General features: G+C 38.9%; 56 protein-coding genes, 2 tRNA genes and 2 riboswitches (1 of these 60 running past the window's edge). Of the genes, 53 read left to right on the top strand and 5 right to left on the bottom strand.

Translation table 11 applies throughout. The features are described 5' to 3' along the window. The 11 genes from A33I_RS10455 to A33I_RS10405 all read left to right on the top strand — a co-directional run. On the top strand, positions 1-519 hold the 3' portion of the coding sequence (locus A33I_RS10455; RefSeq protein ID WP_022628378.1) for a sigma-54 interaction domain-containing protein. It extends 1530 nt beyond the left edge of the window; 519 of the gene's 2049 nt are visible here — the last part of the coding sequence; the start codon falls outside the window, past its left edge; it ends in the stop codon at positions 517-519. 174 nt (positions 520-693) lie between these two features. Next, the gene (bcd, locus tag A33I_RS10450; protein ID WP_022628377.1) at positions 694-1788 is read left to right on the top strand and encodes a branched-chain amino acid dehydrogenase; all 1095 of its coding nucleotides are present in this window, start codon (positions 694-696) and stop codon (positions 1786-1788) included. Between the two features lie 61 nt (positions 1789-1849). Further along, a complete protein-coding gene (lpdA, locus tag A33I_RS10445) occupies positions 1850-3271 on the top strand; it encodes a dihydrolipoyl dehydrogenase (RefSeq protein ID WP_022628376.1) in 1422 nt (473 codons plus the stop codon). Between the two features lie 27 nt (positions 3272-3298). After that, entirely contained in the window at positions 3299-4291 is a 993-nt protein-coding gene (locus tag A33I_RS10440) for a thiamine pyrophosphate-dependent dehydrogenase E1 component subunit alpha (RefSeq protein WP_022628375.1), read from the top strand. Positions 4292-4306: 15 nt separating this feature from the next. Then, on the top strand, positions 4307-5290 hold the full coding sequence (locus A33I_RS10435) for an alpha-ketoacid dehydrogenase subunit beta (protein WP_022628374.1): 984 nt from the start codon (positions 4307-4309) through the stop codon (positions 5288-5290). Positions 5291-5303: 13 nt separating this feature from the next. Continuing rightward, the gene (locus A33I_RS10430; protein WP_022628373.1) at positions 5304-6626 is read left to right on the top strand and encodes a dihydrolipoamide acetyltransferase family protein; all 1323 of its coding nucleotides are present in this window, start codon (positions 5304-5306) and stop codon (positions 6624-6626) included. 109 nt (positions 6627-6735) lie between these two features. Beyond that, complete coding sequence (locus tag A33I_RS10425) at positions 6736-7239, top strand: hypothetical protein (RefSeq protein ID WP_022628372.1); 504 nt, start codon at positions 6736-6738, stop codon at positions 7237-7239. 133 nt (positions 7240-7372) lie between these two features. After that, positions 7373-8545, top strand: coding sequence for a metal ABC transporter solute-binding protein, Zn/Mn family (locus A33I_RS10420; protein WP_022628371.1), 1173 nt, complete (start codon positions 7373-7375; stop codon positions 8543-8545). A gap of 133 nt (positions 8546-8678) precedes the next feature. Further along, positions 8679-9104 carry a BrxA/BrxB family bacilliredoxin gene (locus A33I_RS10415; protein WP_012959627.1) on the top strand — a complete coding sequence of 142 codons (426 nt, stop codon included), beginning with the start codon at positions 8679-8681 and terminating at the stop codon, positions 9102-9104. A gap of 161 nt (positions 9105-9265) precedes the next feature. Beyond that, positions 9266-9625 carry a hypothetical protein gene (locus A33I_RS10410; protein ID WP_022628370.1) on the top strand — a complete coding sequence of 120 codons (360 nt, stop codon included), beginning with the start codon at positions 9266-9268 and terminating at the stop codon, positions 9623-9625. A 78-nt stretch (positions 9626-9703) separates the two neighbouring features. Next, positions 9704-9778 (top strand) — tRNA-Arg (locus tag A33I_RS10405). Between the two features lie 51 nt (positions 9779-9829). Here A33I_RS10405 and A33I_RS10400 read toward each other — a convergent pair. Next, a complete protein-coding gene (locus A33I_RS10400) occupies positions 9830-10186 on the bottom strand; it encodes a YolD-like family protein (protein ID WP_022628369.1) in 357 nt (118 codons plus the stop codon). Then, a complete protein-coding gene (locus A33I_RS10395) occupies positions 10183-11418 on the bottom strand; it encodes a DNA polymerase IV (protein WP_022628368.1) in 1236 nt (411 codons plus the stop codon). The genes A33I_RS10400 and A33I_RS10395 overlap by 4 nt, the downstream gene beginning before the upstream one ends. 157 nt (positions 11419-11575) lie before the next feature. On the opposite strand from A33I_RS10395, the gene A33I_RS10390 reads away from it, so the two are divergent. The 21 genes from A33I_RS10390 to A33I_RS10295 all read left to right on the top strand — a co-directional run bounded on the left by A33I_RS10390 (position 11576) and on the right by A33I_RS10295 (position 31426). Next, positions 11576-13081: an ATP-binding protein gene (locus tag A33I_RS10390; RefSeq protein ID WP_022628367.1), complete on the top strand. Its 1506-nt coding sequence runs from the start codon at positions 11576-11578 to the stop codon at positions 13079-13081. A gap of 101 nt (positions 13082-13182) precedes the next feature. Next, positions 13183-13255, top strand: a tRNA-Val gene (locus A33I_RS10385). A 97-nt stretch (positions 13256-13352) separates the two neighbouring features. Next, positions 13353-13493, top strand: a complete 141-nt coding sequence (locus A33I_RS20845; protein ID WP_022628366.1) for a hypothetical protein — start codon at positions 13353-13355, stop codon at positions 13491-13493. A gap of 409 nt (positions 13494-13902) precedes the next feature. After that, a riboswitch (cobalamin riboswitch) is annotated at positions 13903-14089 on the top strand. A gap of 115 nt (positions 14090-14204) precedes the next feature. Beyond that, positions 14205-14387: riboswitch (cobalamin riboswitch) on the top strand. Between the two features lie 113 nt (positions 14388-14500). Beyond that, a complete protein-coding gene (locus A33I_RS10380; protein ID WP_022628365.1) occupies positions 14501-14890 on the top strand; it encodes a (2Fe-2S) ferredoxin domain-containing protein in 390 nt (129 codons plus the stop codon). Positions 14891-14951: 61 nt separating this feature from the next. Further along, positions 14952-16625 carry a precorrin-3B C(17)-methyltransferase gene (cobJ, locus tag A33I_RS10375; RefSeq protein WP_022628364.1) on the top strand — a complete coding sequence of 558 codons (1674 nt, stop codon included), beginning with the start codon at positions 14952-14954 and terminating at the stop codon, positions 16623-16625. A gap of 21 nt (positions 16626-16646) precedes the next feature. Then, the gene (locus A33I_RS10370) at positions 16647-17531 is read left to right on the top strand and encodes a sirohydrochlorin chelatase (protein WP_022628363.1); all 885 of its coding nucleotides are present in this window, start codon (positions 16647-16649) and stop codon (positions 17529-17531) included. Next, positions 17528-18319: a precorrin-6A reductase gene (gene cobK / locus A33I_RS10365; RefSeq protein WP_022628362.1), complete on the top strand. Its 792-nt coding sequence runs from the start codon at positions 17528-17530 to the stop codon at positions 18317-18319. The genes A33I_RS10370 and cobK overlap by 4 nt, the downstream gene beginning before the upstream one ends. Before the next feature lies 1 nt (position 18320). Continuing rightward, on the top strand, positions 18321-18968 hold the full coding sequence (locus A33I_RS10360) for a precorrin-8X methylmutase (RefSeq protein ID WP_022628361.1): 648 nt from the start codon (positions 18321-18323) through the stop codon (positions 18966-18968). Between the two features lie 3 nt (positions 18969-18971). Beyond that, positions 18972-20084, top strand: coding sequence for a cobalt-precorrin-5B (C(1))-methyltransferase (locus A33I_RS10355; RefSeq protein WP_022628360.1), 1113 nt, complete (start codon positions 18972-18974; stop codon positions 20082-20084). Beyond that, on the top strand, positions 20077-21288 hold the full coding sequence (locus tag A33I_RS10350) for a bifunctional cobalt-precorrin-7 (C(5))-methyltransferase/cobalt-precorrin-6B (C(15))-methyltransferase (protein WP_031311551.1): 1212 nt from the start codon (positions 20077-20079) through the stop codon (positions 21286-21288). Before A33I_RS10355 ends, A33I_RS10350 begins: the two co-directional genes overlap by 8 nt. Continuing rightward, positions 21288-21989, top strand: a complete 702-nt coding sequence (cobI, locus tag A33I_RS10345) for a precorrin-2 C(20)-methyltransferase (RefSeq protein WP_022628358.1) — start codon at positions 21288-21290, stop codon at positions 21987-21989. Before A33I_RS10350 ends, cobI begins: the two co-directional genes overlap by 1 nt. Next, a complete protein-coding gene (gene cobM, locus A33I_RS10340; protein WP_022628357.1) occupies positions 21986-22762 on the top strand; it encodes a precorrin-4 C(11)-methyltransferase in 777 nt (258 codons plus the stop codon). Before cobI ends, cobM begins: the two co-directional genes overlap by 4 nt. Then, positions 22759-23883, top strand: a complete 1125-nt coding sequence (locus A33I_RS10335) for a cobalt-precorrin 5A hydrolase (protein ID WP_022628356.1) — start codon at positions 22759-22761, stop codon at positions 23881-23883. The genes cobM and A33I_RS10335 overlap by 4 nt, the downstream gene beginning before the upstream one ends. Before the next feature lie 12 nt (positions 23884-23895). After that, entirely contained in the window at positions 23896-25287 is a 1392-nt protein-coding gene (locus A33I_RS10330; RefSeq protein ID WP_031311550.1) for a cobyrinic acid a,c-diamide synthase CobB, read from the top strand. A gap of 96 nt (positions 25288-25383) precedes the next feature. After that, entirely contained in the window at positions 25384-26175 is a 792-nt protein-coding gene (gene cobA / locus A33I_RS10325; RefSeq protein WP_022628354.1) for a uroporphyrinogen-III C-methyltransferase, read from the top strand. Then, positions 26150-26722, top strand: a complete 573-nt coding sequence (locus tag A33I_RS10320) for a nitroreductase family protein (RefSeq protein WP_022628353.1) — start codon at positions 26150-26152, stop codon at positions 26720-26722. Before cobA ends, A33I_RS10320 begins: the two co-directional genes overlap by 26 nt. A gap of 66 nt (positions 26723-26788) precedes the next feature. Next, positions 26789-27337 (top strand): cob(I)yrinic acid a,c-diamide adenosyltransferase, encoded by a 549-nt coding sequence (locus A33I_RS10315; protein WP_022628352.1) that lies wholly within the window; start codon positions 26789-26791, stop codon positions 27335-27337. 69 nt (positions 27338-27406) lie between these two features. Continuing rightward, positions 27407-28531, top strand: coding sequence for a FecCD family ABC transporter permease (locus A33I_RS10310; RefSeq protein ID WP_022628351.1), 1125 nt, complete (start codon positions 27407-27409; stop codon positions 28529-28531). Continuing rightward, positions 28528-29301: an ABC transporter ATP-binding protein gene (locus A33I_RS10305; RefSeq protein WP_022628350.1), complete on the top strand. Its 774-nt coding sequence runs from the start codon at positions 28528-28530 to the stop codon at positions 29299-29301. The genes A33I_RS10310 and A33I_RS10305 overlap by 4 nt, the downstream gene beginning before the upstream one ends. A gap of 59 nt (positions 29302-29360) precedes the next feature. Then, complete coding sequence (locus A33I_RS10300) at positions 29361-30434, top strand: methyltransferase domain-containing protein (RefSeq protein ID WP_022628349.1); 1074 nt, start codon at positions 29361-29363, stop codon at positions 30432-30434. Next, positions 30431-31426 carry an ABC transporter substrate-binding protein gene (locus tag A33I_RS10295; protein ID WP_022628348.1) on the top strand — a complete coding sequence of 332 codons (996 nt, stop codon included), beginning with the start codon at positions 30431-30433 and terminating at the stop codon, positions 31424-31426. Before A33I_RS10300 ends, A33I_RS10295 begins: the two co-directional genes overlap by 4 nt. Before the next feature lie 64 nt (positions 31427-31490). Here the strand turns inward: A33I_RS10295 and A33I_RS10290 are convergent, their stop codons facing one another. Both A33I_RS10290 and fdhD read right to left on the bottom strand, forming a co-directional pair. Beyond that, positions 31491-31721: a hypothetical protein gene (locus A33I_RS10290; protein WP_022628347.1), complete on the bottom strand. Its 231-nt coding sequence runs from the start codon at positions 31719-31721 to the stop codon at positions 31491-31493. Between the two features lie 24 nt (positions 31722-31745). Next, positions 31746-32540, bottom strand: coding sequence for a formate dehydrogenase accessory sulfurtransferase FdhD (gene fdhD, locus A33I_RS10285; protein WP_022628346.1), 795 nt, complete (start codon positions 32538-32540; stop codon positions 31746-31748). Between the two features lie 530 nt (positions 32541-33070). Between fdhD and A33I_RS10280 the strand changes: the two genes are divergently transcribed. From A33I_RS10280 to A33I_RS10235, 9 genes are all read left to right on the top strand, one after another. Beyond that, positions 33071-35428: an FdhF/YdeP family oxidoreductase gene (locus tag A33I_RS10280; RefSeq protein ID WP_022628345.1), complete on the top strand. Its 2358-nt coding sequence runs from the start codon at positions 33071-33073 to the stop codon at positions 35426-35428. A 186-nt stretch (positions 35429-35614) separates the two neighbouring features. After that, positions 35615-37801: a malate synthase G gene (locus A33I_RS10275; protein WP_022628344.1), complete on the top strand. Its 2187-nt coding sequence runs from the start codon at positions 35615-35617 to the stop codon at positions 37799-37801. A 180-nt stretch (positions 37802-37981) separates the two neighbouring features. Continuing rightward, on the top strand, positions 37982-38278 hold the full coding sequence (locus tag A33I_RS10270; protein WP_022628343.1) for a rhodanese-like domain-containing protein: 297 nt from the start codon (positions 37982-37984) through the stop codon (positions 38276-38278). Positions 38279-38325: 47 nt separating this feature from the next. Next, positions 38326-38562 (top strand): glutaredoxin family protein, encoded by a 237-nt coding sequence (locus A33I_RS10265; RefSeq protein ID WP_022628342.1) that lies wholly within the window; start codon positions 38326-38328, stop codon positions 38560-38562. Positions 38563-38597: 35 nt separating this feature from the next. Further along, positions 38598-38993: a DsrE/DsrF/DrsH-like family protein gene (locus A33I_RS10260; protein WP_022628341.1), complete on the top strand. Its 396-nt coding sequence runs from the start codon at positions 38598-38600 to the stop codon at positions 38991-38993. 44 nt (positions 38994-39037) lie between these two features. Then, the gene (locus tag A33I_RS10255; RefSeq protein ID WP_022628340.1) at positions 39038-40165 is read left to right on the top strand and encodes an MBL fold metallo-hydrolase; all 1128 of its coding nucleotides are present in this window, start codon (positions 39038-39040) and stop codon (positions 40163-40165) included. Positions 40166-40632: 467 nt separating this feature from the next. Continuing rightward, the gene (locus tag A33I_RS10245) at positions 40633-41169 is read left to right on the top strand and encodes a hypothetical protein (RefSeq protein WP_022628338.1); all 537 of its coding nucleotides are present in this window, start codon (positions 40633-40635) and stop codon (positions 41167-41169) included. 83 nt (positions 41170-41252) lie between these two features. Then, the gene (locus A33I_RS10240; protein WP_022628337.1) at positions 41253-42536 is read left to right on the top strand and encodes an MFS transporter; all 1284 of its coding nucleotides are present in this window, start codon (positions 41253-41255) and stop codon (positions 42534-42536) included. Between the two features lie 19 nt (positions 42537-42555). Continuing rightward, positions 42556-43944 carry a cobyrinic acid a,c-diamide synthase CobB gene (locus A33I_RS10235; RefSeq protein WP_022628336.1) on the top strand — a complete coding sequence of 463 codons (1389 nt, stop codon included), beginning with the start codon at positions 42556-42558 and terminating at the stop codon, positions 43942-43944. On the opposite strand, the gene A33I_RS10230 is transcribed toward A33I_RS10235, so the two are convergent. Further along, positions 43937-44656 carry a GNAT family N-acetyltransferase gene (locus A33I_RS10230; RefSeq protein ID WP_022628335.1) on the bottom strand — a complete coding sequence of 240 codons (720 nt, stop codon included), beginning with the start codon at positions 44654-44656 and terminating at the stop codon, positions 43937-43939. The genes A33I_RS10235 and A33I_RS10230 overlap by 8 nt on opposite strands. A 172-nt stretch (positions 44657-44828) precedes the next feature. Between A33I_RS10230 and A33I_RS20840 the strand changes: the two genes are divergently transcribed. The 12 genes from A33I_RS20840 (at position 44829) to aceA (ending at position 57550) form a co-directional block, all read left to right on the top strand. Then, complete coding sequence (locus tag A33I_RS20840; protein ID WP_012959598.1) at positions 44829-45308, top strand: DUF1190 domain-containing protein; 480 nt, start codon at positions 44829-44831, stop codon at positions 45306-45308. Beyond that, a complete protein-coding gene (locus tag A33I_RS10220) occupies positions 45298-46551 on the top strand; it encodes a glutathionylspermidine synthase family protein (protein ID WP_022628334.1) in 1254 nt (417 codons plus the stop codon). Before A33I_RS20840 ends, A33I_RS10220 begins: the two co-directional genes overlap by 11 nt. 3 nt (positions 46552-46554) lie before the next feature. Next, positions 46555-46971 (top strand): DUF350 domain-containing protein, encoded by a 417-nt coding sequence (locus A33I_RS10215; protein ID WP_022628333.1) that lies wholly within the window; start codon positions 46555-46557, stop codon positions 46969-46971. 19 nt (positions 46972-46990) lie between these two features. Continuing rightward, positions 46991-48235 carry a glutathionylspermidine synthase family protein gene (locus tag A33I_RS10210; protein ID WP_022628332.1) on the top strand — a complete coding sequence of 415 codons (1245 nt, stop codon included), beginning with the start codon at positions 46991-46993 and terminating at the stop codon, positions 48233-48235. Positions 48236-48273: 38 nt separating this feature from the next. After that, positions 48274-48897: a potassium channel family protein gene (locus A33I_RS10205; protein WP_051320836.1), complete on the top strand. Its 624-nt coding sequence runs from the start codon at positions 48274-48276 to the stop codon at positions 48895-48897. 357 nt (positions 48898-49254) lie between these two features. Continuing rightward, a complete protein-coding gene (gene bioB / locus A33I_RS10200) occupies positions 49255-50244 on the top strand; it encodes a biotin synthase BioB (RefSeq protein ID WP_022628330.1) in 990 nt (329 codons plus the stop codon). Positions 50245-50318: 74 nt separating this feature from the next. Then, the gene (locus A33I_RS10195) at positions 50319-50642 is read left to right on the top strand and encodes a YtxH domain-containing protein (protein WP_022628329.1); all 324 of its coding nucleotides are present in this window, start codon (positions 50319-50321) and stop codon (positions 50640-50642) included. A gap of 161 nt (positions 50643-50803) precedes the next feature. Then, on the top strand, positions 50804-51961 hold the full coding sequence (locus tag A33I_RS10190; protein WP_022628328.1) for a mechanosensitive ion channel family protein: 1158 nt from the start codon (positions 50804-50806) through the stop codon (positions 51959-51961). Between the two features lie 141 nt (positions 51962-52102). Next, positions 52103-53596, top strand: coding sequence for a glycine betaine uptake BCCT transporter (locus tag A33I_RS10185; protein ID WP_022628327.1), 1494 nt, complete (start codon positions 52103-52105; stop codon positions 53594-53596). A 160-nt stretch (positions 53597-53756) separates the two neighbouring features. Further along, a complete protein-coding gene (locus tag A33I_RS10180) occupies positions 53757-54968 on the top strand; it encodes an MFS transporter (protein ID WP_022628326.1) in 1212 nt (403 codons plus the stop codon). A 223-nt stretch (positions 54969-55191) separates the two neighbouring features. Continuing rightward, positions 55192-55728: a DUF4309 domain-containing protein gene (locus A33I_RS10175; RefSeq protein WP_022628325.1), complete on the top strand. Its 537-nt coding sequence runs from the start codon at positions 55192-55194 to the stop codon at positions 55726-55728. 529 nt (positions 55729-56257) lie between these two features. Next, the gene (gene aceA / locus A33I_RS10170; protein ID WP_012959587.1) at positions 56258-57550 is read left to right on the top strand and encodes an isocitrate lyase; all 1293 of its coding nucleotides are present in this window, start codon (positions 56258-56260) and stop codon (positions 57548-57550) included. Positions 57551-57671: the final 121 nt, after the last annotated feature.

Below are 57671 nucleotides of genomic sequence, written 5' to 3'. Positions count from 1 at the left end.
CACCTTGAGCGTGCCATTGTAGAAAAAGAATTTCGTGAAGATTTATATTACAGACTCAATAAAATGCCTATCTACATACCGCCGTTAAGAGAAAGAATTAATGATTTATCTCAATTAGCCAAGCATTTACTAACAAAGCTGAACGAAGACTATGGCCGTTACGTCCATGGCCTGACAGAAGATGCACTTAATTATTTAAAAACGTATCATTGGCCCGGGAATGTCCGGGAATTAGAAAATGTGCTGGCTCGTGCGATGATCTATATGGAAGCGGGATCTACAAAAATAACGAAACAGCATCTGCCGATTCTAACAGATGAAACGCCGCAGATCTCTACTAATCAACCTGATCTAAGAGATGAACATAAAACATTACAAGAGCTGATGGAGGAATATGAGCGCAGTGTGATTATGAAATCAATTGAGGAGTGTGCTGGTAATAAAACGGCCGCTGCCAAACGACTAAATATCTCGATTCGCTCACTTTATTATAAGCTTGATAAAATGGACATTGACTAAATTTGCATGCAATTATTTGCAGGGTATGATAAAATTTGCATGGTTGTTTGTTAGAAATGGAACGAATAACAGAAAAAACAACTTAAAAAAGGCTGTGTTAGGTTGGCACAGTTTTTGCAATACTAGTAAGTAGCATGAACAAATGAGTTTATTTGTATTTGAGGAGGATGTAAGATGGAACTTTTTAAAGATATGGAATTTCACGACTACGAACAAGTGGTTGTATGTCAAGATAAATTATCAGGCCTAAAAGCTATTATCGCTATTCATGATACGACTCTTGGACCAGCTTTGGGTGGAACAAGAATGTGGATGTATGACACGGAAGCAGATGCTTTTGAAGATGCTCTTCGATTAGCGCGTGGAATGACCTATAAAAATGCAGCTGCAGGATTAAATTTAGGCGGCGGTAAGACAGTTATTATCGGAGATCCTCGTAAAGATAAGAACGAAGAAATGTTCCGTGCATTTGGCCGTTATATTCAAGGGTTAAATGGTCGCTACATTACGGCTGAAGATGTTGGAACAACTGTTCAAGATATGGATATTATTCATGATGAGACAGATTATGTAACAGGTATTTCTCCTGCTTTTGGTTCATCAGGAAACCCATCACCAGTGACTGCATACGGAGTATATGTGGGGATGAAGGCAGCTGCTAAGGAAGCATTTGGTACAGATGATTTAGCAGGGAAAACGGTAGCTGTGCAAGGTGTAGGAAACGTATCTTATAATCTATGCAGACACTTGCACGAAGAAGGTGCGAACCTGATTGTAACCGATATCCATAAAGAATCTGTAGAGCGTGCTGTAAACGATTTTGGTGCTAAGGCAGTAGATGTAAATGATATTTACGGGGTAGATTGTGATATTTTCGCTCCCTGTGCTCTAGGTGCGATCATCAATGATCAAACGATTCCACAGTTAAGAGCAAAAGTGATTGCTGGGGCAGCTAATAATCAATTGAAAGAAGAGCGTCATGGAAACTTAATTCATGAAATGGGTATTGCTTATGCACCAGACTATGTGATTAATGCTGGCGGTGTAATTAATGTTGCCGATGAATTAAATGGGTATAACCGTGATCGTGCAATGAAAAAAGTTGAAGGAATTTATGATAATGTAGCAAAAGTATTTGAGATTGCTAAACGTGATCATCTGCCAACTTATAAAGCAGCTGACCGCATGGCTGAAGAAAGAATTGAACGCATGCGTCGCTCTCGCCGTCAATTCCTGCAAAACGGTCACAGCATTATTTCTCGCAGATAAACTTCTTTACTTGAAAATGATTTAAATGAAAAGATTTACCTGAAATAAAGGAGTGAATAGGATGGCTGAAGAATATGATCTTGTCATACTAGGTGCAGGGACTGGCGGCTATGTAGCCGCCATCCGTGCTGCTCAGCATGGCTTAAAAGTAGCAGTTGTAGAAAAGGAAAAGCTTGGAGGCACTTGCTTACATAAAGGATGTATCCCGAGTAAGGCGCTGCTTAGAAGTGCCGAGGTATTTGAGACAGCTAAACGCGCTGATGATTTTGGTGTACAGACAGGGGAAGTATCTCTTGATTTCACAAAAGTCCAAAAGCGTAAAGAAAGTATTGTAGATCAATTGCACCGAGGTGTACAACATCTCATGAAAAAAGGGAAAATCGATGTCTTTGAAGGAACAGGCCGTATTTTAGGTCCTTCTATTTTCTCTCCTACACCAGGAACCATCTCAGTTGAAATGGCAAATGGTGATGAAAATATGATGCTGATCCCTCAAAACGTCATTGTTGCTACAGGCTCATCTCCACGGACACTGCCAGGGCTTGAAGTAGATGGCACCCATGTCCTTACTTCTGATGAGGCTCTGCAGCTTGAAACTCTTCCTGCATCCATCCTGATTGTTGGAGGCGGAGTTATTGGGATTGAATGGGCGTCAATGCTGCATGATTTTGGCGTAGACGTAACCGTGATTGAATATGGACCGCAGATTCTCCCTACTGAAGACAAAGATATTTCGAAGGAAGCAGCTAAGATCTTAAAGAAAAAAGGCATTAACATTGTAACGAATGCAAAGGTAATAGCGGACACGATTGAAAAAGGTGATAGCGTTTCCATTAAGGCGGATATTAATGGAAAAGAAGAAACCTTTACTGCCGAGAAACTTCTTGTTTCGGTAGGCCGTACGGCAAATGTAAAAGATATTGGCCTTGAAAACACCGATATTCAAGTAGAAAACGGGGTTATATCAGTAAATGAGTTCTATCAAACAAAAGAATCTCATATTTACGCGATTGGAGATGTCATCGGCGGTTTGCAATTAGCTCACGTTGCTTCTCATGAAGGGATTATTGCAGTTGATCACATAGCAAGAAAAAATCCTGACCCTATCGATTATGATACGGTATCAAAATGTATTTACAGCCACCCAGAAATGGCAAGTGTCGGAACCACTGAGGAAGAAGCGAAAAAACGCGGCCATAATGTGAAAATTGGACAATTCCCGTTTAAAGCTATTGGTAAAGCACTTGTATTTGGTGAAACAGATGGCTTTGTAAAAATTATTGCAGATGCTGATAATGATGATGTGCTTGGGGTTCATATGATCGGACCGCATGTAACAGATATGATTTCAGAAGCGGCACTTGCAAAAGTTCTTGACGCTGCTCATTTTGAAGTAGCTCATACGATTCACCCGCACCCGACTCTCTCAGAAGTTATCGGAGAGGCAGCGTTAGCAGTAGAAGGCAAAGCAATACACTCTTAATTCACTTCGTTTAAAGGAGGAAATACAATGGCTGATAATCGTCATCAATCATTAGGGCTTTCTGATGAAAAGGTGTTAGAAATGTATGAAACAATGCTTCTAGCACGTAAAATTGACGAGCGTATGTGGTTATTAAACCGAGCAGGTAAAATTCCATTTGTGATCTCTTGTCAAGGACAAGAGGCGGCACAAGTGGGTGCTGCATTTGCGCTTGATCGTGAGAAAGATTATATTCTGCCATACTACCGCGATATGGGGGTAGTATTAACCTTTGGAATGACAGCTACGGACTTGATGCTTTCAGGTTTTGCAAAAGCAGAAGATCCAAACTCTGGCGGCCGTCAAATGCCAGGTCACTTTGGTCAAAAGAAAAACCGTATTGTTACAGGTTCATCTCCTGTTACAACACAAGTCCCTCATGCTGTTGGGATTGCACTTGCAGGGAAAATGCAGGGGGAAGATTTTGTTACTTTTACAACGTTTGGTGAAGGGTCTTCTAACCAAGGAGATTTCCATGAAGGAGCAAACTTCGCTGGAGTACACAAGCTGCCGGTTATCTTAATGTGTGAAAATAATAAATATGCCATCTCGGTACCAATTGAGAAGCAATTAGCATGTGAAAAAGTATCTGATCGTGCCATTGGTTATGGGATGCCTGGTGTAACAGTAGACGGAAATGATCCACTAGCTGTGTATGCGGCTGTTAAAGAAGCTGCAGATCGTGGACGCAGAGGGGAAGGTCCTTCTTTAATCGAGACAGTATCTTATCGTCTAACTCCTCACTCTAGTGATGATGACGATCGTGCTTACCGCTCTCGTGAAGAGGTAGAAGAAGCGAAGAAGCTCGACTCCATTATTACTTTTGCTGAATACTTAAGAGAAGTGGGTCTTTTAACAGATCAATCACTTGAAGAGATGGAAAAACGTATAGCTAAGATTGTTAATGATGCGACAGAGTATGCGGAGAACGCACCGTATGCTGATCCAGAGAGTGCGATGAAGCACGTGTACGCAGAATAGAAGGGGGGATTTCTCATGGCAGTTATTTCATATATCGAAGCTGTAACATTAGCGCTTAAAGAAGAGATGGAGCGCGATGAAAAAGTATTTGTACTTGGTGAGGATGTTGGTGCTCGCGGCGGGGTATTCCGAGCAACGAATGGTCTTTATGAAAAGTTTGGAGAAGAGCGTGTTATTGATACACCGCTTGCAGAGTCAGCTATTGCTGGTGTAGGAATTGGTGCGGCAATGTATGGAATGAGACCTGTTGCAGAGATGCAGTTTGCAGATTTTATCATGCCTGCAGTCAACCAAATCATTTCAGAAGCAGCCAAAATTCGTTATCGCTCAAATAATGACTGGAATTGTCCAATTACCATTCGTGCCCCTTATGGCGGCGGCGTACATGGTGCACTTTATCATTCACAATCTGTGGAGGCTATTTTTGCAAGTATTCCTGGCTTAAAAATTGTTATGCCTTCTACTCCATATGATGTGAAAGGTTTATTAAAAGCAGCCATTCGTGATGAAGATCCAGTTCTATTTTTTGAACATAAACGCGCATACCGTTTGATTAAAGGTGAAGTTCCAGAAGAGGACTACACACTGCCGATAGGTAAAGCGGATGTAAAGCGTGAAGGTGATGACATTACTGTCATTACATATGGTCTTTCCGTACATTTTGCTCTTCAAGCGGCAGAACGTCTTGAGAAAGATGGTATTTCAGCTCATGTACTTGATTTACGTACAGTCTATCCGCTTGATAAAGAAGCGATCATTGAAGCGGCTAGTAAAACAGGTAAAGTACTGCTTGTGACAGAAGATAATAAAGAAGGCAGCATTATGGGTGAGGTAGCTGCTATTATCGCTGAACATTGCTTATTTGATCTTGATGCACCTGTGCAGCGTCTAGCAGGACCAGATGTACCTGCAATGCCTTATGCACCTACAATGGAAAAATACTTTATGATTAACCCAGATAAAGTTGAAAAAGCAATGCGTGAGCTTGCAGAATTCTAATCGGAGGGATCCTATGGCTACTGAAATTACAATGCCGCAGCTTGGTGAGAGTGTAACAGAAGGTACGATTAGTAAATGGCTCGTTCAACCAGGCGACAAGGTAAATAAATACGACCCACTTGCAGAAGTGATGACAGATAAAGTAAATGCTGAAGTTCCGTCTTCTTTTACGGGTACTATTAAAGAACTTCTAGTCGCAGAAGATGAGACTGTTGAAGTTGGTGTGGCTGTTTGTACGATTGAAGTCGAAGGTGAGGAATCTTCGGAGACAGCAAGTGCTCCTGTTGAAACAGATAAAGCAGATGGCACAGAAACTGCGCCATCAAATGAACAAGCAGATACATCTCAAAAAGCTCGTTATTCACCTGCCGTACTAAAAATGTCTCAAGAGCATGGTATTGATTTAACGCAAGTTGAGGGCAGTGGTAAAGGCGGAAGAATTACTCGAAAAGATATTCAAAAGGTCATTGATAATGGAGGCCAGACAAGCAAGCCAAAATCCGCGCCATCTGTTGCAGCTGAACAAAATAAACAAACAAGTAAGGGTACGGAATCTAAAGGAGTGCAGGCACCTTCAGCTAATCAAGCGCCGTCTGCTGATAAAGCGGACATACCTGTAGCAGCTGGTGATGTGGAAATCCCTGTTTCTGGAGTTCGTAAAGCGATCGCAGCGAACATGGTTAAAAGTAAGCATGAAGCGCCTCATGCTTGGACAATGGTTGAAGTGGATGTCACAAATCTTGTGCATTTCCGTAACAGTGTAAAAGGTGAATTTAAACAAAAAGAAGGATTTAACCTAACATTCCTGCCGTTCTTTATTAAAGCAACAGTTGAAGCTTTAAAGGAATTCCCGCAATTAAACTCAATGTGGGCAGGAGATAAAATCATCCAGAAAAAAGATGTTAATATCTCCATCGCTGTGGCAACCGATGATGCGCTTTATGTCCCGGTTATCAAGCATGCTGATGAGAAAACGATTAAAGGAATCGGCCGTGAGGTGCAAGAACTTGCAACGAAAGTTCGTACAGGAAAGTTATCTGGAGCGGATATGCAGGGAGGCACCTTCACAGTAAATAATACAGGTTCATTTGGATCGGTTTTATCAACACCGATTATTAACCATCCTCAAGCAGCGATTCTGTCGATTGAATCGATTGTGAAGCGTCCTGTGGTGGTAGAGAGCCCTACTGGTGATATGATTGCGATCCGCAGTATGGTTAATCTCTGCTTATCGCTGGACCACCGAGTTCTTGACGGGCTTGTATGCGGAAGATTCTTAGCTCGAGTAAAAGAAATTCTAGAAAATATGACTGAAGATAAAACATCCATTTATTAATACTAAAAGCTAGAAAGAAGGACTTCACTCCTTCTTTCTAGCTTTTTTACATTGTTTACTTTTAATTAGCTCATACTACGACTAATCACTATAGAAAGGATGTTGTTTGATGAAGAAGATCCATGGTTTATTTATCATCATGCAATTACTTGTCGTATTTGTCGTAGTACAAGGGCCGCTCTCGAACATCGTAAGTGCAGAAGAGGCGGTAGAGACAAAAGAGTGTGACTGCTACAAAGATCACGCAAAGCATAAAGATTTTCACAAGTATATGAAAGTGCATAAAGATTTCTATTTTGAGCTTTTAACAGAGAAGTTTGCTCCGGAATCTGCAGAACAATGGAAAATGATTCGCACAGAAAGAGATTTGCTTATGAAAAAACTGAGCGAGGCTAAGAAGCGTGGAGAGCTGCTTCACGGAGAAGTGAAATCAGAAGAATGGAAGGAGCAGCATCACTTTTTACAAAAACAATTAACGAAAGCAGTTAAAGAGAGAGATGAAGAGAAGATTTCAACCATTCTACCGCAAATCTTTACTCATTATGAGGAATTGAATAAAGTCTTTCAACAACGAGTGAATTCACTTTCAACTGCTGAACCGCAAGTTGACTAAAAAATAGCTGTGCCTGTGCACAGCTACTTTTTTAAGTTTATCGTAAAATCAATGAGAAACCTTTACAAATCGTAGTAATTCCGATATAATTCATAATCGTGATAAAACGTAATCGTTACGAAAGGGGTACGTCATGAAGATAAAATCGAGTTTGTTTGCACTATTACTTGTTCTTTCAACGTTTCTTGCAGCATGCGGGGGACAGGATCAAGCAGAAGAGTCTGGAGAATCAGAAGAAAATGAAGAAATTGAAGTAACGGAGGAAACCTTAAAGATCTATACGACAATTTTTCCGCTAGAAGATTTTGCTCGTAAAATCGGCGGTGAGTATGTTGAAGTTCATAATATGGTACCGGTAGGAGCAGATGCTCATACATTTGAACCAACCGCACGGCAAATGATTGAAGTGGCTGAAGGAGATGCCTTTATTTATAATGGAGCAGGCCTTGAAGGGTTTGTGGATGCTTTAATCAATACAGTCGGAGAAGAGAACGTTTCAATCGTTCAAGCCTCGGAGGGTATTGATTTAATTGATTATGACCATGATCATTCACATGGCGACCATGACCACGAGCATGAAGAGCACGGACATGAGGAAGACCATGACCACGAGCATGAAGAGCACGGACATGAGGAAGATCATGATCACGAGCATGAGGAGCACGGGCATGAGGAAGATCATGATCACGAGCATGAAGAGCAAGGGCACGAAGAAGATCATGATCACGAGCATGAAGAGCACGGGCACGAAGAAGATCGTGATCACGAGCATGCTCACGATCACGACGAAGATCCTCATGTTTGGTTAGATCCTGTTCTATCTATGACATTAGCAGAGAATATTAAGACCACACTAATCGAGCTTATGCCGGAACAGGAAGATTATTTCACAGCGAACTTTAACGAGGTAAAAGAGGAGCTTGAGGCAGTAGACGCAGAGTTTACACAAATGGCTGAAGAAGCAAATAAAGATACCTTCCTTGTTTCTCATGCAGGTTACGGCTACTGGGAGGAAAGATATGGGTTGCATCAAGTAGGCATAACTGGCTTATCTCCTACTAACGAACCTTCTCAAAGACAACTGCAAGAGATTATTAATTTTGCCAATGAATATGAGTTGAATTATGTTTTATATGAACAGAACATTTCTACAAAAGTGGCAGAGGTCGTTCAAGATGAAGTGGGGGCTGAATCATTATACCTCCACAATCTAGAGGCGCTTGTTGCTGAAGATGTTGAAAATGAAGAAGATTACTTCAGCTTAATGAGAAAGAACATTGAATCGCTTCGTACGGCACTTGAATAATTGGAATTAGACTAGATTATGGCTGATGATTTTATTCATCAGCCTTTGTCTTGCTTGCATGAGCGATTTCAGTTGTTCATTAACAATGGAACAGGTACAATAGAAGAAACAATGTTATTGGAGGGTTACACTCATGCAATTTAATTTCTATATGAATGATGTCGTTGAAACAGCTCGTAAAGAAATGGTTGAAGCAGGTTATAAGGAATTAAAATCACCTGAGGACGTAGATACAATTATGAAAGAAGAAGGCACAACGCTCGTTATGGTGAACTCTGTATGCGGCTGTGCCGGGGGAATTGCACGCCCTGCTGCAGCTTACATGAAAAACTACGAAACAACTCCAGATCGTTTTGTAACGGTCTTTGCTGGTCAAGATAAAGAAGCTACTGCGAAGGCACGTGAATACTTTAAAGGATATGCTCCGTCATCTCCTTCTTTTGCCTTATTAAAGGATGGGGAGATTCAAATGATGGTAGAACGTCATGAGATTGAAGGGCATGAGCCGATCCAAGTTGTTCAAAAGCTAGAAAAAGCATTTGACCAACATTGTAAGTAATAGATTAAAGCTAATAAGAACACCTTATACAGCTGCAGCAGATGCTTCAGCTGTATTTAATTGTAATACGTTTATATAAAGCTCGAACGCTAAATCAAGCTTCGCTTCAGTTTTAGAAATATGCTATAATAAGCCAGAATAGAAAAAGGAGTTGGCATGACATGCAATCATTATACGAGCAAATTCAAGTGTATCTAAATATGGAAGAAGAAATCCCTTTTAAAGAGTTCAACAGTTATTACCAAAAGGTTATTAAAGAATTAGGTGATTCTCATGAGAAATTTGATGAGGAAACACTATGGAAAGCATTATTTATCGTGGAAAATGTAATGTCTAATGCTGAGGGCCGTGCGAAAGAAACAAAAGGAACTGAAGCAAAAAAATATACAAAAATGGCACAACGTCTGCAATTATGGGCTAAAAACTTTGCAACACGCCTAGGACAAGCTGGTTATACAGAAGAAGATATTAATGAGCGTTTCAACACAATGTTTGAAGAAGGCGCACCAGCAAACTCTTAAGCTGCAAGCACTTATATAAGGGGAAACGCTTGACAACTTCCCCTTATATAAGCTACATTTAATAGTGTCGTTTTACCGGCGCCTATGGTGAAAGGGATATCACACGAGATTCCGGTTCTCGCGTTGTGGGTTCGAATCCTGCTAGGCGCGCCAATTTGTACATAGTCAACCTCTATTAACGAGCTGATCGTTAGTAGAGGTTTTTTAGTGGTTTGACCTGACATCTACTAGGTTAGTAAGGTCTAGCAGGTGTGTCTCGTGAAAAGAATCTTTTATATATAATCGTTTATGAAGCTGATCTATACGTATGGGCTCCCCTACGATGGTTTTAAATGTGCCATTCTCCCAATAAGAAAAGTATAACTCGATATGTCTTTTGAGTCCTGCTCCTATAGCTCTCTCCATCTCATGTATGGCTTGATCATCAATCAGAGGTTTTTCTTTAGGCTGATTGTCTTTGAAGAGTGGTAGAATCGCTTCTTTATGTTCAGGAAGCAAAAAGCGACTTCCCTCCCATAGAAGGTTTCCTCGCTGTAATCTTTCTTTTGTTTGTTGTCTCATTTATAATGTCCTCCAATCTTTTTTGCTCTCTCAAATACTTGGCCTGCTCTTGTTAAGGAAGAGGCACGAACAAGCGAAGCCGGACCAAACCGTGAGTGAATCGAGTCCATCGCAGCCCCGATTCGTTCTTTTTGTTCCCAACCTTGATCAAATAAGCTTAATTGTTTTTCGGCAGCTGAAGATAGGTTTGTGAGGGTTATACCTACCTGCCTAATTGGCTGGCCATCCCAAAATGTTTTAAACAATGGTACGGCTGTTTCGTATAAATCGAGTCCATAATTTGTAGCTTCTAAAAGCGGCTTTTGTCGTAAAAACGAACTCGGATGATCATAGCTTGCTCCTTTAGCAAATACTTTTAATGTGTTACCAATTACCTTTTTACCTCTCGCTCGTAACGCCACCTCTTCACATAATTCAAGTAGGATGACCTTTATCTCACTCAATTCTTGGTAATCGCGAGGGAGCGTCATCGCATGGCCGATTGCTTTTTCTCCACTCAATGATTTGAAATGAACCGGCGATGAGTCATACCCATTTGCAGACTCCCATAACACATGTCCTGGAATACCCCACTTTATCTTTAAGCGCTCAAGGGGGGTAGTGGCCAATTGTCCGATGGTTCTTATCCCCATATTGTTAAAGTGAGTCCTCATACGGCCGCTGATCCCAAATAATGCTTCTACGGGGAGAGGCCAAATAGTATTAGATGTCTCTTTATGCCAGATGGTGAAAAGCCCAGTACTATTCTTTTTTGCAAAGTGATCACATGCCATTTTAGCCAGAAGTTTATTCTCGCCGATGCCAATTCTAGCAAATACACCTGTTTCAGACTTTATCTCCTCTTGCAGCCGTACAGCGAGTGATTGCAAGGAACCAAAAAGATGCGAAGTGTAGGTGACATCAACAAACTGCTCATCAATGGAATAAGGTTCAACTAAATCACTGTACCGCTGTAAAATCGTAGTGATATGCGTAGAAACATCAACGTATGTTTGCATTTTTGGTTTTATAATATAAAGATGAGGGCATTTTCGCTTGGCTTCCCACAATCTTTCGGCTGTTTTTATTCCATATTTTTTTGCTAGCGGACATGCTGCTAATATCACTCCGCTTCTTCGTTCAGGATCGCCTGAGACAACGGTTGGAACTCCTCTAGATTCAGGGTGAAAGCCCTTTTCAACTGATGCATAAAAAGATTCCATATCAATCAACAATATTTCTCTTCTCTTCATAGCTCCCTCACCTAACAGAACATTTGTTTGCTTTTAGTATATACGAACAAACGTTCAAAAACAATGGAAATTTTTAGAGAGAAAAAGGGTTTCCTACATAAGTGTCGAACTCTATTTTTTATAGAGATATATGTTTATGGCAGGGGAGGGGACTTATGTGGTAGTCGTCTTAGAAGGAAATATAAACCTGAATGTGTTTTATAAAGTGGTTCGACGATCACACGCTCCGACACTGTTATGTTGTTGGAGAGAAAAAGTTGAAACATGGGACATCCTGTGTATAAATGAGGCAGCAACGCAATGTTTAACTGAGTATCAATTGAATTTACCTGAATTCAAACAGATTTTGTATGACAATTTATCTAGCTGTTCAACAGACATAAAACCAAATGAAGTTAAATGGCAGCGGACATTTACTGCGTATCTTGAATCTTTTACATTAGAAGCAAATATCATCTTTCGTTCAGAAGAGGAAATATATTTTCTTCTTAATATAGAAGAGAAAATAGAAGAAATAGAGGTTGAAAAAATAGAATACGACGAGCTAGACGGTGACTCTAAATTAAACATTGGAGTAGCGAAACCTAAAAGGCTCCCGTGCTATTGGAATAGCCTTTCTAGCATCATAGAAGATAAATATAAGGTGATTGTAGAGAATTCGTATGACATTATCTGTCTTACGGATAAAGAGGGAAATTACCTATTAGCCTCCCATTCTTATTTACCAGTATTAGGGTATGATCCTTTAAAGCTTACAGGGCAATCGGTCCTTTCTTATATTCATCCAAATGATCATAAAAGAATTCAAGAAACCTTAATAAAAATGGTGGAAACGAAAGAAGAAAGTGAAGCTGTGGTTTATCGGAAAATGCATGCTAACGGGCATTATAAATATTTTGAAGGAAAAGGGATGCCCATTTTATCATCAAGCGGTGAGGTGGTTTCATTTGTTGTAATAAGCCGTGATATAACAGATATGAAGAATAGGGATGATCTCTTGATTAGATCAGAAAAGCTAGCCCTAGCAGGTGAGCTTGCAGCGGGGATCGCTCATGAAATCAAAAACCCGCTAACGACCTTAAAAGGCTTTTTTCAATTGACGGAAAGCCAATTAGAACCTTATCGTGATGTACTGATGCATGAGTTAAATCAAATAAATAATATTATAGAAGAGCTGCTTCTTGTGGCTCGCCCAAGAGCAATCAAGGAGGAAAAGGTGGATCTCTTAAACGTAATTAGGGATTCTTTAACAAGCATCGACACAGAAATACAGCTTAAGAATATTACGATAGACTTACAGCTTTGTGATGAGGCATACCTCTTCTGTGCACCACATCAATTAACTCAAGTATTTATCAATCTGCTAAAGAATGCGGTCGAAGCAATGGATAACGAAGGTAATTTATCTATCAAAGTAAAAAAGGTCGATCAAACAATTCATATTATCGTTAAAGATACCGGGATAGGAATGACACAAGAAGACCTTGCTCGCCTAGGCGAACCTTACTATTCTATTTCAAGTAAAGGGACAGGTATTGGCTTGATGGTATGTTATAAAGTAATTGAAAATCACGGAGGGAGTATGTCGATCACTAGTGTATGTGAGGAAGGAACTGAGGTGAGTATTCAACTCCCCGGTTTACAAACGATGAGCCTTAATTAAATTTGAGGCTCTGCTATTTTCCAAATGAGAGATTTTTATAAAAAAGATTGACAATATGTTAATCTTAACGTATTGTTATAAGTGTCGTTACTACATATCTTGATCCGTTAGCTCAGTTGGGAGAGCGCCACCTTGACAGGGTGGAGGTCACTGGTTCGAGCCCAGTACGGGTCATACATTTTTTGAAATCCTTATTCTGTATTCAGAATAAGGATTTTTTGTATTTAGAATCTCTCGCTCCGAAAGTCCCATAGCTAGTAAATTATTTTTCGTGATTTGCGACAGTGGTAAAAATATCTTTGGGGCAGCAGCATTTGTTGCGAGTGCTGGGTACGAGTACGAGCCAGCAGCTTATGAAATTGCTGTTAAACCAATCTTAAATGAAATTCCTAAAGAAGGAAGCGAAGAGTAATTGTAGCTCATGCGATCTAAGAAATCAGGCTGAGTGTTTAAGACAGAATAAGAATGAAGACTCATCAGCGGATGAATATATGTAGACCACCTGGAGACTAGAGCGGGAAGTGAGATCCTGGAGTACAGATAGCACGGGAATACTTGATAGCTCTCAGCAGAAAGAGATATACAGTTTAGGAGTATAATATATATATACCGCTTCTGTATTGGTCGTAGCCCCTAAATTAAAATACTTATGACTCAACCTAGTGCGTTACTACTTATCTTGATCCGTTAGCCGAGCTCAAGTTCATGCTTCTGAAAGAACACTCGTAAATGAGAGTGCATTTTCGCGGCGGAATAGATAGATTTTTCCGAATATACCAACTGGTAAAATAATTGTTGCTATTATTGTTAAAACATAGTTTAATAGACAATATATTAAAAGTGCCCCTAATTAATTACGGGATAATAGGGAAATCAGTTGAAATCTGATGCAGCCCCCGCTACTGTATGTGTTGATGAAAATGTCGTGCCACTAGATACTATCTGGGAAGGGACATGAGTAAGCTGAACAACACAAGCCAGGAAACCTGCTTTTAATTCATTGTATCCAGTCTTCGGAGGGAGGACGAGGGATGTTCATATGTGAGATCTATCATTAATCTCTATATTTGACATGCCCACTAACCTATCTTCCAATATGAAGCTACGGTTTTTTTTGTGGTTAATTTTATATGTAAAGCAAGGTGTATAACAGCTCGTTATGCTTAAAAGGGAAGTACGGTGTAAATCCGTCACGGTCCCGCCACTGTAATGGGAAGTTTCGTTGTATGAAGTCACTGATTAATCGGGAAGACACAACGAAATGATGAACCTAAGTCAGGAGACCTGCCTTGTTTTTCTTCTTCAATACCTACGGGTTTATAGGTAGAGAAGTGTAGTAAATGCTGGCTTTTTTTTGTATGGCATTTTATGCACCTCTACCTAGGGGTGCTTTTTTTATTTTGAAAAAGGAGTGAGTGGATGACTACTTGGAATTTAAATGGTACACAAAAACATGTATTAATTTGTAATGGATCCAGCTGTATGCGTAAAGATGGGGAAGAGATCACCGTTGCAATCCGTGATGAAATTAATGAGTTAGAACTTGATGATAAGATTCATACGTCAAGAACTAGATGTAACGGTCGTTGTAAGGATGCGTGCGTTGTGGTCGTCTATCCTGAAGGGAATTGGTATGAAGTGGACTCTCCGGAAAAAGGAAGGTCCATCATAAAAAGCCATGTTGATCCCACCATTGAATTAGGAGACTCTCTTATCTACAGCTTTAATAATGAGGAGTTTAGGGCAATAAATACTGATAAACGAATTAAAGGCATTGAAAAAGGTGAAAAGAAACAAGCGAAAGTCTAATTGAAACGGCTTACATTATAGCCTGGATCAAGGAGAGGTAATCAACTCAGGAGGTGTGATAATGCTTGGGAAGTTATTAGTTATAGGGTTTGGTCCTGGCAGCTTTGAGCACATGACAAATAGAGCATTAACAGCGATCCAAGAAAGTCATTGCATAATTGGATATAAAACCTATGTAGACCTGATCAGTGATTTATTAACAGATCAAGAGATTATAAGTACTGGGATGTCAGAAGAAGTGAGTCGTGCACAAGCGGCAGTGAAGCTCGCTGAAGAAGGAAAAACAGTGGCCGTTATATCGAGTGGAGATGCTGGTGTTTATGGAATGGCTGGTCTTGTTTATGAGGTCTTAATTGAAAAAGGATGGACAGAAGAGACGGGAGTAAGTGTAGAGGTGGTTCCTGGTGTATCTGCTAGTAATTCATGTGCTTCACTACTAGGAGCACCAATCATGCATGATTCATGTACGATCAGCTTAAGTGATCATTTAACTCCGTGGAAGTTAATTGAAAAAAGAATAGAGGCTGCTGCACAAGCAGACTTTGTCATTAGTTTATATAATCCTAAAAGTGGACGGAGGACAAGACAGATTCAAGAAGCGCAGAGAATTTTACTTACCTATCGTTCTCCTAATACACCTGTTGGATTAGTGAAGAGTGCTTATCGTGAAAGGCAGCATATTGTTATAACGGATCTTGAGAACATGCTCGATCACGATATTGGTATGTTAACAACCGTTGTAATAGGAAATTCCTCGACATTCCTTTACGATAACAAATTAATTACTCCAAGAGGTTATCAAAGAAAGTATACCTTAGATAAAACGGAGCAACGATTAAAACCTCATGAACGACTCAGACATGAAAATGAGCCATGGGCACTTCATCAAGGAAAAAAGGAAGACGAACAAATCCAGAAAAAAAGTCAAACACGAAAAGCTGAAGCGGTACCGGCCTCAAAAGTCTCAGAACCTATGGAAACATCTTTAGATTTAGCCTTAGAAGCTCTGAGTTTAGTAGCCGGAGAAAATGCGGGTGCACGAGCAAACGAGGGACAAAAAAAGAATGAGATCTACAATCCTGTTGTTTCGGTGTTTGAACTTGCGATAAGTCCAGGGGTAGTTAATAAACACTTTACTCCTAAACAAATGATTACATTAGCAGAAGTAGTTGGTAATGATGGGACTATGGAATATACACCTCACCATCAAATTCATTTAAGAATACCAACAGCCGAGCCCGAGATGATTACTGGTAGATTAAAAGATGCTGGATTTCTTATTGAACCTATAGGCGATGTTTTTCAATTGAAAGCATGTGATTTCTGTGATGGGGAGAAAAAAGATTCTATTCCACAAGCTGAAGAAATCAATAAGAGATTAAGTGGTCTAGAGCTGCCTAAAGAATTGAAAGTAGGGTTTAATGGTTGCGGCATGGCTTGTTACGGAGCTGTTAATGATGATATAGGCGTCATATTTAGAAAGGGAAAATTTGATTTGTTTTTAGGGGCAAAGACAGTAGGTCGTACAGCACATGCTGGTCAACCAGTGGCAGAGGGGATCGAACCGGATAAAATCGTACCTCTCATAGAGGAAATTATCTCAGATTATAAAGAGAAGGGTCACCCAAACGAACGATTCTTTAAGTATTTTAAGCGAGTGGGAAAAGTTTTAGATTATACATACAAAGATATGACACCAAAAATTGAGATTGAACCAGCTCCATGTGGAGACTAGAAAAATCAGGGGGAAATGAACATGAGAGCCATTTTACTTGTAGGGCACGGTAGCAGGGATCCAGAAGGCAATGAACAAGTGAAGCGTATGATTGAAGAATTATCAACCAAATTAGATCCTGGCCTTTTAATAGAAACCTGTTATTTAGAATTTGCCAAACCAACCATTGAACAAGGGATTCAAACGTGTGTAGAAAAAGGTGCGTCAAGTGTTTTTGTCATCCCGCTTATGCTGCTTGCAGCTGGGCATTCCAAGATTCATATTCCTGCAGCAATTGATGAAGCAAGGGAGAGGTATCCACAGATCCAATTTACATACGGACGACCTTTTGGAATTCATGAAGAAACACTTGAAATTTGTAAAGATCGATTGGTAGAGGTAGGCGAAAATGTAGATAATGCTGATCCTGATACAGCTATCGTTTTATTAGGCCGGGGTGGAAGCGATCCTGATGCTAATTCAGATCTTTACAAAATGACTCGTTTATTATGGGAAAAGCTTAATTATAAATTAGTGGAACCTGCATTTATGGGGGTAACGGACCCTCTCATAAAAGAAGGAGTTGAGCGGTGTATAAAGCTTGGAGCTAAGAGAGTTGTGATCCTCCCTTATTTCTTGTTTACAGGTATATTAATTAAGCGCCTTGAGAAGATGGTTAAAGAATTTGAACAAGAATATCCAGGTATTTCTTTTAATTTAGCAGGTTACTTTGGTTTTCACAGCAGGCTTCAGACCATCATCAAGGACCGAATTGAAGAAGCGCTGCAAGGTGAGGTAAAGATGAATTGTGATACTTGTATATATCGAATTGATGCAATGGAACATATTGACCACCATCATCACCATGATCACGATCACGATCACCACCACCATGACCATGATCACCATGAGGTACAGAAAGTATGATTCTTTTTTTAGCGGGTACTAGTGACGCAAGAGAGTTAGCGATCCTGCTTAAAAGGTCAGGACATTCAATCCTTACAACAGTAGTGACGCAGAATGCAGCTATTGAATTAAAAAAAGCAGGGCTAAGTGTTTATGTGGGGCGATTAACTGAAGATGATTTTGTAGAGAAGATTAAAGAACAAAACGTTCAAGCGATTGTAGATGCAAGTCATCCCTTTGCAGAAGAAGCAAGTACAAATGCTTTAAACGCTTCAAAAGAAGCTGGAATTCCTTATATCCGATACGAACGTGCATCTCAATCGCATTTTGGAAAAGGAATCACGATTGTCGATGACTATGTAATGGCTGCAGAGCATGCATTAAGAAGTAGAGGAGTCATTATGTTAACGACCGGAAGCAAAACGCTTCAAGTATTTACAGAACGTTTACTCGATCAACCGGACATCAGGCTGATTGCTCGTATGCTCCCCCGAAAAGATAATATGGAAAAGTGTGAGGAACTTAAGCTGCCTCAAAGAGACATTGTTGCTATACAAGGACCATTTACAAAAGAATTTAATTCAGCCCTTTACAAGCAATATGCAGTAACAACAATGATTACAAAAGAAAGCGGCAAGGTTGGCTCCGTTGATGAAAAAGTAGAAGCGGCGCTAGAACTAGGTATTGAAGTGATAATGATTAAACGGCCTAAAATAGAATATAAGAACCTTTATTCTGATTATGCAGATGTGTTAACTCATATTAATCGAGTTGTATATACAGATCAAACTATGGATGGGAGAGAGTAATATGGATTTTCTTACAGATTTCAAACCTTTAACTGTACAGCCTCAGGAGATAGAAGGAATGAGTTTTAATATGATTGATGAGGAATTTGGGCAGCACTCTTTTACAGAAGAACAATATAAAATTGTGCAGCGAGTCGTTCATGCTTCAGCTGATTTTGAACTTGGGCATAGCATGCTTTTCCATGAAAAAGCCATTCAATCAGGGATTAAAGCTATTAAAAATGGTGAGCAGGTGTACGCTGATGTTCAAATGATCGTAAGCGGAGTTAGTAAAGGAAGAATTGAAAAGCACGGTGGTAATGTTCACGTTTATATTTCGGATGAGGACGTCATGAAAGAGGCAAAAAGACTGAATACAACTCGTGCAATTATATCAGTTAGAAAATCAATTCAACAATTTGATGGCGGTATTTATGCAATTGGTAATGCACCAACTGCTCTGCTTGAATTAATTAGGTTAATTAAAGGAGGTTACGCGAAGCCTAGTTTAGTTATTGGGATGCCTGTTGGGTTTGTATCTGCGCCTGAATCAAAAGAAGAGCTTGCAAAACTCGATGTACCTTTTATTACTAATGTGGGGAGAAAAGGCGGCAGTACAGTCACGGTAGCAGCACTTAATGCACTCTCACTCTTAGCAGAAAAGGCATAGAAAATGGCGGTAAAAGCAAACAAGAAAGATAAGAAAGAAATGCGCTCTGGTTACACTACAGGTGCGTGTGCTACTGCTTGTACAAAAGCAGCACTAGTTGCTCTTATCACAGGTATAGAACAGCTAGATGCTACTATTTTCTTACCCGTTGGAAAGTTTGCTACGTTTGAAATGGAATGCTGTACTATAAGTCAGGGCTTTGCTGAAGCGGAGACGATTAAAGATGCCGGGGATGACCCAGATGCCACCCATGGGGCTTTAATCATTGCTAGAGTATCTTGGTCTTTTGTGCCTGGGATACATATTGATGGAGGGATTGGCGTGGGACGTGTAACAAAAGAGGGTTTGCCTGTCCCTGTAGGAGAAGCGGCGATTAATCCAGTACCTCGAAAAATGATTTATGAAACGGCTAAAGAAATCCTCCAATCATACGGAATTAATAGAGGAATATCGATTGTCATCTCCGTACCAGAGGGTGAAAAGATGGCAGAAAAAACACTCAATAAACGCCTTGGAATTGTTGGGGGTATTTCTATACTTGGGACAAGAGGAACAGTAATCCCTTTCTCAAGCTCTGCCTATATGGCAAGCATTGTGCAGGCAATAAGTGTTGCTAGAGCAAGCGGCTGTGAGCATGTTGTCATATCAACCGGAGGTAGAAGTGAAAAATATGGGATAGCCCAATACCCTGAGCTGCCTGAAGAAGCTTTCATTGAAATGGGCGATTTTGTAGGCTTTACCCTCAAACAATGTAAAAAGCAGGGGATAAAAAAGGTCTCGCTAGTTGGGATGATGGGTAAGTTTTCAAAGGTAGCTCAAGGCGTGATGATGGTTCACTCTAAAAGCGCTCCGGTAGATTTCAACTTTTTAGCAAATGTTGCACGAGAAGCTGGAGTGAACGATGAAGAATTAATTGAAGAGATCAGAGGGGCTAATACCGCTTCACAAGTCGGAGATTTACTGTTCACCAAAGGCTATCATGAGTTTTTTGCAATACTCTGTAACTATTGCTGTGCTGCAGGAATTAATGAAGTACGGGGTGGAATGATGATTGAAACAAGTTTGTACTCGATGAAGGGTGCTTTTCTTGGAAAGGCAGGTAAGGATGATAGATAAGAAGATTAAAATCATAGGTATCGGTGATGAAGGACAAAATGGTCTTCTTCCTATATATAAAAAGTACATATTTGAAAGTGAGCTGTTAGTAGGAGGAGAAAGGCTGTTGAATTTATTCCCTGAGTATCATGGGGAGAAGAGGGTAATTAAGGGAGGATTAAAAAACCTTATAGATGACCTTGCTCAAGAATCTAGAAGGGTTGTTATTTTAGCCTCCGGAGATCCTTTATTTTATGGGATAGGAAGCTATTTAGGTAAAAAGTTAAAGGTGGAGATCTATCCATATTTGAGTTCAATTCAACTTGCATTTTCTCGCATGAATGAAAGTTGGCAGGATGCCTATGTAACGAGTGTTCATGGTCGAAGTATCCAAGGGTTAATCCAACGAATCAATGGGCGAGAAAAAATAGCTTTGTTAACTGATGATATAAATACCCCTGCTAAAATAGCTCAGTATCTACGTTCCTATCACGTCGATGAATACCTTGCATTTGTAGCAGAGAATCTTGGTGGAGAAAATGAACGGTGTGGCTACTATGAATTAGAAGAGTTGGAAAATATAGATTTCTCCCCGCTTAATGTAGTCATTTTGAAAAAAGTTAAAAAAGTAAAAGTTTGGAGTTTCGGTATCGCTGACAATGAATTTCATCAAAGAAAGCCAGAAAAAGGGCTGATTACAAAAAAAGAAATTAGATCTCTTAGTCTAATGGAGTTAAACCTAAAGGAAGACAGTGTTGTTTGGGATATTGGAACATGTACTGGTTCGATCGCCATTGAAGCTAGTCTTATTGCAAAGAATGGTCAAGTGTTTGCGATTGAAAAAAGTGAACTAGACTTAGAAAACTGTTATAAGAATCAAGTGAAATTTCGAACAGATTTCACTGTTATTAAAGGGAAGGCACCTGACTATCTACATACGTTTTCTGAGCCCGATGCGGTCTTTATAGGTGGTACCGCTGGGAACATGGATGATATTTTGGCAGCTTGTTGTTCTCGCTTAAAAGAAGGCGGAAGAATTGTGTTGAATGCAGTTACGATTGAAAATTTGGTGCAGGCAGTGGAAGGGTTTAAACAAAATGGGTTTGAAACAACGATCACGCTTGCTCAGATTTCAAGGAGTAAACCTATTTTACAATTAACACGTTTTGATGCCTTAAATCCTATTTACATCATTACAGCCAAACATAAGGAGGGAGTAATCTAATGACTGGAACATTGTATGGTTTAGGAGTGGGCCCAGGGGATCCGGAATTACTCACAATTAAAGCTTTCCGCAAGCTGAAAGAAACGGAGGTCATTGCATACCCCAAAAAAAGAAAGGGCAGCAAGAGTTATGCCCATAGAATTATAGACTTATATATTCAGCCTGAGGAAAAAGAAATGCTTGGCCTTGTCTTTCCTATGACAAAAGATCCTGTTATTTTAGAGCGTGAATGGTCAAATACCGTAAACCAAGTGTGGGAGTATCTCAAAAAGGGCAAGGATGTAGCGTTTGTAACAGAAGGCGATCCTTTATTATACAGTACATTTATACACATGATGAAATTAATGAAGTCACGTCATCCAGAAGTTACTATTCAAACAGTTCCTGGTATTTCTTCCATTAATGGAGCTGCTTCAAGGCTTGGTATTGCTTTGGCTGAAGGAGATGATCATGTTGCTATCGTACCAGCAAGAGATGATTATGCTGAAATGAAGAAAGTAATTATAGAAAATGATTGTGTCATTTTTATTAAAGTAGCAAAAGTTATGGACTTAATGCTTGATGTATTAAGGGAGTTAGATTTAGTAGACAAAGCTTCCGTAGTGACAAAAGTAACTTCGGATGAAGAAATTGTATGGGACATTCACGAATTAGACCGTGCGGAACTTGAATATTTAACGCTGATGGTGGTGAGGAAATGAGGAAGTTAACGATTATTGGAGCAGGACCTGGAGACCCAGAACTTATTACGGTAAAAGGTTTAAAAAAGCTAAAAGAAGCAGATGTTGTGCTCTATGCAGATTCACTAGTTAGTAAAGAGTTAATTGAGCAAGCTAACTCTGATGCTGAAATTATCAAAACCGCAGGGATGCACCTTGAAGAGATGGTCCAAGTAATGGTTGATCGCTTGCGGGAAGGAAAGCAAGTTGTAAGAGTTCATACTGGAGACCCTGCAGTGTACGGGGCTATAATGGAGCAAATTTCCATGTTGAACAAGCAGGATATAAATGTAGAAATTATCCCTGGAGTCAGTTCAGTTTTCGCTTCGGCAGCTGCTCTTGGCGCAGAATTAACCATTCCTGACTTAACTCAAACGGTCATTCTTACACGTGCCGAAGGAAGAACCCCAGTACCTGAAGCAGAAAAGTTAAGAGACTTGGCGAAGCATAATTGTACGGTTGCTTTGTTCTTAAGTGCCACTTTAACAAAGAAAATCGTCAAAGAATTTTTAGCTGCAGGTTGGAGCAAGGATACTCCAGTAGGGGTTGTGTATAAAGCGACCTGGCCTGATCAGAAAATTGTTCGATCTACCCTTGAACGCTTAGATGAAGATATGCGAGTAAATGGAATTCGCAAACAAGCTATGATTCTAGCCGGTTGGGCTATCGATAAAAATATTCATGACAAGCAGTTTAAATCAAAGCTATATGATAAAGAATTTACCCATGGATTTCGAAAAGGAGTAAAACCATGACCCTTGTTTTAGAAGAAGGTAAACAGGTAGAACTCAAGGAAAATGGGGTTTTTGCTATTGTCGCTATTACAAAGCATGGAGTGAATTTAGCAAGAGGATTACATTCAACATTTCAACAATCAGATTTATTTTATATGAGTAAATTTGAAAAGGGAGATGAAGATACCAGGCATATTCAATTATTTGAAGGGAATGTACGGCTGTTGCTGCCCTCTCTATTCCAATCTTATAAAGGGATTATTATGATCGTCTCATTGGGAGCTGTTGTACGGATGATTGCTCCGATATTAAAAGATAAAAAAACGGATCCTGCTGTAGTAGTCATTGATGATAAGGGAGAACACGTCATTAGTGTATTATCGGGGCATTTAGGCGGAGCTAACGAATTAACAAAAGAAGTCGCAAACATACTAGATGCAAAACCTGTTATTACCACAGCATCAGATGTGCAAAAAACGATTGCAGTAGATCTATTTGGCAGCCGTTTTGGCTGGGAGTGGGAATCGGCGAAATTCTTAACACCTGTGAGTGCATCAGTCGTTAATGAAGAGCATGTTGCCATTGTTCAAGAGTCAGGTGAAAAGGAATGGTGGAATTATGACCATCCTTTGCCTGACTCGATTAAAGTCTATGCTTCAGTTGAGGAAGCTATTGAGGCAAAACCCAAAGCGGCATTAATTATCACACATCGTCAATTAAACAGAAATGAGCAGCTAATTCTTGAAAATGGAGTGCTCTATAGACCAAAGGTCATTGTTTTAGGGATTGGATGTAATAGAGGCACTTCTTTAGCAGAGATTGAGAATGTCATTGAAAAAACATTGGAGGAATTGAGGTTTTCTATAAAGAGCGTAAAAGCCATATGTTCGATTGATCTTAAAAAAGATGAAGAGGGGCTTATAGCTTTAGCTCAAAAGTATAATTGGGACTTTATTTGTTACTCAGCTGATGAGTTAAATAAAATGTCCATTCAAGATCCTTCAGATACGGTTTATAAATTTACAGGTGCGTATGGTGTAAGTGAACCGGCTGCGATGTTATACAGTGGATCAAAAGATCTTGCTCTTGTTAAGAAGAAATCAGGAAATGTAACGATCTCGGTTGCATTAATACCGTACTAGTGAGGGGGAGACATATTGAATCATCGAATGGTTATAGCAGGGACAGGAAGCGGCGTTGGTAAGACAACACTAACCATTGGTCTGATGGCGGCTTTTAAAAAAAGAGGATTAACAGTACAAGGCTTTAAATGTGGCCCTGATTATATTGACCCGTCCTATCATACGGCTGTCACAAAGCGAGTTTCTAGAAATCTTGATAGTTGGATGCTTGATCGAAATACGGTTTTAGATATTATGACTCATGGTAGCAAGGGTGCAGATATTTCCATAATAGAAGGTGTTATGGGATTTTTCGATGGAAAAGATCCCAAAAATAATAAAGGCAGTACAGCTGATATAAGCATGATTACACAAAGTCCTGTTTTACTTGTTGTTAATTGTGCAAGTATGGCAAGAAGCGCAGCTGCAATTGTAAAAGGGTTCCAAATGCTTGCTGAGGGGCCCAATATAGTAGGTGTAATTGCAAATAGAGTAGGTAGTGAAGGACACTTTAAGATTGTTAAGACGGCTATTGAACAAGAATGCGATATCCCTGTAATTGGCTATTTAAAACGAGAGCTTGATATTAAGATTCCTGAACGACATTTAGGGTTAGTTCCTTCAATTGAGAGGGGAGAGCTAGATCCCTTTTTTGAAAAAATAGGAGATTTAATAGAAGAGACCGTAGATTTAGAACAACTGTTAGAACTCTCAACAGCTCCTGTTCTCCCTGTTCCTAAAATTTATTCACTGTTTACTCAGAGAAAAGAGAAGGTTGTTCGAATTGCAGTAGCAAAGGATGCTGCTTTTAATTTCTATTATCCTGAAAACTTGGAATTACTACAATCGTTAGGGGCTGAGATCGTTTATTTTTCACCTTTAGCAAATGAATCCTTGCCTGAAAATAGTGACGGTTTATATCTAGGAGGCGGATTTCCAGAGGAATATGCGGAACGGCTTTCTCATAATAAAGAGGTTCAGCATTCAATTAAGACCGCTATTGAAAAGGGACTGCCAACACTCGCCGAATGCGGAGGGTTTATGTATTTAACTGAAGCGATTGAAACTACTAGCCAAGAGGAATTTTCAATGGTTGGCATGATTCCAGGTAAAGTAATAATGCAACATAAGTTAGCGGCACTGGGTTATCGAGAAATTACCGGTGAAAATAATAATTTCTTAATAAGCGGAAAAGAAAAAGCCAGAGGTCATGAGTTTCATTACTCTACTTACCATAATAAGGAGAATAAGGAGCAAATACGTCATGCGTATGTAACGAAGGGAATGCGAGGTACCAAGCAAGAAGGTTGTATGATGCATAATCTTGTAGCAGGGTATACTCACTTTCATTTTGCTTCTTGTAAAACGATGGTTGAAAAATGGATTAACAAATGTAAGACCAGTAAAGCCATTTTGCAACGCTAAAGTCTACTAATCGTTCACTATCAGGAACTACATTACTATTACTACGCGATTAAATAAATAGATACATCGTTATCTATAGAGGATCAAGGTGAGAGGATGAATAAAAAAGGAAAAGTTTTTTTGGTGGGGGCAGGTCCTGGAGACCCCAAGTTAATTACAGTTTATGGACTTGAATGTATTCAAAAAGCAGACGTCATAGCTTACGATCGATTAGTTAATAAAGAATTATTAAATCATGCTGCACCAGGTGCTGAACTTATTTATTGCGGGAAGTCTCCGGGAAACCATAGTTTTATGCAAGAAGAAATTAATCAATTACTCGTATCTAAAGCGTTTGAAGGAAAAAGTGTTACAAGACTAAAGGGGGGAGATCCCTGTGTATTTGGCAGGGGAGGTGAAGAGGCTGAAGTTCTCTCAAATGCTGGGATTGCTTTTGAAATTGTTCCTGGTATTACTTCTGGAATTGCAGCCCCTGCGTATGCTGGTATTCCTGTAACTTACCGAAATTATGCCACTTCCTTTACTATGGTCCATGGAGCTGGAAGAAAAGATAACGGTACAGATGGATTGAACTGGGAAGGATTAGTAAACGGCAGTGATACTTTGGCCTTTTATATGGGGACTCGTAATCTGTCATATATTTGCGAACAAATGATCATTCATGGAAAAGATCCTAAAACTCTAGTGGCTGTGATTCAAGAAGGGACAACCGCCAATCAAAAATGTGTTACAGGCACACTAGAATCCATCGCGACGATTGTTATAAATGAAAAAATACAACACCCTGCAATGATTGTCGTTGGTGAGGTGGTTAAATTCAAAGAAAAATTAAGCTGGTTTAGTAAAGAAGGAGAGATTCTAGATGACAGTGTTAGAGTTACTCCGTAATAGGAGAGCGGTTCGAAATTATACTAACGAGAAAATAGAAAGAAAAAAGATAGAGCTTTTACTAGAAGCCGCAACGCTCGCTCCAAATGATCGCATGAGAGAGCCTTGGAACTTTTATATTATACAAGAAGAAGCAAAACTTAGGTATGAAAAGTTAGCATTGGAGTTCCTAGAGGAACGATTTCCTACAAAACCATCTTTAATAAAAAGCTCGCTTGATGTAGTAAGAAATACTCCGCTCATTATTATCGTAACCTCAGATATTGCTTCAAATGATGCAGACTCAAAAGATAATGAGTATGCAGTTTGCTGTGCTATTCATTCTATGTGGTTACAAGCTCAAGAGCTAGATCTTGGATTTGTTTGGCGCACACGCGGTGTAGGTCTTGTTCATGATTCTCGTTCGTTTGATTTTATAGGATCACCCGAAGGAAAAAAAGTCATTGGCACATTATTTATAGGGCACCCTTCACAGAATGCATTAAATCAACAAAAAGAAAAAGTAAGAACTTCATTTGAGGATAAAACAATATGGATGGAAAGATAGTAAGTCTATTACTATTGTCGAGTTAACTAATCTATCATTAGTATGTGAGCTGTAAAGGAGGCTAATATGAGCCAGCAGAAAAAGAGAAGGGGATTGACCCTTGTATATACGGGTGATGGGAAAGGTAAAACCACGTCTTCATTAGGGTTAGCATTACGTGGGATTGGAAGAGGATTTAATGTAGGGATTTTTCAATTTATAAAATCAAAAGAGCGGACCTATGGAGAGGAAATAGCTCTAAAGAAGTTAGGTGTAGAGATGATTCAATTAGGGGTTGGCTTTACTTGGACGAAAACCCCTGAAGAGCACAGAGAAGCATTAAGAAAAGCCTGGCCTATTGCAAGAGAAGCTGTTATGAGCGGGGAATACGATTTAGTCATCTTAGATGAACTGAATAATGCTCTAGCGATAGACAAATTTCCAATAGAAGATGTTTTACCGATCAAGGAAGTAATAGATTTAATTCAACATAAACCTTCCCACGTCCATTTAGTCGTTACAGGCAGGTCTGCAAAAGATGAAATAAAAAACATAGCTGATCTAGTTTCAGTTATTGAACCAGAAAAGCATTATTACAATGAAGGTGTTCCGGCAGTTAAAGGAATAGAGTTTTAGAATAGATTTTTAAAAAAGTTAGATATCTATTGCTGTTATCACTGCTTCATAAAAAAAGGGGGAGTAGAAATGGGGGGCTTAAAAGAAGCGGGCGGGGCCGACCCTTCATTAAAAGCAGAGGAGGGTGAAAAAAATAAGCATAAAAGAGGGAGAACAAGGTTTCTCTTTCTCTGCCTAATCCTCATTTTAATTGTTTCGATGACCGTCTCAATAATGATAGGTCCTATTTCAATCTCTCCAATCACAGTATGGAAAATCGCTTTATCAAAAGTTCCATATTTAGATACGTTCATCGTACAAGATTGGACACAAGCTCATGAACAAATCATTTGGGAGATTCGCTTTCCGCGGATTATTTTAGGAGCCATTGTAGGGGCAGGGTTAGCGATTGTTGGTGTTGCTATTCAGGCGCTCGTTCGAAATTCCCTAGCTGATCCATTCATTTTAGGTATATCATCCGGAGCTTCAGTGGGGGCTACTCTTGTCATTGTATTAGGAGCATTTAAGATGTTTGGACTATATGCCCTTTCAATCGCTGCATTTTTGGGCGCATTGATCTCTGTTTTCTTAGTCTTTTTAGTTGCACAAGTTAAAGGAAGAATTTCTACGGTAAGACTTCTCCTATCAGGTATTGCCATTTCGATGATGCTCTCTGCTGTTACAAGCTATATTGTAATTTCAGCTCCACGTGAGGAAGGCATGCGAGATGCGCTATTTTGGATGATGGGGAGTTTAGCAGGAGCGAAATGGGGGCAGTTGGCTATTCCATTTTTTTCACTGTGTATCGGCATGGCGTTGCTTCTGTTTTTTGCAAGACCACTAAATCTACTTTTAATGGGGGAACAAACAGCAGCAACTCTGGGTTTAAATATTAATATCTTTAAGAAAGTACTAATGCTAGTTACGGCATTACTAACGGGTGTTTTAGTTGCTGTAAGTGGTGCCATAGGTTTTATTGGACTGATGGTGCCTCATATTGTACGCCTTTTTATAGGATCAGATCATAGAAATGTACTCCCAATAAGCGCGTTCGTTGGCGCTATTTTCCTTATTTGGGCAGATGTTTGTGCACGTACATTTGTCGCGCCACAGGAGTTGCCAATTGGAATTGTGACTGCGCTTTGTGGAGGACCATTTTTTATTTGGCTGCTAAGAAGAAATTCGTATTCATTTGGAGGTGGGGGAGAAAAATGATGCTGTCCGTTTCAAAATTAACAACCACCATTGAACATAAAGATATTATTCATCAAGTATCTATGCACATTGAATCCGGAAAGTTTGTCGGGCTGATTGGGCCTAATGGCAGCGGGAAATCGACCTTATTAAAAACCATTTACCGTATCTTTGAACCACGTGCAGGTCTCGTTGCGTTGGATGAAAAGGATATTTCAACCCTTACTCATAAAGAATTGGCAAGGCGTATGGCTGTAGTCGCTCAAGAAGGTTCAGCACCTTTTGATTTTACTGTTGAAGAAATAGTTCTTATGGGAAGGAGTCCTCATAAGAGATTCTTTGAGGGGGACACGAGTGAAGATTCTTATATTACTAATCAGGCATTAGTAAAAGTTGGGTTAGAAGGTTATTCAAATCGTAGTTTCTCAACCTTATCAGGGGGGGAGAAACAACGTGTACTAATTGCCAGAGCACTTGTGCAAAAAGCGAATGTACTTATATTAGATGAACCGACGAATCATCTTGATATTCAGCATCAACTACATATTCTCGATGTGGTGAAAAGTTTAAATGTAAGCACCTTAGCAGCAATACATGACTTAAATCTGGCTGCGGCATATTGTGACATTATTTATGTGATTAACGGTGGTGAAATGGTTAAGCAAGGATCCCCGTCTGAAGTACTTACAAGGGATTTGGTAAAAGAAATTTTCCAGGTTGATTGTACTATTACGACCCATCCAATGACGGGAAAGGTCCAGATCTCTTATATTTCTGATGGGATGGTATAACGGATCGTTATCATTACAACGGCTGGACAGTACGATGGGTTAGAGAGGAAGGACGCGAGATGGCGTTTTATACATGTGCTTATTGCAGCTTTCGATATAATGAGCAGCACGGGGATTCTAAAAATGGAGTTCCAAAAGGGACACCATTTGCACAATTAGCGGGCACATTGTGCTCAAGGTGCGGTATGCAAGGAGATAGGCATATAAGGCAAGCAAACCCTAAATATAAGGGTTTAGAAGCGCAGTACTACGATTTGTTTGCTGGTAAATCAGGAGTTGCTTTTTTTCGAGAATGGGTTTTAGCCTCAAAGAATCTATCTCATGTGCTGGATTTAGGCACTGGTACGGGAAGAATCGCTGTGGAGCTCGCTAATGTTGGTATTCCAGTTACTGGGGTGGATTGGAGCAAGGAGATGTTAGCTTTGGCGAACAAAAAAGCTAACCGTATAACTAACCAAATGACGCTGATTGAAGAAGATGCTCTTATATTAAACTGTAAACAGACATTCAGCCATGTTTTATTAGCTGATGGATTCTTTCAGTACTTCACCACAGTTAAAGAACAACAAGAACTATTAGCGATGGTCAGGAACCATTTAGGGAATGAAGGTAGAATTGCCATCGATCTCATTATACCTCCTCCAACTACTTTGTGGAAAAATCAGCATCAAAAACAAATGACGTCCATAAAGACCGTGGAGTTGACGGTGGAAGGCTTCACTTCATTAAGGGAACAGCTTTTTCATTATTCAGCAATGTATGAGGTATATCGTGAAGGAGTTTCCCAAACAAAATATAAGGTTGAGCGAGAACTCAGTTTTATAACTCCTAGAGAACTTGCTTATTTATTGAAGCTTGAAGGATTTTCTGTGACTGATATGGTTTGTGATTATCAACCTAACCAAAAGATAGGCGATACAATAAAGGTTGCAGAATCATCTTGTGATGTAACTCCCTTAAGTGTTGATGAAACATTGGAGGATAGATTTGAAGATATAAATAAAGGCAGGCTGCATCCTTATACAGAGGATAGCTGGAAAGATGGAGGCTACCCGTTTGGAGTGAAAAGTACTGCTAATAACCAACCGATTATGTGGACGATTATTGCCGAACTGAAGGAGAAAAACAGATGAAGAATTTACATAGGAATTTAATTATAGGTATGCTTTTATTATTAATGGCAGCATGTGGAAATAGTGAAGGAGTTACTGCTACTGAAGAAAAAGATGAGACTTATTCTGTGGAAACATTGCAGCATGAAGAAGCATATAAAGAAGTAGAAATTGAAAACATTGAAAATGTACTTGTGTTTTCAGAAGTACCTAAAAGAGCTGTTTCACTGAACCAACATGTTACAGAGGTTATGCTGGCCCTTGGTTTAGAAGAGAGTATAGTAGGGACTGCATATTTGGATGATGAAATTTTACCAGTATACAAAGAAGCGTATGAAAAAATTGCCGTTTTATCTGACCAATATCCCTCCCAAGAAGTATTGTTAGCCCAAGAGCCTGATTTTGTTTATGCTGGCTGGGAAAGTGCATTTAGGGAAGACAATATTGGAACAATAGAACAGCTAAGCCAATTTGGAATTAACGCTTATTTACATGAATCTTCTAAAATCGTAGGACCGAGCATTGAACATATTTATCAAGATATTCGTAATATCTCAAAAATATTCAATGTGAATGATAAAGGCGAGGAACTGATTAATGAAATGCAAAAAGAATTAACAACCATTCAAACACGAATCCCTAAGAACGAGGAGCCTTTGAGGGTGTTTGTATATGATAATGGTGAGGCGGCACCATTTACTGTGGGACAGAACTTTCTAAACGAAATTGTGACAATGGCAGGTGCAGAAAATATCTTTAATGATATTGATAGTAATTGGGGTGAGGTAAGTTGGGAGGCAGTAGTCGATCGGGATCCAGAGGTGATTGTTATTATTGATTACGGTCAAACCACTGCAGAAGAAAAAAAGAACCTATTATTAAACCACCCAGGATTGACAGATGTGACTGCTATTAAAGATGAGCATTTTATTGTCATGCCATTGTCTGCTGCTGCAGAAGGTATTCGAGTGCCGCATGCCCTTGAAATATTGGTTGAAGGTCTATATAAGTAAAAGAAGAGGTACTATGTAAAAAGTCTTTACCATAATTAGGTAAAGACTTTTTTGTGAGCAATACTTACTTCCTAGTTAGTTGCTTTAATTGCTCATCCCGCGTTTTTTTCTCCTCTTCTGATGCTAAGTCATACTTCTTTAAAAGGTGAAAGAGTTCATTTAATTCCAGTTGGCTAGGCTTAGACTGTAGAAACCTAGTGCACTGTGAGTACACATCTTTAGGAAGGTATTCCTTTTGTGATCCTAATTTGTTTTCAACATCTTCAAATGGATGATCTAATTTACAAGAACTCATGTTAAGTTCCTCCTTATTCGTCATTTATGAATCAAGTACAATTCGTTCTGGGTGAGAATAGATATTAAAAGACTGCCCGCGAATAAATCCCACTGCGGTAATATTTAAATCGTGTGCTAACTCAATCGCTAAGTTTGTAGGAGCAGATTTTGATAGAACAATTCCAACGCCTATTTTGGCCGCTTTTGTTAAAATTTCAGAGGAGATTCGGCCGCTGAAAACGAGAATTTTATCTTTTACTGGAATTCCATTTAACAATGAATATCCATACAGTTTATCTAGTGCATTATGCCGTCCGATGTCTGAGCGGCTGACGATTAATTCATCAGCCGTACATAATGCAGCATTATGTACGCCGCCGGTATCCTTAAATACATGACTGGATTCCTGCATCAGCTTCATTAAGTTTATGCATTGCGTGGCTTTAATGGTCATGTTAATCATGGATGTTTTAGCCGTTGTCACGTCATTTTGGAAATAAAATTGCCTGCTTTTGCCGCAGCATGAGCCGATAAACCTCTTAGAAAACAGCTGTTGGTTTTTTACCTCTTTTGAATGTAAGTGAATATAGGCAAAGCCACGGTTTTTATCGATTGTCATGTCTTTAATTTCTTTTTTAAATCGAATGACGCCTTCTGATGCTAGGAATCCGATTACCATCTCCTCAAAGTCACAGGGACTGCATACCATCGTTGCGAATTCTTCATTATTTATAAAAATGGTTAAAGGGAATTCGATCGCTATTTCATCTTCTTGTTCTATAAATTCCTGATGACTGTATTTAATGATCGACCTAGATGAACTTAGAGATTCGCTCAATTCCTTCTCCCCCTTTCGTGATGAACTAAAGCTAATTTAAATGGCTTAGTCATATAAAAATAGGAACGCTACAAATATAAACATAATCTATAAATCTGACAAGTCTTAATGATTAGTGAAAAAGTAAATTTAATTGTCTGGTGGATATTTATTCTGCATAGATATTGAATTTTTTTTGAATTAACGGTATGATTTAAATAAATTCATTAGTCTGTAACATTTAAAATCCTGAGATAGCGCACCTGTCTTCAGTTTTACTTGACCAGACATTGTAAGCGATTTCTATTATGAGGGAGTAGGACCCACAAATACAATCCTCAATAAAGATTTTATTAAAAACGAATTTGAAATGAATATATTCATAGTTGGCTTGGCACTTAGCAGCGATCCTGTAAAAGACTAACCACCGTTCTCGTCCATGATCTTGGATAGTTCGGTGGTTTTTTGTTTGATTACTGCAGTATGAGGTTTTGATTACTACAGTGTGATGAAAAGCAACATGTTAAACGTAATCTTAGGAGTGAAACAATATGGGAAAAACAAAACACCAAGGCCCTATTAAAGGAACAAAAATGCCGCAGCCTAAACATTGGGTAAGCCCTATACCATTTGGACTTGGAAAAGTAAAACCAAAACATATTAGAGATTCGATGAAAATTGCTTGGGAAAATAAAGATAATATTGGATATGCGACTAGAATCTTAACAAAAGGGGTGTGTGATGGTTGTGCCCTTGGGGTTTCTGGCATGTTCGACCAAACCTTAAAGGGCCCGCATATGTGTACGACACGACTTAATGTGTTGCGCTTAAATACCGCTCCGGCCATTGACGAAGAAATTTTGCATTCAGATATTGATGAATTAAGAAAATATGACAGTAAAGAGCTGAGGAAATTAGGGCGTATTCCTTATCCTCTTATTCGCCGCAAAGGAGAAAGAAAGTTTTCTCGTTTAACATGGGACGATGCAATGGATATGATTGCAGATAAGATGAAACAGCTTAATCCGAGACAATATGGTTTTTATCTTACATCAAGAGGGATAACGAATGAATCGTATTATGTAGCAGCTAAAACGGCCCGCTTTTTAGGCACGAACAACATTGATAATGCAAGCCGTATCTGTCACTCTCCAAGTAAAACCGCGCTTAAACGTTCGATTGGCGTAGGAGCTTCAACATGTAACTATCAGGACTGGTTCGGAGCAGACGTATTATTATTTTGGGGCAGTGTAGCTTCAAATGCATCTCCAGTTTCTACAAAATATATGTTAGAGGCTAAAAAGCGCGGGGCAAAAATCATTGTGATTAACCCGTATAAGGAACCAGCAATGGATAAATATTGGGTTCCATCTAATGTAGAGTCTGCTTTATTTGGTACAAAGCTTGCCGATGATTTCTATCAAGTAAATATTGGCGGAGATATTGCATTCATGCAGGGAATTATGAAGCATTGGTTTGAAATGGAGGCCATTGACCCAGGTTCTGCGATCAACCATGAATTCGTTCAGCAGCATGTAAATAACTTTAAGGAATTAAGAGATCATGTTCAGACTCAATCTTGGGAAGAAATCGTAAAATCTTCTGGGATTACAAAAGAGAGAATCATTGAGCTCGCAGTACTTTTAGCGAAAAGTGAAAATGCAGTCTATGCATGGGCGCTGGGACTCACTATGCACGCTTTTGCTTCAGACAATATTTCTCAAGTAGCAAACCTTGCCCTTCTTCGTGGTCATCTTGGACGTAAATATAATGGACTTATGCCTTTCCGTGGTCACTCCTCCGTTCAAGGATCAGGTGAGATGGGGGCAGATCCGTTTGTCTTGCCTGGCGGGGATTTTGTGGAAGAGAACATTAATCGTATGGAGAAAATTTGGGGATTTGAAATTCCGAAATGGCAAGGTGATGTGGTAGGTGTTACGTTAGAAAATATCGTTCTTCCAGAAGACCATGAGCGTAAAATCAAGCTTTATTATATGTCTGGCGGTAATTTCTTAGAAACAATGCCTGACCCGGATTTCATTGAGAAAGCTTTATCAGAATTAGAAATCCGAGTACATCAAGATATTATTTTAAATACTTCAACGCTCGTAGATGCAAAAGAGGCGGTCATTGTATTGCCGGCAAAAACACGTTATGAGCAGGACGGAGGCGGTACGTCTACTTCTACTGAACGCATGGTATACTTCTCGCCAGAAATTGAAGGGAATAAAAATCGTATTGAAGAAGCCCGCTCTGAGTGGAAAATCTACGTAGACTTAGCGCACCGAGTGAAGCCGGAGACTGCTCATTTAGTAGACTTTAAAACGGGGCAGGAGATTCGAAATGAAATGGCGGTCGCCAACCCGAATTACGAAGGTGTGCAAGACTTGAAGAAGCAAGGCGATGTGTTCCAGTGGGGCGGAGCGTGGTTGTGTGAAGATGGAATTTGTCCTACTCCAGACGGTAGAGGGAGCTTAATTCCAGTAGAAATACCTGATATGGGGAAAAAGGAAGGCAACTTTGTATTAACAACACGCCGCGGGAAGCAATTCAACTCGATGGTCTACAAAGAAACGGATCCATTTAATAATGCTGAGCGATATGACGTGCTTATCAATGCGAAGGATGCACAGGAGCTGAGAATTGCCCAAGGAGAAGGAGTTGTTATTTATAATGATTTCGGAGTCTTCCAAGGCAAGGCAAAATATGCCGACATTACATCAGGAAATTTAGGTGTGCATTTTCCTGAAGGCAACTTCTTATTACCTAAAGGGAGATATGAAAAGCTTGCTAAGATTCCTGATTATAATGTAGCAGTAAAAGTAGAAAAAGCAGACCGCTATAATGCAAGAAAAGATACCAAATATGTAGAGAAGAAGATTGATGACTTAGAAATGACGGTCGGTTAATCTAAGTAACACTGTAATTGCTTCTGCAATTACAGTGTTTTTTTATACATGATTCGAGGCAAATGTAAAAATTATCCCACATTATTGTCAGAATTCTTTATTTTTCAAATAATTTGTTATACAATAAAAACGTAATGTTATATAACAGTCAGGTTCTAGACTTATATTTCAAGGAGGCAGATTCATATGACTAAGTATTTGAAAGTTGGTAATTTGCAAGTAGCACCAGTACTTTACGAGTTTATTAATAAGGAGGCTCTCCCGCAAAGCGGCGTCAATGAACAAGAATTCTGGTCTGGTTTGGAAACGTTAATTACTGAGTTTGCACCAGGAAATAAACAACTGCTTGAAGATAGAGAGGACCTCCAGCAAAAAATCGACAATTGGCACAAGGAAAATAAAGAGACATTTGATTTTAATCAATATAAAACGTTCTTACAAGAAATTGGTTATCTTGAACCGAAAGTAGAAGAGTTTAAGATTACAACAGAGAATGTGGATAATGAGATTGCGCTGCAAGCAGGTCCTCAACTAGTTGTACCAGTAAATAATGCACGTTATGCCTTAAACGCAGCTAATGCGCGCTGGGGAAGTTTATATGATGCATTATATGGAACAGATGTGATTTCTGAAGATAATGGTCAAGAAAAAGGGAAGGCATACAATCCTGTACGCGGTGAGAAAGTCATTGCCATGGCTAAGGAATTTCTAGATGAAACAGCTCCATTATCTAACGGGTCGCATAAAGATGCAGAAAAATATACAGTCGAAGGTGGAACGCTGGTTGTACATAGTAACGGGGTGACATCTGAATTAAAAGAGTCATCACAATTTTTAGGGTATCAAGGGACAACAGAAGACCCATCTACTCTGTTGCTAAAGAACAATGGTCTTCATTTTGAGATACAGATTGACCGAGAACATCCTATTGGGAAAACGGACCGAGCAGGAGTTAAAGATGTTGTGATGGAAGCAGCGATTACAACTATTATGGATTGTGAAGACTCTGTTGCAGCAGTTGATGCAAAAGATAAGGTAGGAGTTTACGCGAATTGGTTAGGACTAATGAAAGGTGATTTAGAAGAAACGTTCACAAAAGGTGGTCAGTGTGTGACGCGCACACTTCAGGAGGATCGTAATTATACAACGGCAACAGGTGATACGTTGACTCTTTCCGGCAGGTCGCTTATGTTCGTTCGTAATGTAGGGCATTTAATGACGAATAATGCTATCCTGGATCAAAATGGAAATGAAGTGCCTGAAGGTATTCTAGATTGCATGGTTACTAGTTTAATTGCTAAGCATGACTTGCTTAATAACAGCAAGGTTCAAAACTCTACTAAAGGTTCCATTTATATTGTAAAACCAAAAATGCACGGATCAAAAGAAGTGGCATTCTCTAACCAATTATTTAACCGTGTAGAGGATCTGTTAGGTCTAGAACGTCATACGATTAAAATCGGTGTTATGGATGAAGAGCGTCGTACATCCCTCAATCTTAAAGCTTGTATTAAAGAAGTAAAAGACAGAGTAGTATTCATTAATACTGGCTTCTTAGATCGTACAGGTGATGAGATGCACACTTCCATGGAAGCAGGTGTAATGATCCGTAAGAATGATATGAAAGCGTCAACTTGGCTGCAGTCTTATGAAAAATCGAATGTCAATACAGGACTTGATTGCGGATTGCCAGGGCGAGCTCAAATCGGCAAAGGAATGTGGGCAATGCCAGACCTTATGGCAGAAATGCTTAAACAAAAAGATGGTCAGTTAAAAGCAGGTGCGAACACGGCTTGGGTGCCATCACCAACGGCTGCTACGCTGCATGCGATGCATTACCATAAAGTAAATGTGGCAAATGTACAGGAAGAATTGAAGAGTACGATTCAAGACTTGCAAGATCAAATTTTACAGATTCCTCTTGCAAAAGAAACAAACTGGAGTGCAGAGGAAGTTCAACAAGAGTTGGATAATAATGCTCAAGGGATCCTAGGCTATGTAGTCCGTTGGGTAGAGCAGGGTGTCGGTTGTTCTAAAGTTCCAGATATCAATAATATCGGTTTAATGGAAGATCGTGCGACTCTGCGTATATCAAGCCAGCACGTAGCAAACTGGCTGCATCATGGGATATGTTCCAAAGAGCAGGTCGAAGAAACGCTAAAACGAATGGCAAAGGTTGTAGATCAGCAAAATGCCGGCGATCCTACTTATCGTCCTATGGCAGATGATTATGAGAACTCCGTTGCTTTCCAAGCAGCATTAGAGCTTGTATTGAAAGGGTGCGAACAGCCTAGCGGGTACACGGAGCCTATTCTTCATAGACGTCGTATCGAATTTAAAGAAAAAGTCGCTAGTCTAGCCCAAACAAAATAACAGGTTAAATCATTGTAGAAAATGCGTAGGGGATGTATCCCTTACGCATTCTTCGTATGTACGAAAAAAAATTCTTATTTTTTGTTGACAATATACCTAGCTGGGTATATTATAGTTATTGAAGGCAGCACACAACTTAAAATAAATAAACAATGATTAAATAAAAAGGGAGGGTCACTTATGAAAGAAATGACTGCAAGAGAAGTTGAGTCATACTTAATGAAGAAAGAACCACTAAATATTATTGATGTGCGTGGAGTGGATGAAGTGGCTGAAGGGAAAATCCCTGGTGCCCTAAATATTCCTTTAGGGTTGCTTGAATTCCGCATGCATGAATTAGATAAGTCTAAAGACTACATTATTGTTTGTAGATCAGGTGCTAGAAGCGGGCGTGCCACGCAATTCCTTTCAGAGCGCGGATATCAGGTAACCAATATGGTTGGTGGGATGATAGCGTGGAATGGAGAAGTAGCATAAATTTTTTTGGAACATAATATACCCTATCGGGTAATAGGGGGGTAATCTTGAAAGGTGTTACAGTCTTTACGACCAATAGATGTCCATATTGTGTTATGTTAAAAAACTTTTTGAATGAATATCAAATTTCTTTTAAAGAAGTAAACGTGGAAGATAAGCCTGAATTAATGCAGCAGCTTGTAAATACTACAGGTCAAATGGGAGTTCCACAAACAAACGTCGATGGTAAGTGGGTTATTGGGTTTGATCCTAATGAAATTATGAGTTTAATCAAAAAAGCTTAATCAAAAATTCAAATTAAAAACTGGGGGAATATAAAATGAGTAAAAAAGTAGCTATTATCGCGAGTAATGGTGGAATGTTTGATGCATACAAAGTATTTAATATCGCTACAGCAGCAGCTTCAACAGATCAGGAAGTATCCATCTTTTTCACATTTGAAGGGTTGAATTTAATCCATAAGGAAGCACATAAACAATTAGCTATGCCAGAAGGAAAAGAACAAATTGCTGAAGGGTTCAAGGAAGCAAATGTTCCAGGCATCCCAGAATTAGTAGAGATGGCTCAAGAGTTAGGAGTTAGATTTATTGGTTGTCAAATGACGATGGATGTAATGGGACTTGAAAAGAAAGATTTTGTAGATGGAATTGAAGTTGGCGGAGCGGTAACCTTTTTAGAGTTTGCTAAAGATGCCGACGTAACGTTAACTTTTTAATTAAAAAAATTTTACTATCAATTATACTATAGGGGGTAATTTGAATGTCAGTAAAAGCGATGACTGCTAAAGAAGTAACAAGAAAAGTGATGGAAAAAAAAGAACTATTTATTTTAGATGTACGTAACGAAGGAGATTTTGCTGATTGGAAAATTGAAGGAGAAAAGTTTGAGTACCTAAATGTCCCTTACTTTGATTTGATCGATGGAGTAGAGGGTATTATGGATAAGCTGCCAAAAGATAAAAAGGTCCTAGTGGTCTGTGCAAAAGAAGGTTCTTCAATCATGGTAGCTGAGATGCTTCTAGAAGCTGGCTTAAATGTATCCTATCTTTCTGGCGGTATGAAAGCTTGGAGTGAGCATTTAGAGCCTGTAAAAGTTGGGGAGCTAAGTAATGGCGGAGAGATGTATCAATTTGTTCGTATCGGAAAAGGGTGCTTATCTTACATGGTTGTCTCTAACGGAGAAGCAGCTATTATCGATGCAACGAGAATGACAGAGATTTATATAGACTTCGCTAGTGAGATAGGAGCAACGATTAAGCATGTATTTGATACACATCTTCATGCTGATCATATTTCAGGCGGCCGTAAAATCGCTGAAGCTACAGGTGCAGCTTACTGGCTTCCACCAAAGGATGCTGAAGAAGTTATTTTTGAATATAATGCACTACAAGATGGAAATGAAGTGAAGATAGGGGATACAAAAATTAATATTCACGCCTTATATTCACCTGGTCATACGATTGGTTCTACATCATTTGTAGTCGATGAAAAATACCTATTATCTGGTGATATCCTATTCATTGACTCAATCGGCAGACCAGATCTTGCTGGAATGGCAGAGGACTGGGTTGGCGACTTGCGTGAGAGCTTATACGTTAAGTACAAGGAGTTATCTGAGGAATTAATCGTACTGCCTGCTCACTTTATGATTATTGAGGAATTAAATGCTGATGGAAGCGTAGCAAAGAAATTAGGGACTTTATTTGCAGAGAATCATGGCTTAAATATTGACGATGAAGAGACATTTAGAAAATTAGTAACTAAGAATCTTCCACCGCAGCCTAATGCATACCAGGAAATTCGTCAAACAAATATGGGGAAAGTAACTCCTGATGTTGACGAACAAAGTGAAATGGAGATCGGCCCTAACCGCTGTGCCGTTCGTTAAGAACACTTTCATAGCCCCGCTGCCTAAGCAGCGGGGTTTTCATTTGGGACATGGATTAAAGTTTTTTTGGCTTATTCGTTAAGTAACGTGAAAATGAGAGTATAGATAGGATGAAAAAAACACCAGTTAAAATGAGGAAGAGGATGCTTATATTGTGATTTAAAAGCAATCCGATTCCACTAATTAAGGCGGCAATAAGGTAAATAATGCAATAAAATAGATGTTTGTTTACGTTTCGGAACATACCTGATTCCTCCTTTTATCTATCCCTTACCCATGGTTCAAGTGGAGCTAAACAGGGTATTAACATTTACAAATTATTATATGAATTAGATTTTCCTTCCAATATACGTTTATATGATTAATAATATAGGTATAGGGGTAAAGAAGGCATCGTATCAATATTCATATATTAATGAATCATACAATCATGTTGAGCCAAGAGATATCGGAAAAGGAGGACCGTGATGGGTAGACTTATTACTTATTCACCTCGCTTTATCAGTAATCCCGTGGACTTAGTAGCAGAACATAAAGAAAAATTAGTAGCCTTGACAGGGAAAACGATTAAAAGTATATGGATTGCTTGGGATCATCAAAGTAATAGGTGGTTGAGAGAAATGCCTGTGGTTATTGAGGCGGGGAACGAGCAAATTGAGCTTTGTGCAAATCGGATTGGCGAGTATTCAATCACCTTTAACACAATTAATTTAGAGTTCGCACCTTCTAGTATGCAGATATCATGGGAAGAGAACAAATTAAATGAAATACATAGAGTATTAAATCAAGAGATACGATCAACAGAAATGATTGAAAGCACGGTTCATATCTCCTGCCTTAAAGAAGATCAATTAAGTGGAAAAGTAGCGGTTGATTATGTGATTGACGGAATTGGATTTAATTTAGAGCGGGGGTATTTAGCAGTGTGTAATGGGCTTGATGAAAATATTATTTTAACAAGTAATGACTTTCATCAAACGATAAAATGTACAAGTATCAAATGATTTAGTTCTAGTGGTGTCGTGCGCTAGGGCTTTTTTGCTGTATATTTGCAGGAATAGTCAGTTTGCCCGCGAATTATCTAAGGATGGACTATATAAATAAAAAGGCGCCTAAGGGGTGTTTACATCTGAAGATACAAAAAAGCTCTGTTATTTTATTTTTATTGTTTTTGACGATGCTTGCTAGTCTTGGATTTGGCCGCTTTTCTTTAGGAGCCATTTTACCTTTTATGAAAGATGGAATAGGTCTAGATTACAGGCAGATTGGCTTTGTCGCTTCTGCAGCTTTTATAGGGTATTTGATAAGTGTAGCTGTTGTAGGTTACTTTGTCGTTAAGATTGGTGCCAAAGTTGTCATTAACGTCTCCCTTACGATTATTATTGTAGGGATGCTTATTAATGCCAATGCAGCAAATTTCTTTGTAGCTGTCGTTGGTGTGCTTCTTTTAGGGATAGGCTCAGGCGGTTCTTCTATACCAGCCATGGGCTTAGCTGGAAGCTGGTTTTCAAATAAAAACAAAGGAATGGCGATAGGGATTGCAATGGGCGGCCTTGGAGTCGGGATGGTCATAAGCGGTATACTTGTTCCACAAATCGTTCGTGAGAGTCCTGAGGGTTGGAGAGACAGCTGGTATATCCTGGCGGGTATTACTTCTTTGTTTATCTTGATTAATGGATTATTCTTGAAAAATGCACCAGCATTAAAACATCAGGTTCAACCCCCGATAAATAACGACCGTTCCTTAGATATGAATTCAACCCCCTCTATTTATCGAAATAAAAAAGTGTGGACAATAGGATTTATATACTTAACTTGGGGATTCAGTTATTTAGTATTTTCTACTTTTTTAGTTGATTATCTTATGTTTGATTTAGGTTACTCAAAAGAACGATCAGGGCTCTATTTCTCTATTGCAGGAGCGCTCAGTATAGCAAGCGGGTTTATATGGGGGACGATATCGGATAAATTAGGGAGAATGTACGCCTTATCAGCTGTATTGCTGATTCAATTTACAATGCTTATAGCGTTATCTATTTCTATATCTCCATTATTGGTTGCTATTGAAGTAGGTATATACGGTCTTACTTTATGGGCCGTCCCAACGATTATGAATGCGGCTGTAGCAGACTTTGTTTCTCCAAAAGCTGTACCAATAGCTATGGGGTTTGTCACGATCTTTTTTAGTGTCGGCCAGATCATTTCTCCTTTAGCTACGGGGGTCATTATAGAAATGACAAATCAGTATTTCGGAGCACTTATTTTATCAGCATTTGTTAGTTTAATAGGGGGCATGGCTTGTATGAAGATGCATCAATTACAGCGAAAAAAGGATGTCTATTCATTTAAACAAGAAAAAGCACATTTGTAGCAGGAGTGAGAATAAAAAAATGCAGCCACGATTCGTAGTTACAGGTACAGACAGCGGAGTAGGGAAAACAACTATTACGTTAGGTTTAATGGCATCCTATAAAAAGAAAGGTAAAAGCGTTCAAGGATATAAATGCGGCCCCGATTATATTGATCCAACGTTTCATCGCGCTATTACAAAGCGCACGTCTCATCAACTAGATACATGGATGACTTCATCTGAATGGGTTAGGCAAACATTTATTGATGCAAGTACTGATGCGGACCTATCAATCATTGAAGGAATGATGGGTTATTATGATGGCCGTTCAGCCTTAAGTGATGAGGGAAGCACATACGAAATAAGCAAAATCTTAGCTGCTCCTAGTTTATTAGTAATTGATATCAGCGGAGCAGCTAGAAGTGCAGCTGCGATTGTGAGAGGATTTCAACTTCTTCAAAGTGATTCCACGATTAAAGGAGTGATTCTTAATCAGGCAGGGAGTTCAGGTCATGCGGAATTATGTAAGAGCGCAATAGAACAATTATGCCAGATTCCTGTAGTCGGGTACCTGAAAACAGGGGATACACCCAATTTGCCAGAGCGTCAACTAGGACTGATATCCGCTCTTCAAGAAGGTGAGTATGATCGTTTGATTGAACAATTAAGCACTACGGTCGAAAAGCAGTTTGATTTAGATTTGATCCATAAGATTGCGAGCGGAGCACCTTTTATTCCCCCTCCCCCACGTGAAGTCAAATACAGTTCACCTGCTAAAGAAAAGGTGAAAATAGGAGTTGCCTTTGATGAAGCATTTCATTTTTATTACGAAGCAAATCTCGACTTGCTAAGGCAGGAAGGAGCTGATCTACGCTACTTTTCTCCATTGAAAGGAGAAGGCATTCCAGCTGATTGTGACGGGCTTTATTTAGGCGGAGGTTTCCCAGAAGAATATGCGAGCCATCTTTCTTCACATCCACTATTATTTAAACAATTAAAACAGGCGGTTTTCGATGACATGCCGATTGTTGCAGAGTGTGGGGGCTATATGCTCTTATGTGAAAGCCTTAGCATGACAAACGGAAAAAGATACCCTATGGCAGGTATTATTCCGCATCATATTCAGATGAATGAAACCTTATCAGCTATTGGCTACAGAGAAGTAAATATTGTAGAAGATTCAATACTGGGAATAAAAGGGACGAAGCTTAGAGGGCATGAATTTCATTATTCTTCTATTAGAAGTCATGAAGAAGTTAACCCTTGTTTTCAATATGATAGCTGGGGTAAGAACGAGTTCCAAGGATATTTAGGAGATTCTTTTGTAGCTAGTTATATCCATCTTCATTTTGCCTCCAATCCTTTGGTAGTCAAAAATATAATTAATGCCTGCTCCGAATATAAGAAGAAAAGGTCTAACCTCATGTAGAGTTAGACCTTTTTTTGTACGTAAATAGGTAAGCTGTATTTCTAAACCCCAGTTTGAGATAGATGCTGAAGCCCATTTGACTAGAAGCTAAAATCCAGCTCGTTGTATGGGGGGCGGAATAGAGTATGATTTTTTCACATAAGTGGCTTCCTAAACCTTGCTTTCGATAATCAGGGTCAATATAAATATTATCTAAACAGGCTCGTTTGGACTTTCTTGTTGAAGATATGCGGCCAAATCCGACAGGTGTTAGGTGATCGTACATTACATATTGGTTAATCCCTTCCTGCTCTATCTGTTCTAAATTTACAGCATTTAACTGAAAATACGTGTTCACTTCCTGTCCTTCTGTATAATCCGTTATTTCACTAAGTTTCATAGATGAAGATTTGTAAGAAGTACTCAATTCGAGTTCAGCAATATCTTCTAGGATCATGAGATAGTGGGAGGATGAAAGATAATAAGAATATAACTGAGGTGCTTCTTGCCTTGAAGTGACGAGTGTCAAATAATGAGGGCTAAAGGGAGCTTTTTTGGATACTTTTCTAAGACCACAGGGAGTAATAAAAAGCTCATGTCTTCTGTCGCCAACAGGATACCCGTATGTAACATGGATAAAATTCTTTTCCTCTTTAACAGTCGTTCTATGAGTATAACGGCATGCGATTAAGCCCCACACGAAGTCGTGCAGTGCTTCTTGAGAGATGTTCAAAACATCCTTCCTCTCTTAATGTTGAATAAATTAAAAGTCCTTAACCGTATACTTATACCCGATAAAATATGAATCAAACATCTTTTTTAAATAAATATATGCTAGAATGACAACGGTAGAAAAATGAAACAAATATGAACAATCATCGTATAAGGTAGTGGAGGTGTAAAAAATGAATAAACCGAAAACGGATCGCTTGCTAAAAGGTATAATTGGTACAAGCTTTGCCTTAGCAAGTTTGAGTGCATGCTACAGTCCCAATACAGAAGACTTAGTAAACATCCCGCAAACATCACCTGAGGAACCCCCTCCATCTCCAGAGGAAACAGGCTGTGAAGTTTGGACTTGGGATGCAGAGGCAGAAGCTTATCAATGTGCCGAAGAGGGATCAGAACACCATGGCCACTATTATGCAGGTGGAAGCTGGTTTCCAACGTTTGCCGCATTTATGGCCGGAAGAGCGTTAGGTAGTGCAGGAAGCTCACCAGTAACGAATCAAAGACAAGATGGCTCCACAAGCACAAATTCACAAACAAACCAGCAGTCAAATCAAAATCAACAAACGAACCAGCAAAATCAATCCCAGCAAAATAATAACCAAACAACGAACTCCCGCTCAGGAATGGGTGGAGGTGGTTTTTTTGGAGGGTAGTTACAAAGAGCGTCGTGATAGTTTTTACAATCAGATCGATCATTTTTGGGATCGATTATATGGTATGGAATATGCTTTATATGATTATATTCCACTTTCTAATAGGCAGGTAGCAGAAGTTCAGCAAGCAACTGAAGAGGTATACTCCATTTTTAAGAAAACGAATCAATTAGTAAGACTAGCGGAAGAGGAAACGCTCATACAGCTTGGCGTTCCTAAACAAACCCTCTCGCTTTTGAAAAAGGAGAATATCAGCTTTGAAACGGTTATCGGCCGTTTTGACTTTGTCGACACTAAAAACGGATTAAAGATCGTAGAGTTCAATGCGGATACACCGACCTTTATAAAAGAGGTGTTTGAAGTAAACGGCAAAGTCGCAAACAGCTTTGACTGTGCTGATCCTAATGAAGGAGAAGATGAGAAAATAGGCAAGAATGTGCGAGCAGCCGTTAATCAATTATCTGATTACTTAGGCTTGATGGAGTATCCATATGTTGTATTTACCGCTCATAAAGAGGATATAGAAGATCGTGAAACCTTAAACTATTTGATGAAGTCTGCTAAGATTCCAGGCGCTGCTTTTATCCCATTAGATGAACTTATTGTAAATACTAGTGAGGGGGAAGCTGGAGTATATGATCAAGATGGAAAGAAGATAGATATAGTCTACCGTCATACTTATCCGCTTGAAGCATTAGTGCGAGATCACACAGATGATGGCTATCTGATTGGAGAAGCATTTTTGCAATTAGTCGAACACAAAAAGGTTGGAATCCTTAATCCGCCATCAGCTTTTTTAATGCAGACAAAAGCAATGCTTGCTGTTATATGGGGGCTGCATGAAGCGAATCATCCATACTTTTCTGATTACGACCACCAAATCATTGAAACGTATTTTTTGCCGACATACTTAGATGAGGAGCCTTTCCTAGAAACAGGAGAGAAATATGTTTCTAAGCCTGTATTCGGCAGAGAAGGAGATACGGTAAGAATAAAACAATTTGGCCGCGTGATTGGAGAAGAGACGCACAATACATACGACGAGTTTATTAAAGTATTTCAAAAATACGTTGAACTGCCAACGGCCGTCGTTAACACAGAATTAGGTGCAAAAGAAATGCATTTGCTCATTGGCAGTTTTGTTGTAGGAGAAAAAGCGAGCGCATTTGGGTTTCGTGCAGGTGCAGCCATTACTGATAATTTATCATATTTTTTGCCTTGTGTAGTGAAAGGGGATACCTAACTAGTGGACATTTTATATTATCTACAAACATTTGATCATTTTCTCATTTATTTAGCAACATCATTTATATTATTTCTAATAGGAACGTTTATTTTTAAGCGGCTGACTCCTTATTCAGAAAGAGACTTGATACGAGCAGGGAATGTGGCCGTTTCTCTTAAGTTACTAGGGAAAATGGCAGGTCTGGTTGTTGTGTTGCAATCAGCAATCAGAAGTTCAATCAATTTAATAGACTTAGCGATCTGGGCATTAATCGCTATTATTATTCAAGTGTTGCTTCATTTTGTATTAGAACATGCCTTTACACGAAATACTAATTTAGCAAATGAGGTAGAAAAGGGTAATGTGGCAGTCGGGTTGTTCCTTGGAGGTATTTCTGTATTAGTAGGCATCATTGTCGCTGCAACAATCAGCTATTAACTTGATAGGGGGAGCAGAAATGTTACCATACCGCTCATTAACAACACCTTTTGATCAAGAAAAGTATCTTAATCGTTTTGAATCACTCTATGATGAAATGGCGAAAGATGGTTTTACATGGGCTACTCTATATGAGAATTACGAAGAACATCAATATATGAGTGATTCTATGCTAGAAGTTCCTCATGCGATGTATACCGAGATTAAAAATGCAACAAGGGCAGTAGATGCAATTTATATAAAAACAATTAAAATGATAAAAGAGAATCCTAATATTATGCATCGTTTAGGTATTCCTGTTATGTTGTGGGATCTTTTGTTAGAAGATCAGAGTAAAAGATTTTCATACTTTACGAGATATGATTTTATTGCTTCAGTACATGGATTGAAGGTAATAGAAGCAAATACTGATACACCTGTTGGACTAGTTGAAGCAGCTATTGCTCAGAACCGTCTAGCGAACGTGCATCAAGTGGAAAATCCTAATGAAGGGATAAACCGGCTTGTAAAAGAAGCATGGGATCAGGTTGTAAAAGATTACCAGATAAGAAGTTCAGATACGCTCTACTTTACAGCTGCGAATTGGCATGATGAGGATAAGCTAACAGCAAAGTATTTGATGCAACACTACCCTCAAAATGCAGATTACATCCCATTAGAGGAGATAGAAGTAAGAAAAGATGGGGTATATGATCCGAGCGGCAATCAGATCCACTTTTTATACCGTCTTTATCCACTTGAATACTTTCTTCATGAGAAAAGCGGTACGGGCGAGTCGATTGGTGAGCAATTTCTTGTGAACGTATTAGATGACAAAGTAAAGTTGATAAATCCTCCACAAGCATTAATGATGCAGTCCAAAGCAGTCCTCTCATTGATTACTGAGAAGAAAAAAGAATGGTATACAAGAGGGGAACAAGAAATAATTGAGCGTTACTTTTTACGCACATATGACGATCAGGCCGGTCTATATTCCTACGTTAAAAAGCCCGTACTAGGACGAGAGGGCGGGGGGATTACTGTAGTAGAAAATAATCGTATTCTAGATCAGGACCTTGATTACTATCAAGATCAACAAATGGTTTATCAAGAATATTACCCAATGCCAAGTCAGACGATAGACACGTGGGATGGACCTTATACAGGCAGGTTACTTATTGGTTCTCATACTATGAACGGTGAACCAGCAGGACTATTTTTCCGGGTAGGTGAATATATTACTGGTAATTTGTCCATGTTTGTTGGATTTACTATAATGAAATAATCAAAAGAGGCAGCAGTAGATGTGGCTGTCTCTTTAAGATGGTGGTAAGTAAGGAAGCAGACATAGCTAAAGATAAACAAATCGCACAAAAAAACAAATGGATCTTTGCATATGAAGTTCTTTTATTTACATTAGCATGTGTTACGTTTGCACTCGTCTTTATTGATGAAAATCAATATTATGTATTAGATTTAATTGTGTGGCTCATTTTTACAATCGATGTACTTATAAGATTCATTCTAAGTAAAAATAAAACCGCTCATCTTAAAAAGAATCCTCTTGATTTGATCATCATCATACCATTTGATGCGGTATTTCAGCTGGCTAGAATTGCAAGAGTCCTCAGAGCACTTATACTTTTGGTTATTATTTTCATATATGCAAGGCCCTTAGCAGTAATATTAAATAAGCACGGATTAGGAAAAGCCGTCACATTCATGACGTTGATGGTCTTTTTAAGCTCGATTCCTATTGTTCACCTTGAACCGAATATTGAAACATATGCTGATGCACTATGGTGGAGTATTGTGACAACCACGACTGTAGGTTATGGAGATATATCGCCATCAAGCCCTATAGGTCGATTAATTGCTGTGTTTCTGATGCTTTTTGGAATAGGATTAATTGGGATATTACAGCTTCAATCACCAGTTATTTTTTAACAGGGACGATTAAAGAGGAATCTACCCAAGTTACGTATATGAAAGAAAAAATCAATGAATTAGATCACTTAACTGCTGCTGAAATAGACATTCTTATAAAACTTCTTGAAGAAGAAAAGCGTAATCGAGATACGTGCTGAATTTATATTAGAATAATATTATCAAGGTGTAGGTATCTGCACCTTGATTTTTTTATGCCTCGAAAATTGCCCTGGAAATAAATAACCGCACCTTTTTTACTATGAAAACAGAGAATTATCTGTTTTTTTGCAATTAATTGTAAAACTGCTTGTTTATTAGCTTGTTTAATGTTAACTTAAAATAAAAAATAGTTAACAAACAGGAGGGCAAAACAAAATGAGTGAGTGGTTAAACTATGCTAAAAGAGCGATAAATGGTGAAAGATTATCATTGAATGAGGGGTTGTCTATCTTACAGGCAGACGATGAAGAAGTACTGCCTATCTTACAGTCAGCGTTTAAAGTCAGAAGACATTTCTATGGAAAAAAAGTGAAATTAAATATGATCATCAATGCCAAAAGTGGACTATGTCCCGAAAATTGTGGGTACTGTTCACAATCAATTGTATCAACGGCGCCAGTTGAGAAGTATTCTTTCTTAGATAAGGAAACATTGTTAGCGGGTGCAAGAGAAGCAATGGAGAGAAAAGCAGGAACCTATTGTATCGTAGCAAGCGGACGAGGTCCGACTGAGCGAGAGCTCGACGGGGTTATTGAAGCAGTAGAAGAGATTACAGCTACGATGCCTTTAAAAATATGTGCGTGTTTAGGAATTTTGACAGATGAGAAAGCCAAAAGACTAAAGCAAGCTGGTGTTCATAGATATAATCATAATATTAATACTCATCGTGATCATCACGAGGCGATCACAACAAGTCATACATATGATAACAGAGTCGAAACAGTAGAAAGTGCAAAGAGTGCAGGGATGTCACCTTGTTCCGGCGTCATTATAGGAATGGGAGAAACAGATGAACAAATTGTAGAAATGGCATATGCCCTGCGTGAGATCGATGCGGATTCAATTCCCGTAAACTTTTTACATGCCGTACCAGGTACTCCGCTTGAGGGAAAAAGCCGGACAGCGCCAATGAAAGCCTTACGCGTCTTAGCATTAATGAGATTTATTAATCCATCAAAAGAAATTCGTGTCTCAGGTGGCAGGGAATTAAATCTTAGAACTTTGCAGCCGCTCGCGTTGTATGCAGCGAACTCTATTTTTGTTGGAGATTATTTAACAACAGAAGGACAAAGTGTGGAGATTGATCATCATATGATTGAAGACCTAGGGTTTGAAATTGAAGAGCGCGCTATTCCAGTTACTTAAATCAACATAATAAATTACATTCATAAGAATGACTTTATAACCCCATACTATTTGAAAAGGAAGGGGTTGTAGGGATGTTTAGAAAGAAACGTTCATCTCGTTCAGGATACTTTATCGGATCACTTGTCGGTACAGCAGTTGGTGTTGCTGGTTATTATTTATTAGCTAGTGAAAGAGGCAGCCAATTGAGAAACGGTCTGGTTAATAAAATGCCAGAAGCAAATTCAAAAAAAAGTGGCGCCTTATCCCACCTATTACTTGAATTTGGCAGTGAATGGAGCGAGGATATAAAAGAAGTGCTAAGTGACAGCAAAAAACCTGAACAGATGAAAAACCAAAGTGCTGGTGAACAATCAGAAATTGGTGAATTAATACAAGGTGTGTTAGAAGAGGAGTAGTCAATTCATTTTGACTGCTCTTTTTTAGGTTTTAATCCATTGTTTTGAGGAAAATGTAAAAGGTATTCGTATAATTATGTGATTGCCATCTCATATGAGGTTTTTGTGGTAAAATATTAATTTTAATGGAGAGGTTAATGTGAGATAGAGGTGACTATTTAATGGATAATTCAATGGAACGCTGGAGAATGCTGATTGCATCCTTTCAACGTCTAGAATGGATAGATATTTCAATTGCCTTTGGAATATTTCTTATCTTCTTGGTTTTTCGTAAGCTATTTACCAAATATGTGTTTAAATTTATTGTTTCTCTGACACGGAGAACCCCAACTCATGTGTTTACCGATGTGCTGCTTTCGTTTGAGAAGCCCTTAAGGCTTTTTTGGATTGTATTAGGTACATACTTAGCTTTGTTGTATCTGCCTTTCAACATAACCACAACAGAGTTTGTTCAGCATATTTACAGGTCGTTTATAATTATGCTTCTTGGATGGGGCTTACATAATTATATGTCTGCTCATTCCGCTTTTTTCTTCCGTTTTGCTAAAAGAGTAGAACTTGATGAAGATAGTATGTTAGTTCCTTTCTTATCAAAGATCCTAAGGTTTTCTGTGATTGCCTTAACAATCGTGGTCATAGCTGGTGAGTGGGGATATAGTATCAGTGGTTTCATTGCTGGTTTAGGGCTTGGTGGTCTGGCATTTGCTCTAGCAGCACAAGATACAATCGGTAACTTCTTTGGAGGAATTATTATTATTACAGAAAAACCTTTTTCAAAAGGAGACTGGATCAAAACGCCTTCAGTAGAGGGTACTGTAGAGGATATCACTTTCCGCAGTACACAAATAAGAACATTTGCTGATTCTATTGTTACGGTTCCTAACTCTACCCTTGCAAACGAACCGATTACCAACTGGTCACAGATGACAAAGCGTCAAATTACTTTTAAAGTCGGTGTAACGTATTCTACCCCTCGTCATAAGTTAGAGCGCTGTGTTCATAGAATTGATACGTTGCTTAGAGAGCATGAAGAAGTCAATCAAGATTTAATTATGGTTCGTTTTAGTGATTTTAATAATTCAAGCTTGGACATTTTTGTTTACTTTTTTACGAATACGACTGCATGGACCGAATGGTATCGAATAAAAGAAGATATTAATTTTAAGATCATGAACATATTAGAAGAAGAAGGTGTAGAGATTGCATTCCCAAGCAGAAGTCTCTATGTTGAAAAAGATCATCAAGATGTCATGCAAGAAATGTTAAAAGATGAAGTGGAAGAAGATCATACCGCTGAAAACGAGAAGAGCTCAACATAATGAGCTCTTCTTTTTTATGGCACCTTCAAAGAGTCACTTCACTGTGTTGTTCTTATCATAAGAAAACAATAAATGATGCACACTATTAGATGACACATCAATTGCAGTTGTGAAATTGGCTAATGAGAAGGAGAATTCTGTGTGGGAAATTTAACGATAACCTTTAAAATATCAATTGTTATGGCGCTTTTATTTGTTTTATGGGGAACATTTTTCCCGACAAATCTCGGTCAAGTAATGGAGAGTGCGCAAACATTTTTTTTGACATCTTTTGGTTGGTTTTATCAGCTTGCTGCTTCATTCTTTCTATTGTTTGCTCTGTTTTTGATCTTCAGTAAATATGGAAAGATAAAACTAGGAAAGGAACATGATAAACCTGAATTTAACCGGCTTACTTGGTTTGCCATGCTTTTTAGTGCGGGGATGGGGATCGGGTTACTCTTTTATGGTGTCTCAGAACCTATATCACATTATGCAGAACCTCCTTATGGCGGGGAAGAACTGGCTAGAACGTCTGAGGCAGCTCTCATTGCTTTGAGATTTACATACTTACACTGGGGATTTCATGCATGGGCCATCTATGCGACAGTAGCATTAGCTTTAGCTTATTATAAGTTTCGCAAGCAGGTACCAGGTTTAATGAGCTCCACATTGCAGCCTATTTTTGGAGACAAAGTCAGGGGACCTATTGGATATACAATTGATATTATAGCTGTATTTGCAACGTTATTTGGAGTGTGTGCTTCGTTAGGCTTAGGTGCTCAACAAATTAATGCAGGATTAAATTATTTGATTGGGATACCTATTAATTTTAACATCCAGTTATTGATTATAGGTATTATTACAGTTTTATTTATTATTTCAGCTTCAACAGGTATTAAAAAAGGAATTAAATATTTAAGTAATACGAATATGATTTTAGCGGTATTACTATTAATCATTATGATCATTGTTGGTCCGACGTTATTTTTATTAAACCTTTTTACTCATACATTAGGGCAGTATATTCAAAACTTGCCGCAAATGGGGTTGCGTATTTCTCCATTTAATCAAGAAAGTGCTGCCTGGACTCAAGGGTGGACGATTTTTTATTGGGCATGGTGGATCTCTTGGTCTCCATTTGTTGGAATGTTTATTGCTAGAGTATCAAAAGGGAGAACAGTTAGAGAATTTGTTGTAGCTGTATTAATCGTTCCTACACTTGTTTGCGCATTCTGGTTTGCCATCTTTGGCGGAACAGGAATTTATTTTGACTTAATAGAGGGGCTAGATGTAGCTGGCCAAAGTTTAGAGACGGGGTTATTTTACGTCTATAACTTTTTACCGTTAGGCGGGGTATTATCTGTATTAACTGTATTGCTTATAAGTACATTTTTCATCACCTCTGCTGACTCTGCCACATTTGTTCTTGGAATGCAGACGACTGAAGGAAATTTAAATCCCTCCGTCTTTATTAAAATCTCTTGGGGGCTGATTTTAAGTGCGTCTGCGGTTGTATTAATGGCATCAGGAGGACTAAATGCCTTGCAAACGGCGATTATTGTCAGCGCATTTCCTTTAACCTTTATCTTACTTGCTATGAGCTACAGTATACTTAAGGTGTTTAAGCTGGAAATGAAGGCACAAAAAAAATAAATTCAATACTGCACAGAACTTCTCATGGAGATGTTCTGTGTTTTTTTCTTTAGCCTAGAAAAGCGGCTGTGATGTTCAAATGATTCTGAATCCTTTATAATGTTTTTATTAACTATTAGAGAGAAAACGGTGTTAGCTGCAATTTAAGGAGTGGAGAAAAATGATTGAAGAGAAGACCGCACAATTTAGGCGGACTACATTTGCTTTAGGGGTAGCTGCTTTTTTTATTTTTGCCAATTTACATTTTCCGCAGCCAATTTTACCTGTACTAGCAAGAGAATTTCAAGTTTCAGATGTAATGATTAGTTTACTTGTTTCCGTTCCGTTATTTGTTCTAGCCATAGCCTTCTTCATTTACAGCCCATTGTCTGATGCGCTTGGGCGTAAGAAAATCATGAATACAGCAATGGTTATTGCTTGTTTCTTATCGCTTGGGTTAGCAGTAGTTCCTGGCTTCGAAGGACTCTTGCTTATCCGGACGCTTCAAGCCATCGCCCTCGCTGGCATCCCAACTATTGCGCTTGCGTATATAAGCGAAGAATATGCCAAAAAAGCAATGACGGTAGCAATCGGCGTCTATATTAGTGCAAACAGCTTTGGAGGAATGACAGGCCGTTTTATGAGCGGGGTATTAACGGATCTTTCAAGCTGGCGAATAGCTTTTTTAGTTATGGGATTAATCAGTGTCTTGTCTGTGATATTAGTATTACTGTTTCTCCCAAATTCAAAGCAATTTACTCCGCAGCCTTTTCACTTTAAAGAAGTGATTGCTAATTACCGGCATCATTTAAGTGACCGGCAGCTGCAGCCAGCGTATATTGTTGGAGGACTACACTTTCTAATTTTTATAGGGTTTTACAGTTATGTTGCGTTCTTACTGTTAGCAGAGCCATTTTCTTTATCAACTACAGTTGTAGGGTTTGTTTTTATCACATATATGGCAGGTACTTTTTCTTCAACGCTTGCCGGAAAGCTTGCTAAAAAATACTCACAGGCTTATTGTCTTAAAATCGGTATCCTGATTATGGCTGTAGGTATTACTCTTACACTGATTATGAATTTGTTATTGATTGTGCTGGGATTGCTCTTGCTTAGCTTTGGATTCTTTTTTGCTCATTCATGCTCTAGTGCATGGGTATCAAAGTATGCAACAACAGCGAAAGCAAGTGCTTCAGGATTGTACCTAACTGCTTATTACACTGGGGGCGGACTTGGCGGTATTTATTTAGGGTGGTTTTGGGTGCATGCTGGGTGGATAGGAGTGGTGGCTGGGTCAATGATGATTCTCGTGGTGACCACATACACATCTATTCAAATGAAACATTTAGAGGAAACAGACCATCTTAAATCGACTTCTTATACGGTAAATTAAAAAGTGATATTTCGTATATCGACAAATTACGTTATCTTTGACAATTTTTGTGCTGATTATGTCTTAATTATTGGAATGGTTTTCATAGGAATCACAAAAAATCACACGAATATTTAATTTTAACAAGATAAACGTTTTAAAAAGCGGGTGAGCAGGGTAATTCTATATATAGATAATATTACCGTTTAAAACGTTTTAAAAGGTTAAAGGCAGGTGTGTGAGGATGAAATATATAAAATATTTTATTGTGATGAATATGGCTATCTTCCTATTTGGCTGTGGACAAGGGAATTCAATAGTAATGGATATCGAGGAGTTAGACAAACCAGGATCAGTCGTTTCAGCTGCGACCCCTTCATTTCTTTCATTTACTTGGATTGAAAAAGGATTTAACGGTATCTTTTTTCCGACTGATCAAGCTTTAGGAGAATCGCAGACAGATGTGTTAGAAAGTCTTGGAGAGCCTAGTGAAAAAGGGTTATATGAAGGTGGAAATTATTATACTTATGACCGTACAACCTATATTTTTTCAAGTGAGAACTACTTATTAGAAGCCATCATGATGGACATATCTGACTACCGGGTTTCGGTAGAGGAAATGAAAAGAGCTTTAGGAACGCCGGACCGCAGCGAATTAGATGAGATGGATGGTTATTGGACCTATTCTTATGAATTAGATGATTATACGTTGTTTTTTGAAACATCTGAGGAAGGAAGCCCGCTTGAATTTGTATGGTTAGTTGAATCAGATAAACAATAAATAACAAGCAGGAGCGAGAGTACTAACGAAAACGTTAGTACTCTTTTTATGTTGTTCTGCTACAGTGAATACGCGTTCGTTTACTTTTAATGCAAATGAAAGAAGTTAGCCAAATAAAGATAAGATGTTTTCTATAAAGCGGCGTAATAGTGTTATTACTTCTGGGTATGTTACTTGTAATTTCTTCAAAAGTATAATTTTTCGAAAAAATAAGAAAAAACTATTGTAATTATTTTAATACTGTTATATTATAAAACACGTAGAAACAAACTGTAATAATACAGAGAGAAAAAAGGGGTCGAACTAGGAGAGGGTGAATGTACGACAAGTGACAATCAATGACATCTAGAGCATCTTAACTTCGTAAGAATCCTGCAAGAAGTGCATAACTGTTAGTCCATTGAAAAGACATTGATTCAGCTTATGATTTCTGTTATTGAACAGTATGAGGATCTGAAGTGTGTGACGCTTAGAGACAGAATCAGGATCATGGGCAGTATCAACACTTTAAAAAAAGGGAGAGATTATCATGACAAAAGAAAATCTAAAATTAGCAGCTGAACAATTACAAGCACAGTGGGAAAATGATGAGAGATGGCAAGGGATTGAACGTACATATTCTGCTGAAGAAGTAGTCAAATTAAGAGGATCAGTTCAAATTGAACATACATTAGCTAAGCGCGGAGCTGAAAAGCTTTGGAACTATCTTCACAATGAAGATTACATCAATGCACTAGGCGCTTTAACTGGTAACCAAGCTGTTCAACAAGTAAAAGCTGGCTTAAAAGCTATTTATCTTAGTGGATGGCAAGTAGCTGCAGATGCTAACTTATCTGGTCAAATGTATCCAGATCAAAGTTTATATCCTGCAAACAGTGTTCCAAGTGTTGTTAAGCGTATTAACCAAGCACTACAACGTGCAGACCAAATTCAACATATGGAAGGTGAAGGAGATATTGATTATTTCCAACCGATCGTTGCTGATGCGGAAGCTGGTTTTGGCGGTCAGTTAAACGTATTCGAATTAATGAAAGGCATGATTGAAGCTGGTGCATCAGGTGTCCATTTAGAAGATCAGCTTGCATCTGAGAAGAAATGCGGACATTTAGGCGGTAAAGTACTAATTCCTACACAAACTGCAGTACGCAATCTTACAGCTGCTCGTCTAGCTGCAGATGTAAGCGGTGTACCAACACTCCTAATTGCTAGAACAGATGCAGATGCTGCTGATCTTATTACAAGTGATATTGACCCGGCAGATCATCCGTTTATTACAGGAGAGCGTACGCCTGAAGGATTCTACCGTACGAAACCAGGTCTTGACCAAGCTATCGCGCGTGGTTTAGCGTATGCACCATATGCTGATCTTATCTGGTGCGAAACTTCAAAACCATCGCTGGAAGAAGCTCAAGCATTTGCTGATGCTATCCATGCTAAATTCCCAGGAAAAATGCTTGCTTACAACTGTTCGCCTTCATTTAACTGGGAAGCTAATCTTGATAAAGAAACAATTGAAACGTATCAAGTGGAGCTTGGGAAAATGGGTTACAAATTCCAATTCGTTACGCTTGCAGGATTCCATGCTCTAAACCACAGCATGTTTGAATTAGCACATGGCTATAAAACTCGTGGAATGGGTGCATATTCAGAGTTACAACAAGCTGAATTTGCAAGTGAGTCAAAAGGCTACACTGCTACTCGCCACCAACGTGAAGTAGGTACAGGGTACTTTGATGAAATTTCACAAGCAGTATCTGGTGGTACATCTTCAACAACTGCACTAAAAGGTTCTACTGAAGAATCACAATTCCAAAAGCAATAATAAATGATAAAATAACCGGCCATCATTAGATGAGCCGGTTATTTGTTGTACAGGAAGAAATTAGAGTTGTTTTAGTTTTGTTTTGTTTTTTTTTTTTTTTTTTTTTTTTTTTTTTTTTTTT

Origin of the sequence: Alkalihalophilus marmarensis DSM 21297 (assembly GCF_000474275.2) — a bacterium.
GTDB classification, from domain to species: Bacteria; Bacillota; Bacilli; order Bacillales; family Bacillaceae_D; genus Alkalihalophilus; species Alkalihalophilus marmarensis.
This window is presented reverse-complemented; position numbering and strand designations above follow the sequence as displayed.

Bases quoted from the DNA above. Each gene is read 5' to 3' on its own strand.
- A33I_RS10245 (WP_022628338.1), top strand. From the start codon at position 40,633: ATGGGTAGACTTATTACTTATTCACCTCGCTTTATCAGTAATCCCGTG.
- A33I_RS10310 (WP_022628351.1), top strand. From the start codon at position 27,407: ATGGGGGGCTTAAAAGAAGCGGGCGGGGCCGACCCTTCATTAAAAGCA.
- A33I_RS10260 (WP_022628341.1), top strand. From the start codon at position 38,598: ATGAGTAAAAAAGTAGCTATTATCGCGAGTAATGGTGGAATGTTTGAT.
- cobJ (WP_022628364.1), top strand. From the start codon at position 14,952: ATGCTTGGGAAGTTATTAGTTATAGGGTTTGGTCCTGGCAGCTTTGAG.
- A33I_RS10380 (WP_022628365.1), top strand. From the start codon at position 14,501: ATGACTACTTGGAATTTAAATGGTACACAAAAACATGTATTAATTTGT.
- A33I_RS10335 (WP_022628356.1), top strand. From the start codon at position 22,759: ATGACCCTTGTTTTAGAAGAAGGTAAACAGGTAGAACTCAAGGAAAAT.
- A33I_RS10355 (WP_022628360.1), top strand. From the start codon at position 18,972: ATGGCGGTAAAAGCAAACAAGAAAGATAAGAAAGAAATGCGCTCTGGT.
- cobA (WP_022628354.1), top strand. From the start codon at position 25,384: ATGAATAAAAAAGGAAAAGTTTTTTTGGTGGGGGCAGGTCCTGGAGAC.
- A33I_RS10255 (WP_022628340.1), top strand. From the start codon at position 39,038: ATGTCAGTAAAAGCGATGACTGCTAAAGAAGTAACAAGAAAAGTGATG.
- A33I_RS10360 (WP_022628361.1), top strand. From the start codon at position 18,321: ATGGATTTTCTTACAGATTTCAAACCTTTAACTGTACAGCCTCAGGAG.
- A33I_RS10295 (WP_022628348.1), top strand. From the start codon at position 30,431: ATGAAGAATTTACATAGGAATTTAATTATAGGTATGCTTTTATTATTA.
- cobI (WP_022628358.1), top strand. From the start codon at position 21,288: ATGACTGGAACATTGTATGGTTTAGGAGTGGGCCCAGGGGATCCGGAA.
- A33I_RS10410 (WP_022628370.1), top strand. From the start codon at position 9,266: ATGCAATCATTATACGAGCAAATTCAAGTGTATCTAAATATGGAAGAA.
- A33I_RS10235 (WP_022628336.1), top strand. From the start codon at position 42,556: ATGCAGCCACGATTCGTAGTTACAGGTACAGACAGCGGAGTAGGGAAA.
- A33I_RS10195 (WP_022628329.1), top strand. From the start codon at position 50,319: ATGTTTAGAAAGAAACGTTCATCTCGTTCAGGATACTTTATCGGATCA.
- A33I_RS10430 (WP_022628373.1), top strand. From the start codon at position 5,304: ATGGCTACTGAAATTACAATGCCGCAGCTTGGTGAGAGTGTAACAGAA.
- A33I_RS10400 (WP_022628369.1), bottom strand. From the start codon at position 10,186: ATGAGACAACAAACAAAAGAAAGATTACAGCGAGGAAACCTTCTATGG.
- A33I_RS10240 (WP_022628337.1), top strand. From the start codon at position 41,253: ATGGACTATATAAATAAAAAGGCGCCTAAGGGGTGTTTACATCTGAAG.
- A33I_RS10270 (WP_022628343.1), top strand. From the start codon at position 37,982: ATGAAAGAAATGACTGCAAGAGAAGTTGAGTCATACTTAATGAAGAAA.
- A33I_RS10320 (WP_022628353.1), top strand. From the start codon at position 26,150: ATGACAGTGTTAGAGTTACTCCGTAATAGGAGAGCGGTTCGAAATTAT.
- lpdA (WP_022628376.1), top strand. From the start codon at position 1,850: ATGGCTGAAGAATATGATCTTGTCATACTAGGTGCAGGGACTGGCGGC.
- A33I_RS10415 (WP_012959627.1), top strand. From the start codon at position 8,679: ATGCAATTTAATTTCTATATGAATGATGTCGTTGAAACAGCTCGTAAA.
- A33I_RS10305 (WP_022628350.1), top strand. From the start codon at position 28,528: ATGATGCTGTCCGTTTCAAAATTAACAACCACCATTGAACATAAAGAT.
- A33I_RS10420 (WP_022628371.1), top strand. From the start codon at position 7,373: ATGAAGATAAAATCGAGTTTGTTTGCACTATTACTTGTTCTTTCAACG.
- A33I_RS10210 (WP_022628332.1), top strand. From the start codon at position 46,991: ATGTTACCATACCGCTCATTAACAACACCTTTTGATCAAGAAAAGTAT.
- A33I_RS10275 (WP_022628344.1), top strand. From the start codon at position 35,615: ATGACTAAGTATTTGAAAGTTGGTAATTTGCAAGTAGCACCAGTACTT.
- bioB (WP_022628330.1), top strand. From the start codon at position 49,255: ATGAGTGAGTGGTTAAACTATGCTAAAAGAGCGATAAATGGTGAAAGA.
- A33I_RS10440 (WP_022628375.1), top strand. From the start codon at position 3,299: ATGGCTGATAATCGTCATCAATCATTAGGGCTTTCTGATGAAAAGGTG.
- A33I_RS10425 (WP_022628372.1), top strand. From the start codon at position 6,736: ATGAAGAAGATCCATGGTTTATTTATCATCATGCAATTACTTGTCGTA.
- A33I_RS10190 (WP_022628328.1), top strand. From the start codon at position 50,804: ATGGATAATTCAATGGAACGCTGGAGAATGCTGATTGCATCCTTTCAA.
- A33I_RS10395 (WP_022628368.1), bottom strand. From the start codon at position 11,418: ATGAAGAGAAGAGAAATATTGTTGATTGATATGGAATCTTTTTATGCA.
- cobM (WP_022628357.1), top strand. From the start codon at position 21,986: ATGAGGAAGTTAACGATTATTGGAGCAGGACCTGGAGACCCAGAACTT.
- A33I_RS10280 (WP_022628345.1), top strand. From the start codon at position 33,071: ATGGGAAAAACAAAACACCAAGGCCCTATTAAAGGAACAAAAATGCCG.
- A33I_RS10290 (WP_022628347.1), bottom strand. From the start codon at position 31,721: ATGAGTTCTTGTAAATTAGATCATCCATTTGAAGATGTTGAAAACAAA.
- A33I_RS10435 (WP_022628374.1), top strand. From the start codon at position 4,307: ATGGCAGTTATTTCATATATCGAAGCTGTAACATTAGCGCTTAAAGAA.
- A33I_RS10315 (WP_022628352.1), top strand. From the start codon at position 26,789: ATGAGCCAGCAGAAAAAGAGAAGGGGATTGACCCTTGTATATACGGGT.
- bcd (WP_022628377.1), top strand. From the start codon at position 694: ATGGAACTTTTTAAAGATATGGAATTTCACGACTACGAACAAGTGGTT.
- aceA (WP_012959587.1), top strand. From the start codon at position 56,258: ATGACAAAAGAAAATCTAAAATTAGCAGCTGAACAATTACAAGCACAG.
- A33I_RS10205 (WP_051320836.1), top strand. From the start codon at position 48,274: ATGGTGGTAAGTAAGGAAGCAGACATAGCTAAAGATAAACAAATCGCA.
- A33I_RS10180 (WP_022628326.1), top strand. From the start codon at position 53,757: ATGATTGAAGAGAAGACCGCACAATTTAGGCGGACTACATTTGCTTTA.
- cobK (WP_022628362.1), top strand. From the start codon at position 17,528: ATGATTCTTTTTTTAGCGGGTACTAGTGACGCAAGAGAGTTAGCGATC.
- A33I_RS10370 (WP_022628363.1), top strand. From the start codon at position 16,647: ATGAGAGCCATTTTACTTGTAGGGCACGGTAGCAGGGATCCAGAAGGC.
- A33I_RS10300 (WP_022628349.1), top strand. From the start codon at position 29,361: ATGGCGTTTTATACATGTGCTTATTGCAGCTTTCGATATAATGAGCAG.
- A33I_RS10175 (WP_022628325.1), top strand. From the start codon at position 55,192: ATGAAATATATAAAATATTTTATTGTGATGAATATGGCTATCTTCCTA.
- A33I_RS20840 (WP_012959598.1), top strand. From the start codon at position 44,829: ATGAATAAACCGAAAACGGATCGCTTGCTAAAAGGTATAATTGGTACA.